Below are 54,540 nucleotides of genomic sequence, written 5' to 3' on the forward strand. Positions count from 1 at the left end.
GAGCAGCTAGACCAGGTCGCCAGAAAGCTCAATACACGTCCCAGAGAGACTTTGGGATTCGAGTCACCAGCCGAAAGGCTGGCAGCCACCGTTGCATTGACCGGTTGAGACCGCCCCCCGCCTGCGCGGGGATGACGGAGGACATCAGCCGACGTGCTTGGCGAAGAACGCCAGCGTGCGCTCGAGCGCCAGCTTCGCGGCTTCGGCGTTGTACGAGCCGCGATGGTCGCAGTTGAAGCCGTGGTTGGCGTGGTAGACGTGGACCTCCACCTCCGGATGCGCCTTCTTGAACGCTTCGACGCTCTCGAGCGAGATCCAGTGGTCCTGGTCGCCGAAGTGCGCCAGCACCGGGCACTTCGGCTTGCGGGCGACTTCGTCCGGCGTGGTGACGCCGCCGCCGTAGTAGGGCACCGCGGCACTCAGGCCGTCGAGGGTGCAGGCCGAGCGCCACGTCAGCAGGCCGCCGTAGCAGTAGCCGACGATGCCCACCTTGCCCGCCTGCGAAGCATGCTGGATGGCGGCCTGGATGTCCTGCATCACGCCGGGCGAGGGCAGGCTCTCGGTGGCGGCCTTCAGGGCCATGCCCTGCTCCATGTCGGCCTGTTCGTAGCCCAGCTCCACGTTCGGCTTGACGCGATGGAAGGTCGCCGGCGCGACCGCGAGATAGCCCTGCTCTGCGTAGCCGTCCGCCACGTTGCGGATGTGCGAGTTGACGCCGAAGATCTCCTGGATGACCACGATGCCGCCCTTGGCCTGGCCCTTGGGCTGCGCCACGTAGGCGGGAATGGACTGGCCGTCGGCGGCCTTGATTTCGGTGAACTGGCCCATGAGTGTCTCCTGTGTGGGGTGTTGGAATTCGGGAAGGCGCGAGCTTCCCTCAGGGGACCGGGCGCGTCAACCGACGGGCTTTTGATGTAATGGCGGCTCGCGCCGCAGCCTGCGCGGCAGTGGAGAAGAAAGAATGGATGAAGTGCTCCTGGTCACCGGCGGCAGCCGCGGCATCGGCGCGGCGACGGCCGTCCTGGCTGCGCGCAAGGGCTACAAGGTGGCCGTGAACTACACCCGCAACGGAGCGGCGGCCGAGGAAGTCGTTCGCACGATCCGTGCGGCCGGCGGCACCGCGCTCGCGCTGCAGGGCGACGTCGCCGAGGAGCAGCAGGTGCTCGCGCTGTTCGCCCAGGTGGACGCGCAACTCGGGCGGCTCACCGCGCTCGTCAACAACGCCGGCGTGGTCGACCGGCCGCAGCGCGTCGACGAGATGGACCTGGCGCGCCTGAAGCGCATGTTCGACATCAACGTGATCGGCAGCTTCCTCTGCGCCCGCGAGGCGATCCGGCGCATGAGCACGCGCCATGGCGGGCGCGGCGGCGCGATCGTCAACGTCTCCAGCGCCGCGGCGCGGCTTGGCGCGCCGGGCCAGTACGTCGACTACGCGGCGGCCAAGGGCGCGATCGACAGCTTCACGATCGGTCTGGCCAAGGAGGTCGCGGCCGAAGGCATCCGCGTCAATGCGGTGCGGCCGGGGCTGATCGAGACCGACATCCACGCTTCGGGCGGCCTGCCGAACCGGGTGCGCGACCTGCAGCACCAGGTGCCCATGCAGCGCGGCGGCAGCGCCGAGGAAGTGGCGCAGGCGATCGTCTGGCTGCTCTCGCCCGAGGCGAGCTACACCACGATGTCGCTGGTCGAAGTCTCGGGAGGCCGCTGATGGCCGTGACGATCTGGTGGGAAGACATGCAGCCCGGCACGGTGCGCGAGCTGGGCACGACGACGGTGACGAAGGAGGAGATCCAGGAGTTCGCGGCGAAGTACGACCCGCAGCCCTTCCACCTCGACGAGGAGGCGGGGCGCCGGTCGATGTTCGGCGCCCTGGCCGCCAGCGGCTGGCAGACCTGCGGGCTGGCGATGCGGCTGACCGTGGACAACCTGCTGCGCCACACCGACAGCAAGGGCTCGCCGGGCCTGGAGAGCCTCAAGTGGCTCAAGCCCGTGTACCCGGGCGACGTGCTCTCGCTGCGCCACACCATCGTGGAGTCGCGGCCGCTGCGCAAGCGCGCGGACACGGGCATGGTCCGCGCGCGCTGGGAGATGTTCAACCAGCATGGCGACAAGGTGATGGAGATGGAGGGCTACGGCTTCTTCGGCCGCCGCGAGCCCGCCACCGCGGAGGAACTGGCGCGCATCGATGCGCAGCGCGCCGGCGCCTGATGGACTTCAAGCCGCTGATCACCCTGCTGGCGATCGTCAATCCGCCGGCGATCATCCCGTTCTTCATCTACTACACGCACGGGATGACGGGCGAGCAGCGGCGCCACACGGTGGTGGTGTCCGCGGTGACGGCCTTCCTGGTGATCGCCGCCTGTGCGCTGTTCGGCATCCGCATCCTGGAGTTCTTCGGCATCTCGCTCGCGAGCTTCCAGGTCGGCGGCGGCATGCTGCTGCTCACCAGTTCGCTGAACATGCTCAATGCCAAGCCGGCGGAGGCCAAGCCTTCGAGCAACGAACTGGAAGCCGGCGCGGAGAAGGCCGCCATGGGCGACAGCGTGGCGGTGGTGCCGCTGACCATCCCCCTGCTCACCGGGCCGGCGACGATGTCGACGGTGGTGATCTACGCCGAGCGCGCGCGGAACGCCTTCGAGCTCTCGATCCTGGTCGGCTACGGTGTCGTGATTGCGCTGGTCACGGCCGTGTGCTTCGCGCTGGCCGAGCCGATCGCGCGCATCCTGGGCAAGACCGGGATCAACGTGCTGACGCGGCTCATGGGCCTGATCCTGGCGGCGCTGGCGGTCGAAGTGATGGCCGAGGGGCTGGGCAAGCTCTTCCCCACCTTGCGCGGCTAGGCGGTTCGCAAGCCTCCGTTGCCGCGCCGCGCCTGGGCCGTCCGCGGCTGGCGCGGCCTGGAAACACTCCACACTTGGCGCCGTAGGTCCCGGATGACGGCCCGCAGGGCTTGAAACCGACAAGACTTCCCTTATCATTAGCACTCGTTGGAGTTGAGTGCTAACAGCCGAGCTGCCAGCACCCTCCACATCAGTTAATGAGCGCTAACTTTTCTGTTGGCGCTTTTTGATGCCCAAACTCTCATTGAAGGAGATGCAATGAAACTTCGTCCTCTGCACGACCGTGTGATCGTCAAGCGCCTCGAACAGGAAACCAAGACGGCGTCCGGCATCGTGATCCCGGACAACGCCGCCGAGAAGCCGGACCAGGGTGAAGTCCTGGCCGTCGGCCCCGGCCGCAAGAACGACAAGGGCGAAACCATCCAGCTGAACGTGCAGGTCGGCGACCGCGTGCTGTTCGGCAAGTACAGCGGCCAGACCGTCAAGGTCGATGGCGAAGAGCTGCTGGTCATGAAGGAAGACGACCTGTTCGCCGTGATCGAAGGCCAGGCCGCCGGTCTCAAGAAGGTCGCCTGAGCGCCTTCCGTTCCATTCATCCCCCCGAATACTCACCGAGGTAAGAACACATGGCAGCTAAAGACGTTGTTTTCGGCGCTGACGCGCGTCACCGCATGGTCGAAGGCGTGAACATCCTGGCCAACGCGGTCAAGGTCACCCTGGGCCCCAAGGGCCGCAACGTGGTGCTCGAGCGCTCCTTCGGCGCCCCCACCGTGACCAAGGACGGCGTGTCCGTGGCCAAGGAAGTCGAGCTGAAGGACAAGCTCCAGAACATGGGCGCCCAGATGGTCAAGGAAGTCGCTTCCAAGACCAGCGACAACGCCGGTGACGGCACCACCACCGCCACCGTGCTGGCCCAGGCCATCGTGCGCGAAGGCATGAAGTACGTGGCCGCCGGCATGAACCCGATGGACCTCAAGCGCGGCATCGACAAGGCCGTCCTGGCCCTGACGGAGCAGCTGAAGAGCGCCTCCAAGCCGACGACCACCTCCAAGGAAATCGCGCAGGTCGGCTCCATCTCCGCCAACAGCGACGAGTCCATCGGCCAGATCATCGCCGACGCGATGGACAAGGTCGGCAAGGAAGGCGTGATCACCGTCGAAGACGGCAAGTCCCTGCAGAACGAGCTGGATGTCGTCGAAGGCATGCAGTTCGACCGCGGCTACCTGTCGCCCTACTTCATCAACAACCCCGAGAAGCAGTCCGCCCTGCTGGACAACCCCTTCGTGCTGCTGTACGACAAGAAGGTTTCCAGCATCCGTGACCTGCTGCCCGTGCTGGAGCAGGTCGCCAAGGCCTCCCGCCCGCTGCTGATCGTGGCCGAGGAAGTCGAAGGCGAAGCGCTGGCGACCCTGGTGGTCAACACCATCCGCGGCATCCTGAAGGTCGTGGCCGTCAAGGCCCCGGGCTTCGGCGACCGCCGCAAGGCCATGCTGGAAGACATCGCCATCCTGACCGGCGGCAAGGTGATTTCGGAAGAAGTCGGCCTGACGCTCGAGAAGGTGACGCTGGCCGACCTGGGCCAGGCCAAGCGCATCGAAGTGGGCAAGGAAAACACCACCATCATCGATGGCGCCGGTGCCGCCGCCGACATCGAAGCGCGCGTCAAGCAGATCCGCGTGCAGATCGAGGAGGCCACGTCCGACTACGACCGCGAGAAGCTGCAGGAGCGCGTGGCCAAGCTGGCCGGCGGTGTGGCCGTGATCAAGGTCGGCGCCGCGACCGAAGTGGAAATGAAGGAAAAGAAGGCCCGCGTGGAAGACGCGCTGCATGCCACCCGCGCTGCCGTGGAAGAAGGCATCGTGGCCGGCGGTGGCGTGGCCCTGCTGCGTGCGCGCCAGCAGATCGGTGAACTCAAGGGCGACAACCCCGACCAGGACGCCGGCATCAAGCTGGTCCTGAAGGCCATCGAGTTCCCGCTGCGCGAGATCGTGGCCAACGCCGGTGGCGAGCCGAGCGTGGTGATCAATGCCGTGCTGAACGGCAGTGGCAACTACGGCTTCAACGCGGCCAACGACACCTATGGCGACATGATCGAGATGGGTATCCTGGACCCGACCAAGGTGACCCGCACCGCGCTGCAGAACGCCGCGTCCGTGGCCTCGCTGATGCTGACCACCGAAGCGATGGTCGCCGAAGCGCCGAAGGACGAAGCGCCCGCCATGCCTGGCGGCATGGGCGGCGGCATGGGTGGCATGGGCGGCATGGACATGTAATGTCCGCCTGAGCTCCCCAGCTCTGATGAGAAGCCGCGGTGCAAGCCGCGGCTTTTTTTTCGTTCCGGAGCGACGCTAAACGGATCCTCCATCCGGCGGATGTACTCTCCAAGGAAGCATCATGGACCATCCCCCCGATCTCGACCGTCTCCTTGCCGAAGGCATGGCCGCCAGCCGCGAGGGCCGCAGCGACGCCGCCTTCGCCTTCTTCCAGCGCGCCAGCGAGGCCGATCCCGCCTCGGCGCTGCCACATTTCCTGCTCGCCTCCGAACAGGCCAGCGCCGGCGACTTCGCCCAGGCGGAGCTGTCCTTCGCCAACGCGCTGCTGCTGGCACCCGACTTCGCCCTGGCGCGCTACCAGCTCGGCCTGCTGCAATTCACCTCTTCGCGGGCGCCGGTGGCGCTGCTGACCTGGCAGCCGCTCCTTTCCCTGCCGGAGTCGGATGCCCTGCTGCACTTCGTGCGCGGGTTCGCCGCCCTCGGGCAGAACGCCTTCAGCGAGTCGCTGGCGCACTTGCGCCGCGGCCTGCAATGCACCCCCGCCAACCCGGCCCTGTGCTCCGATATCGTGCAGGTGGTCGAAGCCGTCGAGCGGCTCGAAAGCCGCGGGTCAGGCAGCGAGGAGGGGACGGGCACCGGGCACGTGCTGCTCTCGGCGTATTCGCGCGGCCTGCACTGAACATGCGCCCGATAGACCCCGGCCATGGGCTCGCCGCGGTCGTCCGCACCCAGCTTGCGGGCGTGCGCGGGCCGGCGAGAAGCAAGGCCGGGGCCGCAAGCCGCGCGCCAGCGGGGCAGCGCAGTCCCGGCACGGTCTCCGCAGCCACGGCCCAGCGCATCGCCGCGATCGCGCCCGACGACCCGGATCGCCCCCGCAAGGCGGTGCGCATCTACCTCGAGTCGGAACTGGCGCGCGAATTCGGCGCCGGGCTGCTGAACGACCCGGAATTCCCCACCCTGCTCGATGCCGTGCAGCAGCGCATGCACGAAGACGCGCAGACGGCCAGCGCCGTCGAGGCGCTCGGCCGCGTCCTGCTGGCCGGCAAGCTCACGCCGGCCTGAAGCCTGCGATCAGCGCGGCAGCGCTTCCACCTCGCGCACCCAGCGCTCCACCAGGCGCCGGCGCTCCGCCGCCTTGCCGAACTTCTCGAAGTCGTACTGGATCAGGCGCACGTTCTCCAGCGTCGGGATGCGCGGATCGGGCTTGAAGGTCTTGTTGGCGGGCACCTGCAGGCTGTTCGCGCGGGCGCCGATCTGCTGGCCGGCCGGGCTCATCAGCCAGTCGTAGTAGCGCTTCGCCTCGGCCGGGTTGCGCGCGCCGTGGATCAGGGCGATGCCGCCGATCTCGTAGGGCGTGCCTTCGCAGGGCGCGGCGGCGAAGACCGGGAACCTGTTCGTCAGCCGCTCGTTGTCGAAGCCGAAAATGAAACTCACGCCGATGGCGACCTCGCCCTTCGCCACGCTGCGCGCCTGCGCCGTGCCGCTGCGGGTGTACTGGCTCACGTTGCGGTGCAGTTTCTTCAGGTAGTCGAAGGCGGCGTCTTCCCCCATCAGCTGCACCAGGCCGGCGAGGATGGTGTAGCCGGTGCCGCTGGAGCCGGGGTGCGAGGTCTCGATCTCGCCCTTGTAGCGGGGATCGAGCAGGTCCTTCCAGCACTTCGGCGGCAGCTTCCGTTTCCGGAGCACCTCCGCGTTCCAGCCGAAGCCGATCGCGCTGGTGTAGAAGCCGCCGACCCGGTTCTGGCTCATGGCGTACTGGCGCACCGCCCAGCCGTGCAGGTCGTCCAGGTAGCCGGGCCGGTAGGGCTCCAGCAGGCCGGCTTCCGCCGCCTGGTAGAAGGGGTCGCCGGTGCCGCCCCACCACAGGTCCGTCTTCGGGTTGGCGGCTTCGGCGCGGATCTGCGCCAGCGCTTCGCCGGTCGGCTTGCGCGTCTGCAGCACGCGGATGCCGGTCGCCTTGCTGAATTCCTGCGCGGCCAGCTCGCACCAGGACTGGTCCGTGCTGCAGATGGCGTTGACGGTGCCCTGCGCGTGCACCGCGCTGCAGGCGAGCGCGAGGGCGGCCAGCCACGGCTTCATCGGGTCTCCTCGTTCAGAACCGCTCGTGCGGCCCGAGATAACGCCACTGCCCCAGCGGCAGCTGCCCGAGCGTGACGCGCCCGATGCGCACGCGCTTGAGGCCCACCACCCGCAGGCCGACCGCCTCGCACATGCGCCGGATCTGGCGCTTCTTGCCTTCGGTGAGCACGAAGCGCAGTTGCTCCGGGTTCTGCCAGTCCACCCGCGCCGGCTTGAGCGGCTGGCCGTCGAGGCTCAGGCCGTGCCGCAGCCGTGCCAGTTGACCGGGGGGGAACGCGGCCTGCACGTTTTCGGCCACGGTGCCGAACCCGACCCGCACGAGATACTCCTTCTCGATGCTGGAGTCTTCCGCGATCAGCTGGCGCGCCACCCGGCCGTCCTGCGTCAGCACCAGCAGCCCGGTGGAATCGATGTCGAGGCGGCCCGCCGGCACGAGGCTCTGGAGCTGCGAGGGCGCGAAGCGCCGCGGCGACAGGTCGCCCTTCCAGCGCGTGCGCGGCTGCACCAGCACCTTGGCCGGTTCGTAGCCGTCCTCGGCCTGGCCGCTCACGTAGCCGACCGGCTTGTGCAGCAGGATGGTGACCTGCTCGCGCTGCTGGCCGCGCGCCTTCGGGTCGACCTCGATGCGCGCCTGCGGCCCGACCTGCAGGCCCATGGGCGCGACCTGGCCGTCCACCTTCACCCAGCCGCGCGCGATCCACTCGTCCGCCTCGCGGCGCGAGCACAGGCCGAGGTCGGCCATGCGCTTGTTCAGGCGGGTCGTGCTGGATTCGGCATTCATGGGACGCACCGATTGTGCACAAGGCCGGCCGGCGGGCGCCCCTGCTCCGGTACGATTCAGCCCATGTCGTGGCTGGTCGCCCTGCTGCTTGTCGTGGTCGTCGCCGGCGGGGCGGCGTGGCTGCGCGGCCTGCACACGCTGGCAGCGGTGCTGGTCGTGCCCCTGTTCTCGCTGGTGTTCCTGGTCGGGCGGCGCATCGAGGCGCACCGCGACGCCGACTGGAGCACGGGCGCGCGCGCGGTGCAAGGCAGCTTCCGCCCCGGCACTCCCGGCGACTGCGACCGCTTCGGCCGGCCCGCGCCGTGGGACACCTGGGCGCAGGACGGCCAGCTGCAGTGTCCCCGCATCATCGAGGGCCGCGCCGCCCACGCGCCCTTCGCCCTGGTGCAGGTGCGCTATTCGGTGCGCGAGGCACGCGGCGAGGAGCACCCCGACACCTGGTACGAAGTCACCGTGGCCGTCGTGCCGCTCGCGCGCGCCGCGCCGCAGGGGAGGCTGGACACCGTCGATGCCGGCGCGGACTACGCCGGCGCGCACAACGGGCAGTCGCTGTTCGTGTGGAAGAAGAGCAGCCGGGGCGCCGGGGCTTCGCTGCCGGCGCGCGACTGGCCCGGGCTGCTGGACGAAGGGCGCCGGCTGGCCCGCGCCGCCGGAAGCTGAAAGCCGGCCGGCCCAGGCCGGCGCGGCTCAAACCGGCGCGGCCGACCCGGTCGTGTTCTGCGGGCTGGCGGTGGTCTTGATGCGCGGCATCGGCACCGTCGTGCGCAGCGCCTGCAGGTCCAGCACGCGCAGCCCGCCGTACTCCACCTGGATGATGCCCTGCTCCTGCAAGGTCGCGAGCGCCTCGTTCACGCGCTGGCGCGACAGCCCGACGAGGTAGGCCAGTTCCTGCTGCGTGATGCGCAGCACCTCGCCCACGCCGGGGAACAGCACCGCGTTGAACAGCGCCGCCAGGCTGCGGGCCACCCGCAGGTCCGGATTGCTCATGCGGTCGATCTCGCGCGCGGCGATGAACTGCCCCAGCCGCTCGTTCAGCTGGTTCATCACGAAGCGGTTGAAGCCGATGGAATGATCGAGCAGCCAGTGGAAGGTGTCGACCGGCAGGCCGGCGACCACGCTCTTGCGCAGGGCCTGCACGTTGTAGCGGTAGCTTTCCCGCTTGAGCACCGTGCCTTCGCCGAACCAGCCGCCCGGAGGCAGCCCGCTGAAGGTGATGCTCTGGCCCTGCTCGTTGTCGTTGCTCATCTTGAGCAGGCCCTCGACGACCCCGAACCAGTAGGTCACCGGGCGCCCCACCCGGCACACGTAGTCGCCGGGCAGTGCATCGCCGACCTTGATCTGCGACACCGTGCGTTCGCGTTCGGCCGGCAGCAGCACGGGCAACCAGGGAATGCTCGCGAGTTCCGCTGGCGTCGGGTCGCGCCTGCGCTGGTGGAGGGTGAGTTCAGCGGGGATCATGCTTTCACTTCCGCAAGCTTTGTCCCATTCTGGTCACCGGCAGCTGGCAAGAACCTGTTTCAGATCAAGATGCCCTTGCATCGTCTTCTCCAGCGCATCTTGTTCGAGCGTTGTCATGCCATCCGCAACAGCCAGCCGCAGGATTTCGTCCGCGGGCGCTCTCTGCTGGATCGCCTTCTTCACCGCCGGCGAGTTCATCAGCATCTCATACACGCCCAGCCGTCCCTTGTAGCCGCTGTGGTCGCATTCGGGACAGCCGCCCGGCGCATACAGCGTGACCTGGCCCTGCGCGTTGCCGTAGCGGGAGCGCCAGCGGGCCGCGATCTCCTCCGGCGCCTGGTGCGTCTCGCGGCAGTATTCGTGCGCCAGCGCATCGATCTCCTCCGCGCTCGCCGGGTGCGGCCGCTTGCACCGGCACAGCTTGCGCACCAGCCGCTGGCCGACCACTCCGAGCAGCGCATCGGAGAAATTGAACGCGTCCACCTCCAGGTCCAGCAGGCGCAGCACGCTTTCCACCGCGCTGTTGGTGTGCATGGTGGAGAACACCACGTGTCCCGTCAGCGAGGCGGTGGTGACGGTGCGTGCGGTCTCGGCGTCGCGCGTCTCGCCCACCATGATCACGTCCGGATCGGCGCGCAGGAAGCTTTTCAGCACCTCGGGGAAGCTCAGGCCCAGCTTCGCGTTGACCTGCACCTGGCACAGGCCGTCCTGCGTGATCTCCACCGGGTCTTCGACCGTCCAGATCTTGCGGTCCGGCGTGTTGATGTGCGCCAGCAGCGAGTGCAGCGTGGTGGTCTTGCCCGAGCCGGTGGGGCCGCACACGAGCAGCAGCCCATAGCTGCGGGCCGCCATCTGCTTGAGGTGGTCCAGGTCGCGCGGCGGAATGGCGAGCTGTTCCAGCGACAGCGCCCGCGGCGCCGCCAAGATGCGCATCACCACGTCTTCGAGTCCGCCCGCGGTGGGGATCGTCACCACCCGCAGCTCGAGGTGGCGCGGCCCCCAGTTCTCGAACAGGATGCGGCCGTCCTGCGGCCGGCGCCGCTCGGAGATGTCCAGTTCGGCCATGATCTTCAGGCGCGAGACGAAGGCGGCGCGGAAGTTCGGCGGCACCTCGATGTAGGGCGTGAGCACGCCGTCGATGCGAAAGCGCACCCGGCTCGGCTTGTCGTCAGCGCGCGATTCGACGTGGACGTCCGAGGCGCCCTGCTCGAAGGCGTCCATGATCATCTTGTTCACCAGCCGCACCAGCGTGTTGTCGGACTCGCTGACCGGGTCCTCCTTCGCCGTCTCGGCCGCCAGCCCGGTCTCTTCGCCCAGGCGCTGCAGCAGCTGGCCGACCTTCTCGCTGCTGCCACGCTCGCCATAGAACTGCTCGATCGCCACCTGCAGTTCCGGCTTCGTCGCCAGGCAGGGGTCGACCTTCAGGCCGGTGAAGAATTCCAGTTCGTGCAGCGCTTCCCAGGACAGCGGGTTCTCCAGCGCCACGGTCATGCGCTTTTCCGAGCGGAACAGCGGCATGGCCAGGTGCTTGCGCGCCAGCTCCGGCGTGATCGCCTTCACCGCGTTCGGATCGAAGGGAAAGCGCGTGAGGTTCACCGCCGGCACGCCGAGCTGGCTGACCATCACCTGCCGGATCACCTCGCGGCTGACGGCGCCCATCTCCACCAGCAGCTCGTGCAGCTGGCGGCCCTCGTCCTTCTTCTGCCGCTCCATCGCCGCGTCGCGCTGCTGCGGCGTGATCACGCCTTCCTGCACCAGCACGTCGCCCAAGTGCTTGCGATCGAGCTTGCGGCGCGCCAGGGCCTCCTCGACGTCGGCGCGCGTCTCGCTGCGGTCGCGGCCGTTGAATTCGCCGACGTTGGCCGCCGGCGCCGGCTGCAGCTGCACCAACTCCTGCGGCAGCGTGCTCACGTGCTCGCCCACGCGATAGTGCGCCACCGCCTGCGCCGGCACGAACCAGCGCAGCACCGCGTCGGCGTAGTTCACCACGTACAGGAACAGGCCGGCCTGGCGCGGCAGCACCGCGGCCACCTCCGCCTGCAGCACGGCCCCGTCCTTGAGCCGCACGGTGCAGGCCCGCTTGACGCGCCTGGGCCGCGTCAGCACCGCGCCGGGGGGTGCGGCCAGCGGCACGGATTCGAGTTCGATCGAGCGTGACAGGAACAGGCTGCGGAACTCCCGGAACGCCAGCGAGCGCCTGCCGCCGCGCTCGGGCTGGAAGTCCAGTGTGCCACCCTCGAAATCGAGCGCCAGCACGATCCCCAGCAGCTTCTCGCCGCCGTGCAGGGTGACGAGCGCGCGCTCGCAATCCGGCGCCGCCTGGTTGTCGATGACGCGCATGTGGTGCGGCGCGGGCCAGGCGAGCGCGACGGGCTCGGAAGCATCGGCCACTGCGGGCACGACATTGGAATGGGTGGACATCGTTTGGAAAACCTTCTCGATCAGCCTGCGGCCCACCGTCTGGCGCGGTGCAAGCGCAGTTCCCGAACAACCAGGGAAGAATCAGGCGGGCAGCACGAACCCCTGTTCGCGCAACAGCCGCAGGCAGGCGTCGACGGCCTGCGCATCGAGCCAGCGGCCGCGCATGCGTTCGATCTCCTGCAGCGCCGCGGCGACACCCAGCGCGGGCCGGTGGGCGCGGTGCGTGCTCAGGCCGTCGACCACGTCGGCCACGGCGAGGATGCGCGCTTCCAGCAGGATCTCCTCGCCCTGCAGCCCGTGCGGATAGCCGCTGCCGTCCATGCGCTCATGGTGCTGCAGCACCATCTGGGCGACGGGCCAGGGGAAGTCGATGTCCTTGACGATCTCGTGGCCCGTCAGCGGGTGCTGCCGGATCCAGGCCAGCTCCAGCGCCATCAGCTTGCCGGGCTTGGTGAGCAGTTCGGCCGGGGTGTGGAGCTTGCCGATGTCGTGGATCGTCGCGCCCAGGCGCAGGCCCTCGATGCGGTGCGGCGCCAATCCCATCTCGCCGGCGATCGCCACCGCGATGGCGGCCACGCGCTGCTGGTGGCCGGAGGTGTACGGGTCGCGCTTTTCCACGGCGCGCGCCAGCGCTGCGACGGTCTGTTCCAGGCTGCGCAAGAGCTTCTGGCCGGCCTCGCGCGCGGCCGCCTCGGCGCGGCGGCGGCGCGTGATGTCCACGGCATACACGTGGACGTAGCCGTCCCCGGGCACGGGTGCCAGCGTCACGTCGTAGCAGCCGCTGCCGACCGCCATCTCCTCGCTGCGCACCATGCCGGACTCGCAGGCTTCGCGGGCCATTTCGGCCCAGGGCGCCGGCACGCGCCGGCCCTCGTCCGCCCCGCAGGCCGCCAGGAAGGCGGCCGCCGCCGGATTGGCATAGAGCACGCTGCCGCACGGATCGAGCCGCAGCACGATGTTGGGGCTTCGTTCCGGCGCGCCGGCGAGCATCCGGATCTCCTGCTGCGGGGCCTCTTGCGGCCGCCCTTGCGGCGCCGGATTCGGCTCGCAGAGGTCGTCCATCGACACCAGCAAGGCCGAACCCGCCGGCCTCGAAGGCTGGCGTTCGGAGGCCGGACCGGGTGCTGCTGCTTGCATCCGTGGATTGCACCAGCGCCCGCGCCAGGGCACTTGACCTGCCTCAAGAGGCTCCAGCTTAGGGGCAGCCCCTACTAGGACATTCCCTAGGAATGTCGGCGCAAAGACAGATAGACGTCAAACCCGTCCCTACATTGCCGCTCTACCTTTCCGGGAAGGACACGGGCATGGAGACAACTTTCCCCCGGCTGCTGCTTGCGCACGCAGCCCAGCGGCCTGCCGCCGCCGCGATGCGGGAGAAGGAATACGGCATCTGGCAGGCCCTGTCGTGGGCCGGGCTGGCCGCCATGGTGGAGCAACTGGCCTGCGGCCTGCGGCAGGCCGGCCTGACGCGCGGCGAGCACATGGTGGTGATCGGCGCCAACCGGCCGCGCCTGTACGCCACCATGCTGGCCGCGCAGTCGCTGGGCGCCATCCCGGTGCCGCTGTACCAGGACGCGGCTGCCGAGGAATGCGTGTTCCCGATCAACAACGCCGAGGTCCGCTTCGCCCTGGCGGAAGACCAGGAGCAGGTCGACAAGCTGCTGGAGATCCGCGATCGCTGCCCGCAACTGGCCGCGATCTATTACGACGACCCGCGCGGCCTGCGCAAGTACAGCGAGCCGGGGCTGCTGGGGCTGGAGGCGCTGCTCGAATCCGGACAACGCGCCGCGCAGGCGAACCCCGGGCTGTTCCGCGCCGAGGTCGAACAGGGGCAGCCGGACGACGTGGCCGCCATGTTCTTCACCTCCGGCACCACCGGCACACCCAAGGGCGTGGTGCACACCCACCGCACCCTGCTCGATCGCGCCCAGGCCGGCCAGGAGTTCGACCGCCTGACCGAGCGCGAGGAAGTGCTGGCCTACATGCCGCCGGCGTGGATCGGCCAGAACATCTTCAGCTATGCGCAGTGGCTGGCCTGCGGCTATGTCGTGAACTGCCCCGAGTCGGGCAGCACGGTCATGATCGACCTGAAGGAGATCGGCCCGACCTACTACTTCGCGCCGCCGCGGATCTTCGAGGCGCTGCTCACCAGCGTGATGATCCGCATGGAGGACGCCGGCATCGTCAAGCGCCGGATGTTCCATGCCTTCATGGACCTCGCGCGGCGCGTCGGGCCGGCGCTGCGCGATGGCCAGCCGGTCGCCGCGCTCGATCGCGTGAAGTACGCCCTGGGCAACCTGCTGGTGTACGGGCCGCTGCGCAACAACCTGGGCATGTCGCGCGTGCGCGTGGCCTACACCGCCGGCGAGGCGATCGGCCCGGACCTGTTCACGTTCTACCGCTCCATCGGCGTCAACCTCAAGCAGCTCTATGGCAGCACCGAGACCGCGGTGTTCGTGTGCATGCAGCCGGACCACCAGGTGCACGCCGACACCGTGGGCGTGCCCTGCCGCGGCGTCGAGATCCGGCTGGCCGACAGCGGCGAGATCCTGGTGCGCTCGCCCGGCCTGCTCAAGGAGTACTACAAGAATCCGCAGGCGACGGCCGAAGTGAAGGATGCCGAGGGCTGGTACCACACCGGCGACGCCGGCTTCCTCGACGGCCAGGGCCACCTGAAGATCATCGACCGCGCCAAGGACGTCGGGCGGCTCGCCGACGGCTCCATGTTCGCGCCCAAGTACATCGAGAACAAGCTGAAGTTCTTCCCCCACATCAAGGAAGCCGTCGCGGTGGGCGACGGCCGCGAGCGTGTCTGCGTGATGATCAACATCGACTTCGACGCGGTGGGCAACTGGGCCGAGCGGCGCAACCTGCCCTACGCGGGCTACACCGACCTGGCGCAGAAGCCCGAGGTGTACGGCCTGATCCAGGACTGCATCGAGAAGGTCAACGCCGACCTCGCCTCCGACGAGCGGCTCGCCGGCAGCCAGGTCCACCGCTTCCTGGTCCTGCACAAGGAACTCGACGCCGACGACGGCGAGCTCACGCGCACCAACAAGGTCCGCCGCGGCTTCATCGCGCAGCGCTACGCGGTGCTCGTGGATGCCCTGTACGGCGGCAAGTCCGAGCAGTACATTGAGACGCAGGTGAAGTTCGAGGACGGGCGCACCGGCAGCGTGAGCGCGACGCTGAAGATCATGGATGCCCGCACCTTCGCGCCGGTGAGGGCGGCGGCGTGAAGATCATGGCAGAACTCGCTCCCTCCCTCGATACCGCCTTCACCTCGCTGCCGGCCGAGGCCGAGGTCGCCACGCCGGGCCGCGCGGCCGCCGCGCCGGCGCCCGAAGATGCGCCCGCCACCGGCCGCCGCATCGGCGAGGTGATCCTCGACGTGCAGAACATCTCGCTGGCCTTCGGCGGCGTGAAGGCGCTCACCGACATATCGTTCAACGTGCGCGAGCACGAGGTGCGCGCCATCATCGGCCCGAACGGCGCCGGCAAGAGCTCCATGCTCAATTGCATCAACGGCGTCTACCAGCCGCAGGAGGGCACGATCACCTTCCGCGGCAAGCGCTTCAACCACATGAAGAGCCGGCAGGTGGCGCAGATGGGCATCGCCCGCACCTTCCAGAACCTGGCGCTGTTCAAGGGCATGAGCGTCCTGGACAACATCATGACCGGCCGCAACCTGCGCATCCGCAGCAACCTGTTCCTGCAGGCGCTGCGCATCGGCCCGGCCGAGCGCGAGGAGATCCGGCACCGCGAGTACGTCGAGCGGATCATCGACTTCCTGGAGATCCAGGCCTACCGCAAGGTCCCCGTGGGCCAGCTCTCCTACGGGCTGCAGAAACGCGTCGACCTCGGTCGCGCGCTGGCGATGGAGCCGCAGGTGCTGCTGCTCGACGAGCCGATGGCCGGCATGAACCTGGAGGAAAAGCAGGACATGTGCCGCTTCATCCTGGACGTGAACGACGAGTTCGGCACCACGGTGGTCCTGATCGAGCACGACATGGGCGTGGTGATGGACATCTCCGACCGCGTCGTCGTGCTCGATTACGGCAAGAAGATCGGCGACGGCACGCCGGACGAGGTGCGTGCCAACCCGGACGTGATCCGCGCGTATCTCGGCACGTCGCACTAGGAATCCAGATGGGCTTTTTCCTCGAAACCCTCCTCGGCGGCCTGATGACGGGCATGCTGTATTCGCTGGTGGCGCTCGGCTTCGTGCTGATCTTCAAGGCCTCCGGCGTGTTCAACTTCGCGCAGGGCGCGATGGTGCTGTTCGCCGCGCTGGCGATGGCGCGCTTCTCGGAATGGCTGCCCAAGTGGTTCGGCTTCGAGAGCCTGGTGCTGGCCAACGTGCTGGCGTTCATCGTGGCCGGCGTGATCATGTTCGCCGTGGCCTGGCTGATCGAATGGCTGGTGCTGCGCCACCTGGTGAACCAGGAAGGCGCGACGCTGCTGATGGCCACGCTGGGCATCACCTACTTCCTCGAAGGCCTGGGGCAGACGCTGTTCGGCAACAGCATCTACAAGATCGACGTCGGCATGCCCAAGGATCCGGTGATCGCGTTCGAGAACGTGTTCCAGGGCGGCATCCTGATCAACCAGGAGGACCTGATCGCCGCCGCGATCTCCGCCGCGCTGGTGACGCTGCTGTCGCTGTTCTTCCAGAAGACGTCCACCGGCCGCGCGCTGCGGGCCGTGGCCGACGACCACCAGGCCGCGCAATCGATCGGCATTCCGCTGGCCCGCATCTGGGTGGTGGTGTGGTGCGTGGCTGGCGTGGTGGCGCTGGTCGCCGGAATGATCTGGGGCAGCAAGCTGGGCGTGCAGTTCTCGCTGGCGACGGTGGCCTTGCGCGCGCTGCCGGTGGTGATCCTGGGCGGCCTCACCTCGGTGCCCGGCGCGATCATCGGCGGCCTGATCATCGGCGTGGGCGAGAAGCTCTCGGAGGTCTACATCGGCCCGCTGGTGGGCGGCGGCATCGAGATCTGGTTCGCCTACGTGCTGGCGCTGGCCTTCCTGCTGGTGCGCCCGCAAGGGCTGTTCGGCGAAAAGATCATCGACCGGGTATGAGGTTGGGCGTTCGGCGTTGAGCGTTCAGCGAGAACAGCCAACCCAAGCCCCGCCCAACGCTCAACGCTCAACGCTCAACGCTCAACGACCACCATGCTTTACCGCGAAAACGGCCAGTTCAAGACCAGCTACCGCAGCGACCAGCAGATCTTCCCGATCCTGCAGGACCGCTGGGCGATCGCGGCGATCGTGCTCGCCGCCTGCGTGCTGGTGCCCATGCTGGCCAGCGACTACATGTTCCGCGCCATCCTGATCCCCTTCCTGATCATGGCGCTGGCGGCGCTGGGCGTGAACATCCTGGTGGGCTACTGCGGCCAGATCTCGCTCGGCTCCGGCGCCTTCATGGCGGTCGGCGCCTACGGGGCCTACAACTTCTTCGTGCGCGTGCCGGACATGCCGGTGATCCCCGCGATCCTGCTCGGGGGCGTCTGCGCCACGCTGTTCGGGATCGTGTTCGGCCTGCCCAGCCTGCGCGTCAAGGGCCTGTACCTGGCGGTGGCCACGCTCGCGGCGCAGTTCTTCTCCGACTGGATGTTCCTGCGCATCAAGTGGCTCACCAACGACTCGTCGTCCGGCTCGGTGTCCGTCAACAACCTGCAGGTGTTCGGCTTCTCGATCGACTCCGGCACCGGCAAGTACCTGTTCTGCCTGGGCTTCCTGGTCGTGATGGCGCTGCTGGCGAAGAACCTGGTGCGCAGCGCGATCGGCCGCGAGTGGATGGCGATCCGCGACATGGACGTCGCCGCCGCGGTGATCGGCATCCGCCCGATGTACGCCAAGCTGAGCGCCTTCGCAGTGAGCTCCTTCATCGTCGGCGTGGCCGGCGCCCTGTGGGCCTTCGTGTACCTGGGGGCTTGGGAGCCCGCGGCCTTCTCGGTGGAGCTCTCGTTCCGCCTGCTGTTCATGGTGATCATCGGCGGGCTCGGCTCCATCATGGGCGCCTTCTTCGGCGCCGCCTTCATCGTGGTGCTGCCGATCTTCCTGAACCAGTTCCTGCCCGCCTTCGCCGGCGCACTGGGCGTGACCATCTCCACCGCCGGCCTGTCGCACGCCGAGACCATGATCTTCGGCGCACTGATCGTCTGGTTCCTGGTGGTCGAGCCGCACGGGCTCGCCCGCCTCTGGTCCACCGGCAAGCAGAAGCTGCGCCTGTGGCCCTTCCCGCATTGAGTTCGCGTTCCGCAACACCCAAGAGGAGACATCCCATGAAGTTTCGTTCCGTCCTTGCCGCCGCCCTGCTCGGCGCGGCCGCTGCGGGCGCCTTCGCCCAGGCCAAGGAGCAGTTCTTCCCGCTGCTGTCCTACCGCACCGGCCCCTACGCGCCCAACGGCACGCCGTGGGCCAACGGCAAGCAGGACTACATCAAGATGATCAACGCCCGCGACGGCGGCATCAACGGCGTGAAGCTCACGTTCGAGGAATGCGAGACCGGCTACGCCACCGACCGCGGCGTCGAGTGCTACGAGCGCCTGAAGGGCCGGGCCGGCGTGACGCTGTTCGACCCGCAGGCCACCGGCATCACCTTCGCGCTGACCGAGAAGGTGGACAAGGACAAGATCCCGCTGATCACCGTGGGCTACGGCCTGTCGGTGGCCCAGGACGGCAGCGCCTTCAAGTGGAACTTCCCGATCCTGGGCAGCTACTGGACCGGCTCCGACATCCTGATCCAGCACATCGCCAAGAAGGAAGGCGGCCTCGACAAGCTCAAGGGCAAGAAGATCGCCCTCGTGTACCACGACTCGCCCTTCGGCAAGGAGCCGATCCCGCTGCTGCAGGAGCGGGCGAAGATGCACGGCTTCACGCTCGACCTGATCCCCGTCACCGCGCCCGGCGTCGAACAGAAGGCGGCCTGGCTGCAGGTGCGCCAGCAGCGGCCCGACTACGTGCTGCTGTGGGGCTGGGGCGTGATGAACTCCACCGCCCTGAAGGAAGCGCAGGCCACGGGCTATCCGCGCGAGAAGATGTACGGCGTGTGGTGGGCCGGCGCCGAGCCGGACGTCAAGGACGTCGCCGATGGTGCCAAGGGCTACAACGCGCTCGCCCTGCAGCACGGCGCCGACCACGACTCCAAGGTGGTGAAGGACATCCTCAAGTACGTGCACGACAAGGGCCAGGGCACGGGCCCGAAGGACGAAGTCGGCTCGGTGCTGTACATGCGCGGCCTGATCATCCAGATGCTGGGCGTGGAGGCGGTGCGGCGCGCGCAGGAGCGCTTCGGCAAGGGCAAGGTCATGACGTCCGAGCAGGTGCGCTGGGGCCTGGAGAACCTGAACCTGGACCAGAAGAAGCTGGACGCGCTGGGCTTCGCCGGCGTGATGCGCCCGGTCAGCACCTCCTGCCAGGACCACATGGGTTCCACCTGGGCCCGCATCCAGACCTGGGACGGCAAGCAGTGGAAGTTCACCAGCGACTGGTACCAGGCCGATGAACAGATCATCAAGCCGATGGTGAAGACCGGCGCCGAGAAGTACCTGGCGGACAAGAAGCTGCAGCGTCGGCCGGCCACCGACTGCGGTTCCTGATCTGACTTGCTCCCTCCCCTTCGGGGGAGGGTTGGGGTGGGGGCATGCCATGCGCTGACTGCCCGCACCGCGTGCCCCCATCCCAGCCTTCCCCCAGAGGGGGAAGGAGCAAAACCGAAGACCATCCCATGGAACAACGGAACATCGTCCTCAACGTCAACGGCATCGAGGTCATCTACAACCACGTGATCCTCGTGCTCAAGGGCGTGTCGCTGCAGGTGCCCGAAGGCGGGATCGCGGCGCTGCTCGGGGGCAACGGGGCCGGCAAGACGACCACGCTGCGCGCCGTCTCCAACCTGCTCCGGGGCGAACGCGGCCACGTGACCAAGGGCTCGATCGAGCTGCGCGGCGAGCGCATCGAGAACCTCACGCCGTCCGAACTGGTGCAGCGCGGCGTGGTGCAGGTGATGGAGGGACGGCACTGCTTCGCCCACCTCACGATCGAGGAGAACCTGCTGACCGGCGCCTACACGCGCTCCAGCCGCGGCGAGGTCGCCGCCAACCTCGAGAAGGTCTACAACTATTTCCCGCGGCTGAAGCAGCGCCGCAGCTCGCAGGCCGCCTACACCTCCGGCGGCGAGCAGCAGATGTGCGCGATCGGCCGCGCGCTCATGGCCAGCCCCAGCCTGGTGCTGCTCGACGAACCCTCCATGGGCCTGGCGCCGCAGATCGTGGAGGAAGTGTTCGAGATCGTGAAGGACCTCAACGCCCGCGAGAAGGTGACCTTCCTGCTGGCGGAGCAGAACACCAACATGGCGCTGAAGTACGCCGACTACGGCTACATCCTGGAAAGCGGCCGCATCGTCATGGATGGCCCGGCGAGCGAACTGGCCAACAACGAGGACGTCAAGGAGTTCTACCTCGGGGTCGGCGGCGGCGAGCGCAAGAGTTTCCGCGCCGTCAAGAGCTACAAGCGGCGCAAGCGCTGGCTGGCCTGAAGCAGCAGAGGAAAGAAACGAGCATGCAGGACTACTACGACAGCCTCGAGACGAGGCCGGCCGCCGAGCGCGAAGCCGAACTCATGGCGGCGCTGCCGGCGCAGGTGGCGCACGCGCAGCGCGCCACCGCCGCCTACCGCGAGATCCTCGAAGGCGTCGATGCCGACAAGATCCGCTCGCGCGCAGCGCTGGCGAAGCTGCCCGTCACGCGCAAGCACGAACTGCTGGAGCGCCAGCAGGCTCAGCGCGCGAGCGACCCCTTCGGCGGCTTCGCCGCGGTGGTGCGCGGGCCGGCCATGCCCCGCATCTTCGCCTCGCCGGGGCCGATCTACGAACCGGACGGCAGCCCGCGCGACTACTGGCGCATGGGGCGCGCCCTGTTCGCCGCCGGCTTCCGCGGCGGCGACCTGGTGCACAACAGCTTCAGCTACCACATGACGCCCGGCGCCTTCCTGATGGAATCCGGCGCGCACGCCGTGGGCTGCACGGTGTTCCCGGCCGGCGTCGGCCAGACCGAGCAGCAGTTGCAGGCCATCGCGGAACTCCGGCCGACCTGCTACACCGGCACCCCGAGCTTCCTGCGCATCCTGGTGGAAAAGGCCCGGGAGTCCGGCAGCGACATCGCCAGCCTGCGCAAGGGCCTGGTGGGCGGTGAAGCCTTCCCCCCCAGCCTGCGCGACTGGTTCCTCGAACACGGCCTGCACGTCTACCAGAGCTATGCCACCGCCGACCTGGGCCTGATCGCCTACGAGACCGCCGCGCGCGAAGGCATGCTGGTCGACGAAAGCGTGATCCTGGAGATCGTGCGCCCTGGCACCCGCGACCCGGTCGCGCCCGGCGAGGTGGGCGAGGTGGTGGTCACGACGCTCAATGCCGCCTATCCGCTGATCCGCTTCGGCACCGGCGACCTGTCGGCGCTGCTGCCCGGCGAGGACCCCACGGGCCGCACCAACATGCGCATCAAGGGCTGGCTGGGCCGGGCCGACCAGACCACCAAGATCCGCGGCATGTTCGTGCACCCCGGCCAGGTGGCCGACATCGCCCGCCGCTTCCCCGAGATCGTCCGGGCCCGTCTCGTCGTCAGCGGCGAGATGGCCAACGACGTGATGACGCTGAAGGTGGAGACCGCCGCCAGCGCCGACGGGCTCGGTGCGCGCATCGGCGACGCCGTGCGCGACGTCACCAAGCTGCGCGCCGACATCCAGCTCGTCGAGCCGGGCACCCTGCCCAACGACGGCAAGGTGATCGAGGACGCGCGCAGCTACAAGTAAGACGGAAGCACCAAGGCGCGCGGCCCTATCGCCCGTGCGGCGCGGGCATACTTTCGGGCGTACGTAGTTCCCGTCGTGTCCGGCGGTCGGCGCGAGCCCAACATGATGCGTTCTTGCATTGTCCGGACAACTTTCCTTCAGGAGACCCAATGAAAAAACTGATCCAGTCGCTCGTGCCGCTGGCCCTCGTCGCCGCCGCCTTCGGCGCTTCGGCCCAGGACTTCCCCGGCAGCAAGCCGATCACCATCATCGTGCCCTTCGCGGCCGGCGGCCCCACCGACAAGGTCGCGCGCGACCTCGCCGAAGCGCTGCGCAAGCCGCTCGGCGGCGCCACGGTGATCGTGGACAACGCCGCCGGCGCGGGCGGCTCGATCGGCGCCAACAAGGTCGCCAAGGCCCCCGCCGACGGCCACACGCTGCTGGTCCACCACATCGGCATGGCGACCATGCCCACGCTGGTGCGCAACATCCCCTTCAACGTCGAGAACGACTTCGAATACGTCGGCCTGATCAACGACGTGCCGATGACGATCATCGCCAAGCCCACGATCCCGGCCAACAACTGGAAGGAACTCGTGGCCTGGATCCAGGCCAACAAGGGCAAGATCAACCTGGGCAACGCCGGCGTCGGCTCCGCTTCGCACCTGTGCGGCATGCTGTTCCAGCACGCGATGGGCGTGGACATGACGGCCGTGCCGTACAAGGGCACCGGCCCCGCCATGACGGACCTGATGGGCGGCCAGATCGACATCATGTGCGACCAGACCACCAACACCACCGGCGTCATCGAAGGCAAGAAGGTGAAGGTGTTCGCCGTCACCACGCCCAAGCGCCTGGGCATCCCCGTCCTGAAGGACGTGCCGACGCTGCAGGAACTCGGCGTGAAGGACTTCAACGTCTCGATCTTCCACGGCCTCTACGCGCCCAAGGGCACGCCCGCCCCGGTGCTCAAGAAGCTCAACGACGCCCTCAAGGCCGCCCTGAAGGACCCGGACTTCGTCAAGCGCGAGGAAGCCCTCGGCGCCGTGGTCGTGAACGACCGCCGCACCGACCCGGCCGAGCACAAGAAGTTCGTCAAGTCCGAGATCAACAAGTGGAGCCCCCTGATCAAGCAGGCCGGCGTGTACGTGGACTGACCCGGTGATGCGCAATACCCCCTCCGCTTCGCGGCGGCGCCTGGTCTCGGGCGCCGGCCTGCTCGCGCTCGGTCTCGTGCCGGGCCTGTCGCTGGCGCAGGGCGCCTGGCCGGCCAAACCGGTGCGCATCGTCGTGCCCTTCAACGCCGGCGGCACCACCGACATCCTGGCCCGCGCCGTCGCGCAGGAACTGACCAAGTCGCTCGGCCAGTCCTTCGTGGTGGAGAACAAGGCCGGCGCCGGCGGCAACATCGGCGCCGACATCGTGGCGCACGCGGCGCCCGACGGCTATACGCTGCTGATGGGAACCGTGGGCACCCACGCCATCAACAAGTCGCTGTACTCGAAGATGCCCTTCGACCACGTGAAGGACTTCCAGCCGATCACGCTGGTGGCGGGCGTCCCGAACGTGATGGTGGTCAACGCCGAGAAGGCGGCCGCGCGCGGCATCCGCAACGTGCAGGACTTCATCAAGTACGCCAAGGCCAATCCCGGCAAGCTGAACATGGCCTCGAGCGGCAACGGCACCTCGATCCACCTCGCCGGCGAGCTGTTCAAGACCATGAGCGGGACGTACATGACGCACTTCCCGTTCACCGGCTCCAACCCGGCCTTGCTGAGCCTGATGTCCGGCGACATGGACGTGATGTTCGACAACCTGCCTTCCTCGATGGCGCACATCAAGGCCGGCAAGCTCAAGGCGCTGGCGGTGACGAGTGCGAGCCGCTCGGCCGCGCTGCCGGACGTGCCGACCGTGGAGGAAGCCGGCGGTGCCACGCTCAAGGGCTACGAGGCGAGCTCCTGGTTCGGCCTGCTGGCACCGGCCGGCACGCCGATGGAAATCGTCAACCGGATCCAGCAGGAGACGGCGAAGGCCCTGGCCACGCCGGCCATGAAGGAACGCCTGCAGGCCCAGGGCGCGATCCCCAGCGGCAACACGCCGGCCCAGTTCGCCCAGATGATCGACCGCGAAACGAAGAAGTGGGCGGCGGTGGTGAAGGCGTCGGGCGCCAAGGTCGACTGAGGAGGTTGGGCGTTAGGCGTCCGGCGTTGAGCGGCACTCCCCACGCTCAACGCCCAACGCTCCACGCTCAACCCCCCCTACACCCCCCAGACGATCTCCTTCTGCTCCTTCTCGCAGCGCCTGAGCATGTCGATGAAGGGCACCGCCCGCTGGCGCAGCGAGATGGCGTCGAACTTCGGGGGCACCTGCCCCTTGGCCTTCGCCTCCTCGATCGTCGCCTGCTGTTCGGCCTCTTCCTGGGCGATCGCCTGTTCCAGCTTCGTCACCGCCGCGGGGATCTCCTCGGGCAGGATGATGCCCTTGGGCCCCGGGTCCTTGCCGATGATCTGCAGCACGCGCCGCCCATTGGGTTCCAGCATGATCAGGTCGCCGGCGGCCTTGGATTTGAACTTGTAGAGCATCAGCGGTAGATGTACTCGCGGTTGAAGGGATAGGCCGACTGCGCACCGCGCAGGGCGCCCGTGTTCATCTTGCCATCCGGCCGCGTCGCCAGGAACTGGTGCAGCGAAATCCAGCCGTGCTCGAAGCAGGTGGCGGAGCCCGCCAGGTACAGCCGGTAGGCCCGCAGCACCCGGCCGCCGTCCTCCGGGCCGTGGGTGCTCTCGAGCACGACGCGGGCTTCCTCCAGCTGCTCCTCCAGGCCGTCGGACCAGGCCCAGAGTGTGCGCGCATAGTGCGGCCGCAGGTTCTCGGCGTCCACCATCTCGAGCCCGCCCATCGCCATCTCGCGCAGCACCAGGCTGGCGTGCAGCAGTTCCCCGCCCGGGAAGATGTACTTGCCGATGAACTCGCCCATGCCGGCCCCGAGCTGGCCCGGCTCCAGCGCACCGGCGGTGATGCCGTGGTTCATCACCAGGCCGCCGGGCGCCAGCAGGCGAAAGATCTTGCTGAAGTAGGCCGTCATGTTGACCTGGCCGACGTGCTCGAACATGCCGACCGAGGCGATCTTGTCGAAGGACTGGCCCTCGTCGAGCTCGCGGTAGTCCAGCAGCAGCAGCTTCACGCGGTCCTGCAGGCCGCGCTCGCGGATCAGCCGGTTCACGTAGGCGTGCTGGTTCTGCGACAGGGTGATGCCGGTCGCCTGCACCCCGTAGTGCTCCGCCGCCCACAGCAGCAGGCCGCCCCAACCGGCGCCGATATCGAGGAAGCGCTCGCCGGGCTGGAGCATCAGCTTGCGGCAGATGTGATCCAGCTTGGCTTCCTGCGCCTGGGCGAGCGAGAAGTCCGGTTCGCGGAAGTACGCGCAGGAGTACACCCGGCGCGGATCGAGCCACACGTCGTAGAAGTCGTCCGAGATGTCGTAGTGGAAGCGGATCTGCTCCGAATCCTTCTGCGGGCTGTGCAGCGCGATCGAGCGCGCGCGCCGCATCAGCTGGGTCCACCAACTGGTGTCGCTCGGAACCGGGCTGCCGGGCAGCAGGCCGACGGCCGCCGCCATCACGTCGCGCATGCGGCCGTGGATGCGCACCCGCTGCTCCACGTAGTCTTCGGCGACATGGCCGATCTGTCCGGCCGCCAGCGTGGCGACGCCGGACCAGTCCTCGAATTCGAGCCGCACCGCCGCATCCACGGGCCCGATCCGTTTGCCGCCGGGAAGGCCGATGGCAAGCGGAACCGGCAAGTCTGCGAGTTGTATTTCGATCTTGCGCAGCAGGGGTTCCATGGGCAAATTCTTGCCACGGCCGGCACGAGGCGTCAACGCCGCGGCTGTAGGACAGCGGCGCTTCCTCGCGCCCGCGGCACTGTTGCTTGCGGACCAATTAGTTCAAGCCTAAACTATTCAGCCGCAACCGAAAGGACGACGATGGACATGGAAGCGCGCGCCCACAGCGAGCACCCGGAGGCGCTGCGCCTCTGGCTGCGCCTGCTGACCTGCACGCAACTGGTCGAAAAGCAGGTGCGCACCCGCCTGCGCGAGCGCTTCGACACCACCTTGCCGCGCTTCGACCTGATGGCGCAGCTCGAACGCACGCCGGCCGGGCTGAAGATGAACGAGCTGTCGCGCCGCATGATGGTCACCGGCGGCAACGTCACCGGCATCACCGACCAGCTCGTGACCGAGGGCCTGGTCGAACGCATCGACGTGGAAGGCGACCGCCGCGCCTGCCGCGTGCGCCTCACGGCCCGCGGCCGCAAGCAGTTCCAGGAGATGGCGCGCCAGCACGAAGGCTGGATCGTCGAAGCCTTCGCCGGCCTGAACGAGAAGGAAATCGCCACCCTGCACAAGCTGCTGGGGAAGGTGAAGGAACACGCCAGCCCGGCACGCCAGGAGGCCGAGGCATGAGCGCCGCACGGCCGCCCGAAGGCGCTCGCCCCCTGCGCTCGCGGAGGGGGGAGGCGAAGGCCGCACATTGGACAAGGCTGGGGGAGGGAGTCGAATGAGCGCGCAGACCGACCGCTTCGTCCACGATCGGCTGCCGCCCGGCCCCCAGTGGCCGAAGCTGCTGTACGACCGTCCCGAGCTCGCGCTGCCGGCGCAATGCAACGTGGTGGAGGCCCTGCTCGATCGCGCGCCGCAGAAGGGCTGGGGCGACCGGCCGCTGCTGCGCTCCTCCCAGGGCGTGCTCACTTACCGCGACGTGCGCGAGCGCGTGGATCGCATCTGCCGCGTGCTGGTGGAAGACCTCGGCCTGGTCCCCGGCCACCGCGTGCTGCTGCGGGGCGGCAACTCGGTGGGCATGGCGCTGGCGTGGCTGGCGGTCGTCAAGGCCGGCGGCGTGGCGGTGGCCACCATGCCGCTGCTGCGCGCGCGCGAGCTGGGCGACATCATCGACAAGGCCCAGCCCACGCTGGCGCTGTGCGACATCCGGCTGCTGGAGGAACTGGAACTGGCGCGCAAGGAGCGCCCGGTGCTCCGGACCGTGGTGCCGTTCAACGCGCCGAACGAGCCCGGCGCGCTGGCGGTGCGGGCCGCGCAGAAGCAGGGCGACTTCCCCGCCTGCCCGACGGCGGCCGACGACATCGCCCTGCTCGCCTTCACCTCGGGCACCACCGGCAAGCCGAAGGCCGCCGTGCACACCCACCGCGACGTGCTGGCGTCCTGCGAGACCTGGCCGCGCCACGTGCTGCGCGCCACGCCCGAGGACATCGTGGTCGGCTCGCCGCCGCTGGCCTTCACCTTCGGCCTCGGCGGCCTGCTCGTGTTCCCGATGTGGGCCGGCGCCTCGGTGTACTTCCCCGATGCACCTTACACGCCGGAGTCCTTCGTGCGCACCATCGGGGAGGTCGGCGCCACCATCTGCTACACGGCGCCGACCTTCTACCGGCACGCGGCGCCCTTCGCGCGCCAGCTCGGGGTCGGCAGGCTGCGCACCAGCGTCAGCGCCGGCGAGGGTCTGCCCGATGCGACACGGCAGTTGTGGAAGCAGGCGACGGGCATCGAGATGCTGGACGGCATCGGCGCCACCGAGATGTTCCACATCTTCATCTCCTCCGCCGGGGAAGAAGTGCGGCGCGGCGCGATCGGCAAGGTCGTGCCCGGCTACCAGGCGCGGGTGGTGGACGACGACGGCAACGAAGTGCCGCGCGGCACCATCGGCAAGCTGGCGGTGATCGGCCCGACCGGCTGCAAGTACCTCGACGACCCGCGCCAGTCGAACTACGTGAAGGACGGCTGGAACTACCCGGGCGACGCCTTCCTGCAGGACGAGGACGGCTACTTCTTCTACCAGGCGCGGGCCGACGACATGATCATCACGGCCGGCTACAACGTCGGGGGGCCGGAAGTGGAAGATGCCCTGCTCAAGCACCCGGCCGTGGCCGAATGCGGCGTGATCGGCAAGCCGGACGAGGAGCGCGGCATGATCGTCAAGGCGTTCTGCGTGCTCAAGCCGGGCCACGCCGCCGACGCCGCCATGGTGAAGGCGCTGCAGGAGCACGTGAAGGCGACCATCGCGCCCTACAAGTACCCGCGCGAGATCGAGTTCCTCGCCAGCCTGCCGCGCACCGAGACGGGCAAGCTGCAGCGCTTCCGGCTGCGGCAGCTGTGATCAGTGCGGCATGTCGCCGGCCGGCTGCGAGGCCTGGCGCCGCGGCGGCCGCATCAGCACCAGCAGCGGGATGGCCAGCACCGTCACGGCCATCATGATCCAGAAGTCGTTGACGTAGGCGATCAGCGCCGCCTGCCGCGTGACTTCCGCGTTCAGCAGGGCGAGCGCGGCGCCGGGGTCGGCGCCCACCGCCTGCGGCAGTTGCGCCAGCGCCGGATTGCCCGGCGCGATGAAGGTGGCGAGGTTGGCGTGCGACTGCGCCATCCCGCGCGTCAGCAACGCCTGCACCACGGAGATGCCGACGCTGCCGCCGATGTTGCGCAGCAGGCTGTAGATCGGCGTGCCCTCGTTGCGCAGCCGCGGGGCCAGCGTCGCGAAGGCGGCGGCCGACAGCGGCACGAAGGTGAAGCCGATGCCCAGGCCCTGGATGAAGCCGGAGGTGACCACCAGGCGGCTGTCCATCTGCAGCGTGATGTGCGTCATCTGCCACAGCGCCAGCGCCGTGAGGCCGAAACCGACGGCCATGATGACGCGCAGGTCCACCTTCTGCACCAGCCGGCCGACGGCGATCATCGCGATCATGGTGCCGATGCCGCGCGGCGCCGTGATCACGCCGGTGTAGACCACCGGGTACTGCATGAGGCCCTGCAGGAACAGCGGCAGCAGCGCCATCGTGCCGTACAGCACGACACCGACGATGAAGCCGAACACGCAGCCGGTGATGAAGTTGCGGTCCTTCAGCAGCTCGCGGTCGACGAAGGAGGCGCCCTGCACCGTCCAGGTGTGCACGGCGAGGAAGGCGAAGGCCACCAGCGCACCGACGGCCTCCAGCCGGATCTCCCAGGAATCGAACCAGTCCAGCAGTTCGCCGCGGTCCAGGAACATCTGCAGCAGGCCGATGGCCAGGCTCAGCGTGACGAAGCCGAACATGTCCAGCGGCAGCGCCCGCGGGCGGTTCTCCGGCAGGTAGCGCCAGATGCCGTAGAGCGCGAAGGCGCCGACCGGCAGGTTGATGAAGAACACCCAGCGCCAGTCGAAGTTCTCGGTCAGCCAGCCGCCCAGCATCGGCCCGAGGATGGGGCCGACCATGATGCCGGCGCCCCAGATCGCCATCGCCTGGCCCACCTTCTGCGGCGGGTTGATGTCCAGCAGCACGGCCTGCGACAGCGGCACCAGCGCGGCGCCGAAGATGCCTTGCAGCAGGCGCGCCGCCACGATGCCGGTGAGCGAAGTGGCCAGGCCGCACAGCGCGGAGGCGACGGTGAAGCCGATCACCGACAGCAGGAACACCTTGCGCCGGCCCCATTGCGAGCACAGCCACCCGGTCAGCGGCAGCGCGATGGCGGAGGCGACGATGTACGAGGTGAGCACCCAGGTGATCTGGTCCTGCGAGGCCTGCAGGCTGCCCTGCATGTGCGGCAGCGCCACGTTGGCGATGGTGGTGTCCAGCGCCTGCATGATCGTGGCCAGCATGATCGACAGGGTGATCATGCCGCGGTGCTGCACCGTCCGTGGATCCGGCGTGGCCTGCGTCACGCTGCCTCCCCGGGTGCAGCGGCGGCAAGCAGCCCTTCGCGGGCGCGGGCCAGCAGGGCCAGCAGCTGCTTGCGTTCGGCGGCGCTCATCGCGCCGAGCGTGGCGGCGGTCAGGTCGTCGGCCAGGTGCATGGCCTGTTCCAGCGCCTTGCGCGCGCTGGGCTTGATGTGCAGGCGGTTCACGCGGCGGTCGCCGGGATGCGCGCGACGTTCGATCCATCCCGCTGCGGCGAGGCGATCGCACATGGTGGCGACGCCCATGGCCGTGAGGCCGGTCTTCTGCGCCAGTTCGACCTGCGACAGCGCCTCCTCGCCCTCGTGCCAGGCAAGCACCGCCAACAGGCGGCACTGCGCCTGCGAAAGGCCGAGCTTCTCGCGCGCGAGCCGGTCGAACTGCTGGGAATAGAGGCGCGAGACTTCGTTGACCAGGAAGCCGAAGCGCCCGGACAGGGCGGGTTTCATCAACGGGTGGATTATAAACGTGCTTATGATTCGCGCGCTGGGACCGTTCACCGGCTGCTCCCGGTGGGCTGGCGGTGGAGCGCCAGCGCAACCCCAGCGATGCGCGCCAGCGCTGGGGTTGCGCGCGCTTCGCGGCTCACCGCCAGCCTACCGGGCGACCCGCGCGGTCCAGCCCCTCAGCGCACGCGCAAGTGCAGTTCGCGCGCCAGCGTCCGGTACGTCTCGACCTGGCTTCGCACATAGGCGTCGAGCTCGCGCCCGGTGAGCGGCAGCGGCTCCAGCCCCTGCGCGCGCAGCCGCGCCGCGAAGCCGGGTGCCGCCAGCACGCGCCGCAACAGCGCCGTCCACTCCTGGAAGTCGCGCTCCGGCACGCCCGGTCCCATGTAGAGGCCCCGCACCGTCGGCCAGACCAGGTCCACGCCCTGCTCGCGGGCGGTCGGGACATCCGCGTAGCGGCCGGGCAGGCGCTGCGGGGCGAGCAGCGCCAGCACCCGGATCTCGCCGGCCGCGAGCGCCTCGCGCGCCTCGGCGCTGTCGCCGCAGAACACGTCCACGTGGCCGCCTTTCAATGCCGCCAGCGCCTGCCCGCCGCCCTCGAAGGACACGAAGCGCATCGCGCGGTGATCGCGGCCGGCGGCGCGCACCAGCAGCGCGGCCTTCATCCAGTCCTGGCTGCCGACGCTGCCGGAAGCGCCGAACACCGCCCCGGCCGGGTCCTGCCGCAGCCGGTCGACCAGGGCTGCCAGCGACCCGAAGGGCGCATCCCTGCGCACCGCGACGATCCCGTAGTCGGTGCCGAGCGTGGCCAGCCAGCGCACCGCCATCGGATCGTGCGGGCCGAAGCGGCCCTGGACGATGTTCACCAGGGAGCCGCTGGAAAACGCGATCACCGTGCCGGGGTCCGCCAGTCGTCCCTGGACGGCGCGGTCGAAGGCGACGGCGCCGATCCCGCCCGGCAGGTACTTCACCTGCACGGCCGCGGCCTGGTCGGCCGCGAGCAGCTCGCGCACCAGCCGGCAGGTCAGGTCGAAGCCGCCGCCCGGCTTGGCCGGCGCGATGCAGTCCACGCGCGGCGGCAGCGCGTGCGCGGGCAGGCCGGCGAGCAGGCTGGCGGACAGCAGCAGCGCCTTCATCCTGCGGGCTCCTCGGGCGCTGCCCGCGGCCACCACAGGGCCGCACGCAAGCCCCGCCCGCCGGCGCCCGGCTCCAGCCGCAACCCGCCGCCATGCCGCGCGGCGACCGAGCGGGCGATCGCCAGGCCGAGGCCGGAGCCGCCGGGGCGGGCTCCGGCCGGCCGCAGGAACCGCGCGCCGGCGCCCTGTTGCAGCTCCGGCGCCAGGCCGGGTCCGCTGTCCTCCACCGCGATGCTGCAGCCGAAGGCGTCCTGCGCGGCCGACAGGGTGACCGGCGCGCCGCCGCCATAGGCGATCGCGTTGGCCACCAGGTTCGCCAGCGCCTCGCGCAGCAGGCCGGCATCGGCGACCGCCTGCTGCGGCGCGCAGTCGACGCCGAGATCGACGCCCGCCTGCCGCGCCGCCGGCAGGAACTGCCGCGCCACGTCCTGCAGCAGGCCCTCGACCTCGAAGGGCGCCGGCTGCAGTTGCGCGCTGTCGCTGCGCGCCAGCGCCAGCAGCTGGTTGGTGCTGCGGGTGGCCCGCTGCAGCTCGGTCTCGAGCGCCGCCAGCGCTTCGCCGACCTGCGCCGGATCGGGTTCGCGGCGGGCGAACTCGACCTGCATGCGCAGCGTGGTGAGGTGCGTGCGCAGCTGGTGCGAGGCGGCATCGATGAAGTCGCGCTGCTGCCGCAGCAGTTCGGCGATGCGCTGCATGTGCCGGTTCATCGCCGCGATGGGCGGCCGCAGGTCCGGCGGCAGCTTGGCCGCGTCGAGCGGCCCGAGCTCGGACGGCGAGCGGCCAGCGATGGCCTCCGAAACGCGCGCCAGCGGCCGCAGCACCAGCATCACGGCGAGGGCGGCCGAAGCCACCGTCAGCAGCAGGAACACCCCGTTGGCGATCGCCGCCCGGCGCACGAACAGGCGCCGGAACTCCGAGCGGGCCTGCATGCTCTCCGCCACCTGGATCACGAGCTGCCGGGCCGGCGACTCGCCGGTGGGCCGGTCGAGCTCGCGCGTGTAGGCGACCAGCCGCACCGGCTCGCCGAAGTAGCGGCCGTCGTAGAACACGGGCACGCCGGGGCGCAGGGGCTGCGGCGCCGCCGGCAGGTCGGCGCTCCCCAATTCGACCAGGCCGTCGGCGGTGGCCACGCGGTAGTGCACCGGGCCGCTGGCGGTGAGCTCGAAGAACTCGAACATGCGGTAGGGCAGCTCCACCGACAGGCCGCCGGACTCGGTGGACACGTTGGCGTCGATCGCCTTCAGCGCGCCGAGCAGCGAACGGTCGTAGGCGGTGTCGGCGGCACGCTGCACGTCCTGCGCCGTCACGCGCAGTTCGGCCAGCGACAGCAGCAGCAGCGTGGGCACCAGCAGCAGGAGCAGCCGCTGCGCCAGCGGCAGGCGGTCAAGCGGCTTCCAGCGCATAGCCCAGTCCGCGGAGGGTGGCGATGCGCACGCCGGCGCCTTCGAGGCGCTTGCGCAGCCGGTGGACGATCACCTCCACCGCCTCGGGCTGGATGTCCTTCTCGTCGGAGACCACGCGCTCCAGCACCTGCTGCTTGGACATCGGCTCCCCGGCGTGCTGCAGCAGCACGCGCAGCACGGCGAACTCGCGCGGCGAGAGGGCCAGCGGCGCGTCGCCGAGGGTGAAGCGCTGCGTCGCCAGATCGTAGGCCAGCGGTCCGCAGGCCAGGCGCGCCGCCGCGCCACCGCGGGCGCGCCGCAGCAGGGCGTGCAGCCGCGCCTCCAGTTCCTCGAGGGCGAAGGGCTTGGCCAGGAAGTCGTCGGCGCCGCCATGGAAGGCTCGTACTTTCTCGTCGACCGTGTCGCGCGCCGTCAGCACCAGGGCCGGGATGCGGCTGTCGCGGCTGCGGATGTCGGCCAGCAGGTCCTGGCCGTCGCGATCGGGCAGGCCGAGGTCGAGGACCACCACGTCATGGCTGCCGCTGCCCAGCGAGGCGAGCGCCAGCGCCGCCGTGTCCACCCAGTCGACCAGGATGCCGGAACGTTCCAGCACCCGGGCCAGCCAGGTGCCCAGCGTGGGTTCGTCTTCGACCAGCAGGATGCGCATGGGTGGGGGGCGGTGCGCGGACCGCCCCGGCGCGCTCACTCGGGCTTGATTTTGGCCCGTTCCACCACCTGCTTCCAGCGCTTCTGTTCCTGCGCGATGAACTGGGCGAACTGCGCCGGCGTACCGCCGATGGCCTGCGCCGCATCCTGGTTCAGGCGCTCCACCGAAGCCTGCGAGCGCACCGCCTTCTGCGTTTCGGCGGCCAGCTTGTCGACGTTGGCCTGCGCCATGGAGGCGGGCGCCAGCATGCCGTACCACTGCGTCATCTCGAAGCCGGGATAGCCCTGCTCGGCGACCGTGGGCACGTCGGGCAGTTGCGGCAGGCGCTGGGTCGAGCCGGTGGCGATGCAGCGCAGCTTGCCGGCCTTGATGTGCTGCAGGATCGCGGACGCGCCCACCGAAGCGGCATCGAGCCGGCCGGCCAGCAGGTCGGTGAGCTGCGGGCCGGTGCCCTTGTACGGGATGTGCAGCAGGAAGGTGTTGGTCACCATCTTCAGGTATTCCATCGCCAGGTGGCCCGCGCTGCCGTTGCCGGCCGATCCGTAGTTCAGCTTGCCCGGCTTGCTCTGGGCCAGCGCCACGAATTCCTTCAGGTTCTTCACCGGCAGGTTGGGGTTGACCACGTAGAGGCTGGGCACCTTGGCCAGCAGGCTGACCGGCTTGAAATCCTTGTTCGGGTCGTAGGGCAGCTTGTCGAACATGTAGGGGTTCACCGCCAGCGTGCCGATGTGGCCCAGGATGACCGTGTGCTGGTCGTCGGCCCGCGCCACTTCCGCCATGGCGATGTTGCCGGAGGCGCCCGGCTTGTTGTCGACGAAGACGCTCTGGCCCAGGGTCTTGCTCAGCTCGCCCGCGGTCGACCGGGCAACGATCTCCGAACTCCCGCCCGGGGCGAAGGGCACCACGAAGCGCACCGGCTTGGCCGGCCAGGCCTGCGCGAAGGCGGCGCCCGGCAGCAGGCTGTAGAGGGCGGCACCGGCGGCGCCGCCGAGGAAGTCTCGTCTGGTGTGGATCATGGAGGTCTCTGGGTGGAGGGGCCGCCGGACCTTAACCGGCCGCGGCTTTCAGCGCGCTTTCATTCGGCGGCCGCTGGGACCGGCCGATCACCCGCCCATAGAGGATCGTGTCGATCAGGTAGCCGTCCTTGCTGGCGGCGCAGCGCAGCACGGCCTCGCGTTCGAAGCCCGCCTTCTCCAGCACGCGCATGGAAGCGGGATTCCATTGGAACACCTGCGCCTCCAGCCGGGCGAACAGGCGCTCCCGCGCGAGCCTGTCGACCAGCGCCCGCGCCGCCGCGCTGGCGATGCCACGGCCCCAGTGGGCTTCGCCCAGCCAGTAGCCGAACTGCGCCGTCTGGGCGAAGATGCCCTCGCCCGCGATCACCCCGATACCGCCGACCGCCCGGCCCTCGAAGTCGATCGCGAGCTGGATGCTGGCGCCCGGATCGGCCGCGATCGCCAGCCACAGGTCGGCGTCGCGCTCGGTGTACGGATGCGGGAAGGTGTGCGTCATGTTGCGCCACACCTTGCGGTTGTTGGCTTCTCGGATCAGGTCGTCCCGGTCGGCGGCCCGCCAGGGGCGCAGCACGCAACCGGCAAGGTCGGTGGTCAGGTGCACGCTCATGGCCGCATGCTATTTCAGCTTCCGGTCCTCCTGCTTGGCCTCCTCCATGGCCTCCGGCTCGAGTTCCTCGGCGGAGCGGTTCATGCGCAGGAACACGCCCCAGGCGGCCAGCAGGAGCGAGATCGCCACCAGCAGCGCCGCGGGATACACCAGCAGCGTCAGGTCGTCGTGCAGCGCCTTGAAGGTGCCGACGAGACCCTCGATCACGAGCGCCACCACCAGGACGACCAGGAAGCGCGAGAGGAAACGGCGCACGCGCGTGGGCGCGCTGACGTGGGCCTCGCGGATCACCTCCTCCTCCGCGATGGTCTGGGCCATCTGCAGGGCGACCACGGCGGCGGCGAGCAGGCCCACGGCCTCGATGATCTCCTGCGCGCCGTCCTTGTCGAGACCGGCCACCACCGCGTCCCAGCCGACGCGCGCGGCGATCAGCGTCAGCACCAGCGAGGCGGCGGCGAACAGCACCGCCATCACGCCCTGCACCAGGCCGAAGCCCGTCAGGACGAATTTCAGCCGCATGCGGTTCAGCCGCCGAGTTCCTTGACGCGGTCGGAATTCGTGCTGGCGCGCGCGCCCTTCAGGTGCATCTCGACGTCGGCGGCCTGGTCGCCCACGGCCTGCACGGCTGCGCGCAGCTGGTCCGGCGTGGCGTCCAGCTTCTTCGCCCAGCGCGCCAGTTCCTGTTCGTCGTTCGGATCGATGCGATCGGGCTGCACGCCCGGCTGGCTGGTCATGGCGGGTCTCTCCTGATCGGGGTCAACCCGTGAAGCTAACGCAGGCCCGCTCGCCGCCATGTAGGCGTGCGCCGCGCCCCTGCCGGACCGTATGATCGGCCCATGCCGGCATATGCATTCGAGGCGCTGGACCCGGAGGGCGCCACCCAGAAGGGCGTGATCGAGGCCGATACCGCCAAGGGCGCGCGCGGCCTGCTGCGGGCCCGCGCGCTGGTGCCGCTGGAGGTGAAGCCGGTGGCCTCGGGCGAGGGCGAAGCCGTGGGCGGCGCGTCCACCCTGCTGCGCCGGCGCGTGTTCACCGCCACCACCCTGGCGATCTGGACGCGCCAGCTCGCCGGCCTGGTCAGCTCGGGCCTGACGCTGGAGCGGGCCCTCACGGCCCTGGCCGACGAGGCCGACACCGAGCAGCAGCACCACCTGGTGGCCGCCCTGCGGGCCGAAGTCAACGCCGGCTCCTCCTTCGCCAAGGCGCTGGCCCGCTTCCCGCGCGAGTTCTCCGAGATCTACATCGCCGTCGTCGGCGCCGGCGAGCAGAGCGGCCACCTCGGCGTGGTGCTGGAGCGCCTGGCCGACGACCTGGAAGAGCGGCAGGCCCTCAACGCCAAGCTGCTGGCCGCGACGCTCTATCCCGCCATCGTCACGGTGGCGGCGATCGCGATCGTGCTGCTGCTCATGACCTACGTGGTGCCGCAGGTGGCCAACGTGTTCGCCGGCACCAAGCGCGCGCTGCCGATGCTCACCGTGATCATGCTGGGGCTGAGCGCCTTCGTGCGCAGCTGGGGCTTGGCGCTGCTCGGTGTGCTGGTGGCCGCCTTCTTCGCCTTGCGCCTGGCGCTGCGCAATCCGGCGCTGCGCGAACGCTTCGACGCGGCCTGGCTGAAGCTGCCCCTGGTCGGGCGGCTCGCGCGCGGCTACAACGCGGCGCGCTTTGCCGGCACGCTGGCGATGCTGGCCGGCGCCGGGGTGCCCATCCTCAAGGCGCTGCAGGCCGCCGCCGAGACCCTGGGCAACCGCGCGATGCGGGTCGACGCCCTCGACGCCCTGGTGCTGGTGCGCGAGGGCGCGCCGCTCGCCTCCGCCATCGGGCAGAAGAAGCGCTTCCCGGGCCTGCTTTCCATGTTCGCCCGCCTGGGCGAGCAGACCGGCCAGCTGCCCCAGATGCTGCAGCGCGCCGCCAACCAGCTCAGTGCCGAAGTGCAGCGCCGCGCGATGCAGCTGGCCACGCTGCTGGAGCCGCTGCTGATCATCGGCATGGGTCTCATCGTGATGCTGATCGTGCTGGCGGTGCTGCTGCCGATCATCCAGCTGAACCAGTGGGTGCGGTAAGCGACAAGCGCATGGCCGCCCCTTCCCTGGACAACAAGCTCGTCGTCGCGATCTCCTCGCGCGCGCTGTTCGACTTCGAGGAGGAGAACCGCGTGTTCGAGGCCGGCGATGCGGCCGGCTACATGCGGCTGCAGTTCGAACGCCTGGAGCACCCGGCCAAGCCCGGCATCGCGTTCTCGCTGGTGCGCAAGCTGCTCGCGTTCAACGACGCGACGGCGCAGCGGGTCGAGGTGGTCGTGCTCTCGCGCAACGATCCGGTGTCGGGCATGCGCGTGTTCCGCTCGGCGCAGGCCGCCGGCATCCACCTGCAGCGCGGCGTGTTCACGCAGGGCCGCTCGCCCTTCGGCTACCTGCGGCCGCTGAAGGCCACGCTGTTCCTCTCGGCCAATGCCGACGACGTGCGCGGCGCGCTGGCCGCCGGCTTCCCGGCGGCCCACGTGCTGACCGAGTCGGTGCTGGCCAGCGCCAACTACCCCAACGAAGTGCGCATCGCCTTCGACGGCGACGCGGTGCTGTTCTCCGACGAGGCCGAGCGGGTGTTCCAGGCGCAGGGCCTGGAGGCGTTCCAGCAGCACGAACTGGCGCATGCCACGCAGCCGCTGCCCGGCGGCCCGTTCAAGCCCCTGCTGGCCGCGCTGCACCGGCTGCAGCAGGCCGGCGACGCCCAGATGCGCATCCGGACCGCGCTGGTCACGGCGCGCAGCGCGCCGGCGCACGAACGCGCGATCCGCACGCTGATGGACTGGAAGATCCAGGTCGACGAGGCGATGTTCCTCGGCGGCCTGGACAAGAGCGAGTTCCTGGCCACCTTCGAGCCCGACTTCTTCTTCGACGACCAGACCGGCCACGTCAAGCGCGCCGCGCTGCACGTGCCGGCGGGCCATGTGGCGGCGGGGATCGCGAACGTCGTGGTTTGATGCGCGGCGGGAAAGCGGACAACCGAACGCAGAAGCCGCAAAAGTACGCAAAAGCCGCAAAAGGGACTTCCAACGAGGATTCCTTTTGCGGCTTTTGCGTACCTTTGCGGCCTTTGCGTTCGCATTCTTGTTTTGCCTTTCTACCGCGGCCCCCGCGCCTCGCGACGCGCGATCCACAGCGTCGAGGCGCTGATCACCAGGCCGCCGATGAGGGTCGAGCGGCTCGGCTGGTCGTCGAACCAGAGCCAGCCGATCAGCGTCGCCCACACCAGTTCCAGGAACTTGACCGACTGCGTGGCGGAGATGTCGGCTGCGGCATAGGAGCGCGTGAGGCAGTAGTGCGCCGAACTTCCGAGCAGGCCGCACAGCAGGAACAGCAGCCATTGCCCCGGTCCGGGCCACTGCCAGTGCCACAGCGCCAATGGCAGGCTCAGCACGGTGACGCTGATGCTTTGCCACGCCACGATGACGCCCGGCCGCTCGTAGCGCGTGAGCGCCTTCGTCATCAGGAAGGAGGCGGCGAACACCGGCGAGGACGCCAGCATCACCAGGTTGTAGACCCCGCCGCCGCCCGTGAGCTTGGGCGCGACCACGATCAGCACGCCCGCCAGGCCGATGCCTGCGGCCAGCCAGCGCTCCCAGCGCATGGACTCCTTGAACACCAGCACGGCGCCCAGCATGATGAAGATCGGGCCCGTGAAGCCGATCGCGGTGACGTCGGCGATCGTGATGTGCGGCAGGGCGATGAACCACAGCACCAGCCCGATCGTATGCACGCCGCCGCGCGTGAACTGCCCGACCACGTTCTTCGGCCAGTACGTGGCGACGCCGGCGCGCAGCATCAGCGGCAGCATCACAGCAAACCCCATGAGGTAGCGCAGGAACTGCGTCTGGAAGGGATCGACCGCCAGCGACAGGCCGCGCATCAGCGAGTTCAGCACCACGAACAGCAGGCCGGCCGTCGTCGACCACAGCAGGGCCCGCACGTTGCCCGGCAGGCGCTCGATGCGGCGCTGCGCAACCAGCGCGTGGCGAGCGAACAGGTGGCGCCGCGCACTGCGGCGGCTGTCGGCGGGCGGGCTGGACTGCATGGAAGCAGCCACTATAGGGCCGAAGCCCCGCCCGACCTGAAGCGCAGGCCCGTTTCCCTGCCGCGCAGCCTCCTACGGGCGCTGGACCTGGCAGGTCGCGCCCGGCGCGTGATCGGCGTGCTGCGATCCCCGCACCAGCGAGCGCGCCATCAGTTGCGCCGTGAACGCCAGCCGCAGCGCGAAGCCGCGCCGCGGTTCACAGTGCACCGCGGCCTGTTCCGGCGGGCTGTTGACCGCCACCCGGCCCGGCTGCTCCAGCGGGCGGGTCGAGCCCCGCTGCGCCCCGGCGATGCCGGACCCGACGACGATGGCCAGCACCATCCAGGGAAGCAGCCAGGCCCGCGCCCGCAGCAGCTCGAGTCCGGTCGGAGGGCCCGCCGGTGCCGTCGCAATTGCCATGGGTGAACAGTAAGCGTGCGCAGCGTCGGGATCTTGACGGGTGTCAACGCTCACTACGGCGGGCAACGGGGCGTCTGCAAGGCGCCACGCGAGCGCACGGGCCTTGCGCTGCGTCAGGTCTTGACGACGATGCGGCCGCGCACCTGCCCCGCCATCAGGCGCTGCGCCGCATCCACGGCCTGCGCGAGCGGGATCTCCGTCGTCATCGCCTCCAGCAGCGCCGGATCGAGGTCGCGCGCCAGCCGCAGCCAGGCCTGCTCGCGCAGGTGCATGGGCGCCATCACGCTGTCCACCCCCAGCAGCGCCACGCCGCGCAGGATGAAGGGCATCACCGTCGCCGGCAGGTCGATGCCCTGGGCCAGGCCGCAGGCCGCCACCGCGCCGCCGTAGCGGACCTGGGCGCAGGCATTGGCCAGGGTGTGGCTGCCCACCGCGTCGATCACGCCGGCCCAGCGCTCCTTCTGCAGCGGCTTGCCGGGAGTGGCGAGTTCGGCCCGGTCGATGATGGACGAGGCGCCCAGCTTGCGCAGGTAGTCGCCTTCGCTGGCCTTGCCGGTGGCGGCCACCACCTTGTGCCCGGTCTGGGACAGCACGGCGACGGCGACCGAGCCGACGCCACCGGTGGCGCCCGTGACCAGCACCTCGCCGTCGCCGGGGCGCAGGCCGTGGCGCTCCAGCGCCATCGCGCACAGCATCGCGGTGTAGCCCGCGGTGCCGATCGCCATCGCCTGCCGCGCGCTGAACGCGGAGGGCCGGCGCACCAGCCACGCGCCCTTCAGGCGCGCCTTGCCGGCCAGGCAGCCCTTGTGCGTCTCGCCGACGCCCCAGCCATCGAGCACGACCGCGTCGCCGGGCTTCCAGCGCGGATCGCTGCTTTCGACGACGCTGCCGGAGCCGTCGATGCCGGCCACCATCGGCCAGTTGCGGACCACGGGCGAGCGGTTGGTGATCGCCAGGCCGTCCTTGTAGTTGAGCGTCGAGTATTCGATGGCGACGGTGACATCGCCCTCGGGCAGGAAGCTGTCGTCGACCTCGCGCACGGCGGCGCTGAATTCGGGGTTCTTCTCGAGGACGAGGGCCTGGAACATGGTTTCTCCTGTTGGGGGCGCAGCGCTGGGGTTCGCGCGCTTCGCGGCTCACCGCCAGCCTACCCGAGGCGCAGCAGTTGAACTCGCCGCCAGCCTACCCGACATGCTGGCGCAGGACCTTGACCAGCTGGCTGCTCGTGTTGCGCAGGCGCTGGGCCAGCAGCTGCGTGAGCTTGACCAGCAGCTTGGCGCCGATGTCGGGCCGGGCGCGGATCAGGCGCTCGACGCCGGCGCGATCGAGCACCGCCGCCTCCACCTCCGACAGCGCCCAGCAACTCGCGTAGCGCGGCTCGCCGTCGAACATCGACATCTCGCCCAGCACCGTGCCGGGCCGCAGCACCGCCAGCCGCGTGTTGTCGCCGCGGATCTCGCGGTCCGCCTCCGGGCCGATGCGCTTGCCGACGTCCACCGTACCGCGCAGCAGCAGCATCATCCAGTCGTTGGCGTCGCCTTCCACGATCAGCATCTGACCGGGCTGCGCGCGCACGTGCACCATCAGCGAGCCCAGCACGTCCACCTCGGCGGGGCTGAAGTCCTGCAGCAGCACGCTGTTCTCCATCAGCTCGGGCCAGCCGGAGAGGCGCTCGCAGGCGCCGCACACTTCCAGCCCGGTGGCGCGCATCTGCTCCTCCAGCGTGGGCGTCGCCATCGCGTTCAGCGCTGCTGCAGCCAGGCGGCGATGTCCTGCGCCGCCGCGTCGGTGGCCGCCGCCAGCGCGCGCACGCCGCCGGGCGCATCGGCACTGGGCGCCGCGCGCTGCACGTTGAAGCTGCGCTGCGCCAGCAGCCGTTCGCCGCCGCCGGTGTTTTCCAGCAGCGTGCAGCGCAGGCGCAGCACGCCCTGGCTGGCCGTCGGCGATTCGAACAACTGGCTGAATTCCTCCAGTTCCACCCGCAGCACCGGTGGCGGCGAGCCACCGCGGCGGACCAGGGCGGCGCCGGCGGCGGAATCGAGCACCGGGCGCTCGCGCCCCAGCACGTCGCGCAGGCGCTGGCGCAGCAACTGGCCCGGCGGCGCGCTCCAGCGCGCATAGGCGTAGGGGCGCAGCTCGTTCGGATCGTCGTAGCCGAGGCGGTACAGCAAGGCCGGCGTCTCCAGGATGCCGCTCACCTCGACGTCCGGCAGCACCAGCGCGGCGCGGGTCGGCGCGGCGCCGGCGGCCTCGCTCGCCTGCGGGCCGAAGTCGTACATGGTCTGCCGCTTGGGCTTGCTGGGAAGCGCACTGCAGCCGGCGAGCGCCAGTGCGCCCAGGGCGAGGACGGAGCGCCGCTTCATCGACTGGCCCCGGGCACCCGGAAGCCCGGCTCGCCGGGCCCCGGCTGCGGCGCGCCTTCTCCGTAGATCAGCATCTGCGGATTCTCGGTCAGCTCGTTGATCGCGCGGCGCAGGGTGCGCACGGTGCTGGTGGTTTCCTCGGTCGCGCGGTTGAGGCGCGGCAGCGTGGTGGCGCTGAAGGTCTCCACCACGTGCGCCAGCGCATCGCTGCCTTCGCCGATGCGTTGCAGCGGTCCGCCCGGCGCGTTGACCTTCTGCGCGACCTGCCCGAACTGCGCCGCGGCGGCACTCACCTGGTCCGCGGTGGTGCGGAAGTGTTCCACCGTGGTCTGCACGCCGCGCAAGGTGACGGTGGCCTGGGCGATCGCCGGGTCGAGCCGCTGCGTCATGGTGTTGTCGATGCGGTGGGCGAGCTGGTTGGTCGCGCCCGCGGCCTGGCTGATGTTCTCCAGCGCGTCGGCAATGCGCTTCTGGTTCGGGTCGCCCAGCAGCGTGTTGACGCGCTCGGTCACCTCCTTGACGCGATCGAGGATCACCTCGCCGTTCTCCTCCAGCCGCGCGAGCAGCCCCGGCTCCAGCGGGATGCGCGGCGGGTTGTCGTCGTCGGGCTGCAGGCGCGGCGCCGGCTTGCCGTGGTCCGACAGCTGGATGAAGGCCAGCCCCGTCACCCCCTGGTAGCTGAGGGTGGCGAAGGTGTCGCGCGTGAGCGGCGTGTCGCGGTCGACCTCGAGGCGCACCAGCACGTTGCCGACGGCCTTCGGGTCGAAGCCGATGCGCCGCACCTTGCCGACGTCGACGCCGCGAAATCGCACCGGCGCCTGCTCCTGCAGGCCGGTGACCGTCTCGCGGGTGGAGATCTCGTAGGTGTCGCGCACGCCGGTCTCGCGCGTCAGCCAGGACGCGAGCCCCAGCACCAGCGCGGTGAGCAGCGCCACGAAGATGCCGGCGGCCATGGCGTGGGCCTTGTTTTCCATGCCTGCTTTTTACCTTGATCAGATCGCGAACGGGTATTCGCGCAACAGTTCCATCGCCCGCTGGCCCCGCTCCCCCAGGAAGAAGTCCTCCACGAAGGGATGGCGGAAGGCGATCACCTCGCGCGGCCGGTCGTTGACGATCACGCGCTGGTCGGCCAGCACCGCGATGCGGGTGGACAGCTCGAACAACGTGTCGAGGTCGTGGGTGACCATGATCACCGTCAGCGCCAGGTCGCGGTGCAGCGAGCGCAGCAGGTTGACGAAGCCGTCCGAGCTCTCCGGGTCCAGGCCCGCCGTGGGCTCGTCCAGCAGCAGCAGCGGCGGATCCATGATGAGGGCCCGCGCCAGCGCGGCGCGCTTGATCATGCCGCCCGACAGTTCGGAAGGCATCTTGTCGGCGTCGACCGGCTTGAGGCCCACCATCTGCAGCTTGACCATCGCCGCCTCGACGATCAGCTTGTGCGGCAGCGTCTTGAGCTCGCGCAGCGGAAAGGCGATGTTCTCCAGCACGGTGAAGGCGGAGAACAGCGCGCCGTGCTGGAACAGCATGCCGATGCGGCTGGAGGCGCCGCGGCCGGAGAACTCGCCCACCGGGTGCCCCATGATGCGCACCTCGCCCTTGTGCGGGCGCTCCAGCCCGAGGATCTGGCGCAGCAGCACCGTCTTGCCGGAGCCGGACCCGCCGACGATCGACAGCACCTCGCCGCGCTGCACGCTGAGGTCGAGATCCTTGTGGATCACCAGGCGCCGGTCCGGCATCTCGAAGACCGACCACAGCTTGCGGATCTCCACCATCGGCTCCGAGGCATGGGGGCGCGGCGGCGCGTCCGGCTCCATCAGATCCCCACGTTGCTGAACAGGATGGCGAACAGCGCGTCCACCAGGATCACCACCGTGATCGCGGTGACCACCGAAGCCGTCGTGCCCTGCCCCAGGCTTTGGGTGTTGGGCTGCACGCGCAGGCCGAAGTGGCAGCCGATGAGCGCGATCAGGATGCCGAACACCACCGACTTCGACATGCCCAGCACCAGGTTGGAGACGCGCACCGCGTCCGGCAGCGCGCGCAGGAAGAACAGCGGGCTGATGCCCAGCGACAGGTCGGCCGCCACCATGCCGCCGATCAGGCCGGCGATCGTGGTCCAGCCGCTGATCAGGGGCATGGCGATCGACAGCGCCATCGCGCGCGGCATCACCAGCCGGTAGGTGTGCGAGATCCCCATCACGCGCATCGCATCGAGTTCGTCGGTCACGCGCATGACGCCGATCTCCGCCGTGATCGCGGAACCGGAACGGCCGGCGATCAGGATCGCGCCCAGCATCGGGCCGAGTTCGCGCACCAGCGCGATGCCCAGGATGTCGACGATGTACGCGTCGGCCCCGAACTGCCGCAGCTGCTGGGCGGTGAGGTAGGCCAGCACCACGCCGATCAGCCCGCCGACCAGCGCCGTGATCGGCAGCGAGGTCGCGCCGATGCGGTACAGGTGGCCGGAAAAATCGCGCCAGGGCGCCCGGTGCGGCGCCCGCACCAGCTCGCGCAGGTCGATCGTCAGCTGGCCGATCAGCTGCAGGAAACCCTTGAGGTGATCGCCGGCGCGCAGCAGCAGCGCGCCGAACCCGAGGTAGTAGTCGCGCAGGCCGGGGCGCTTGCGTTTGGGTCGCGCGCGCGTGAACTGGGCGACCCGCTCCAGGATCGCGCGCTGCGGCGGCAGCACCTCGAGCTGGTCCGGCCAGCGCTGGCCCCAGTGGTCCCACAGCAGCTGGGCGCCCACGTGGTCCAGCAACGCGGCCTGCCGCAGGTCCCAGGCCTGCCGGTCGCGCTTGCGCGGCAGGGCGCGCACCAGGTCGCGAAAGAGCTGCGGCCGCGAGAACTGAGCCGCCGTCCATTCCCCGAGCAGGCGCACGACGTCGCCCTGCGCCGCGGGCGCTTGTTCGACGCGGGGCGTGAGCTCGTTGGTGGCCATGGGAACTGTCCATCGTAACGGCAGAGCCGTCGTCCGTGGGGCGGCGGTATAAGGGCGCCAGTGCGACAGCGGCGACAAGGAGAAGGTCCATGGCCAAGGACGTGGTGCGCATCGGGGGCGCCTCGGGCTTCTGGGGCGACAGCTGCGTCGGGGCGCCGCAGCTGGTGGAACGCGGGGAGGTCGACTTCCTGGTGTTCGACTACCTGGCCGAACTGACCCTGTCCATCCTGGCGGCGGCGCGCGGCAGGAACCCCGAGCTGGGCTACGCCACCGACTTCGTGCAGGTCACCCTGCGCGAGATCCTGCGCGAGGTGGTGGCGGGCGGCATCCGCGTGATCAGCAATGCCGGCGGCGTGAACCCGCAGGCCTGCGCCGACGCGCTGCGGGCGCTCGCGGCCGAACAAGGCGTGCGCCTGCGCATTGCCGTCGTCACCGGCGACGACGTCGTGGCGCTGGCGCCCGCGCCGCCTTCCGGCAAGCTCCTCACCGCCAACGCCTACCTGGGCGCGCTGCCGATCCGCGCCGCACTCGACGCCGGGGCGCAGGTGGTGATCACCGGCCGCTGCGTGGACAGCGCGGTGACGCTGGGAGCGCTGATGCACGCGTTCGGCTGGGCCGCGGACGACTACGCGCGCCTGGCCCAGGGCAGCCTGGCCGGCCATCTGGTCGAATGCGGCTGCCAGGCCACCGGCGGCCTGCACACCGATTGGGAGGCCGTGCCGGACTGGCCGCACATCGGCTACCCGGTGCTGGAATGCCACGCCGACGGCAGCTTTGTGCTGACCAAGCCGCCGGGCACGGGCGGTCTGGTGAATCACGCCGTGGTGGCCGAACAGATGCTGTACGAGATCGGCGATCCGCGGCGTTACCTGCTGCCGGACGTGACCTGCGACTTCACGCAGGTGCGGCTCGAGGCCGTCGGCGACCAGCGGGTGATGGTGAGCGGCGCGCAGGGCCTCGCGCCCGGCCCGCAGTACAAGGTTTCGGCCACCGCGATGGACGGCTTTCGCTGCACCGGCCAGCTCACGATCGTCGGCCTGGCGGCGGCGCGCAAGGCGCAGCGCACCGGGGAAGCGATCCTGGCGCGCACGCGGGCGCTGTTCGCGGCGCGCGGCTGGCCCGACTACACGCGCACGCGCATCGAAGTGCTCGGCTCGGAGCAGGCGAACTTCGGGCCGCACGCGCGTTGCGGCGAGGTCCGCGAGGCGGTGCTGCAGGTGGCCGTGATGCATCCGCGCAAGGAGGCGCTGGAGCTGTTCGCACGCGAGATCGCGCCGGCCGGCACGAGCTGGGCGCCGGGCACCACGGGCGCCGGCGGGCGGCCGAGCCCTTCGCCCTGCATCCGGCAGCTGGCGTTCTTCGTCGACAAGGCGCAGGTGACGCCGCGCGTGGACGTCGATGGGGAGATGCTGGAGGCGGCGATTCCCTGCGGCCAGGCGGCGGTGCCGCCGGCGCAGGAAGTGGATGCCGTGCCGGCGGCCTTTCCGCCGGCGCCGTGCATCGAGGTGCCGCTGGTGCAGCTTGCCTGGGCGCGCAGCGGCGACAAGGGCGATACGTCCAACATCGGCGTGATCGCGCGCCGGCCCGAGTGGCTGCCGTGGCTGCGGGCGCAGGTGACGGAGCAGCGCGTGAAGGAGTGGCTGGCGCACCTGGTGGCCGGCGAAGTCCGGCGCTTCGATGTGCCCGGCATCGGCGCGATGAATTTCGTGTGCAGCGAGGCGCTGGATGGCGGCGGGATGGCTTCCTTGCGCAACGATCCGCTCGGGAAAGGGATGGCGCAGATCCTGCTGGCGATGCCGGTGCAGGTACCGCAAGGGTGGGCTTCGTAGGCTGGCGGTGAGGAGCGAAGCTCCCGAACCCCAGCGTTGCGACAGCGCTGGGGTTCCGGCGCTGGCGCGCGTCACCGCCAGCCTACGCAACCGAAAATCCCGCCTTCATCGCCCCCCGCAGGTGATCCACCAGGCACTGCACCGCCCGCGGCACCTGCGGCGACCACGGCCGGATCGCGTAGATCGCATCGCCGAAGAAGCCGAGCGGCCGCCACTCGGGCAGCAGCGGCACGAGCTGGCGCGGCCCCAGGTGCGCGGCGGCGCTGAAGTCCGGCAGCAGGGCGATGCCCGATCCCGCCAGCACCGCGTCGCGCAGCACCTCGCTGTTGTTGGCGCGGAACGGCCCCTCCACGTTCACCACCACGCGTTCGGCCTTCCGGCCGGCACCCCGCTCGAACGACCAGGCCTGGTGGCCGCCCTGGCGCAGGTAGGCCAGGCAGGCGTGCCCGGACAGCTCCGAGGGATGGCGCGGCGTGCCGTGCCGCCGCAGGTAGTCGGGGCTGGCGACCAGCAGCGAGCGCGAGGGGCAGAGCTGCCAGGCCACATGCGTCTCCGGCGGTGCCTGCGTGTGCCGGATGGCGATGTCGAAACCCTCCTGCGCGAGGTTGACGAAGCGGTCGCTCAGGTCGAGGTCCAGCCGGATCTCGGGATACTGCTGCAGGAATGCAGGCAGCACGGGCGCGACGTGCTGGCGGCCCAGCGCCACCGGCGCGCTCACCCGCAGCAGGCCGCGCGGCGAGCCGGCCAGGTCGCGGATGCCGGCGAAGCTGTGCGCGATGCGCTCGAAGGCGCCGCGCGTCTCGTCCACCAGTTGCTGGCCGGCCTGCGTGAGTCCCACCGAGCGCGTCGTGCGGCGCACCAGCGGCACGCCGGCCACGCGTTCCAGCTCCGCGATCCGCCCGCTGACCGAGGCCTTGGAGATCCCGAGCCGGCGCGCCGCCTGGGTGTAGCTGCGGGTTTCGGCCAGCACGGTGAGCAGGTGCAGGTCGGCGAAGGCGGGGGTGGCGGCGGCAGTCACATTGTTCATTCTGGCAAACAATGTGATCGCCGCCCGCGCCTTTGCAAACCGGCGCCGCGGGCCTAGACTGGCCCGACCTCCCTGCGAGAACCACGACCATGAACGCACCCGACAAGAACCGTCCCGCCGCCACGATGGCGTCCATCGAACACTGGATCGCCGGCAAGCTGGCCCCCGGCCAGAGCGGCCGCCGCGCCGACGTGTTCAACCCCGCCCTCGGCCAGGTCAGCGGCCGGGTGGCGCTGGCCAACGCCGGCGAAGTGGCACAGGCCGTCGCGGCCGCGCAGGCTGCCTTCCCGGCCTGGGCCGACACGCCGCCGCTGCGCCGCGCCCGCGTGATGTTCAGGTTCCTCGAACTCCTGAACCGCTACCGCGACGACCTGGCCCGCATGATCACCGCCGAACACGGCAAGGTGTTCACCGACGCGCAGGGCGAGGTCACGCGCGGCCTCGAGATCGTGGAGTTCGCCTGCGGCATCCCGCAGCTGCTCAAGGGCGACTACACCGACCAGGTTTCCACCGGCATCGACAACTGGACGATGCGCCAGCCGCTGGGCGTGGTGGCCGGCATCACGCCCTTCAACTTCCCGGTGATGGTGCCGATGTGGATGTTCCCGGTGGCGCTCGCCGCCGGCAACTGCTTCATCCTCAAGCCCAGCCCGCTCGATCCGACGCCCTCGATCCGCATGGCCGAACTGCTGAAGGAAGCGGGCCTGCCCGATGGCGTGTTCAGCGTGGTCCAGGGCGACAAGGAAGCCGTCGACGCGCTGATCGAGCACCCGGACGTGAAGGCGATCTCCTTCGTCGGCTCCACCGCCATCGCGCAGAAGATCTACGAGACCGGCGCGAAGCACGGCAAGCGCGTGCAGGCGCTGGGCGGGGCGAAGAACCACATGGTGGTCATGCCCGACGCCGACATGGACCAGGCGATCGATGCGCTGATCGGGTCGGCCTTCGGTTCCGCCGGCGAGCGCTGCATGGCGATCTCGGTCGGCATCCTGGTCGGCGAGGCCGCCGACAAGATCATGGACAAGCTGGCCGAGCGCACGCAGGCGCTGAAGGTGAAGAACGGCACCGAGCTCGATGCGGAGATGGGCCCGATCGTCACGCCGGCGGCGCACCAGCGCATCACCGGCTACATCGCGCAGGGCGAGACCGAAGGCGCGAAGCTGCTCGTGGACGGCCGCAAGTTCCAGGGCGCGGCGGCCGGCGCCGGCTGCGACAGCGGCTTCTGGCTGGGCGGCACGCTGTTCGACAACGTGCGGCCGGACATGAAGATCTACCAGGAGGAGATCTTCGGCCCGGTGCTCGGATGCATGCGCGTGAAGGACCTGAAGGAAGCGGTGGACGTGATCAACGCGCACGAATACGGCAACGGCGTCTCGTGCTTCACCCGCGACGGTAACGTGGCGCGCGAATTCGGCCGCCGCGTGCAGGTGGGCATGGTGGGCATCAACGTGCCGATCCCGGTGCCGATGGCGTGGCACGGCTTCGGCGGCTGGAAGAAGAGCCTGTTCGGCGACATGCACGCCTACGGCGAGGAAGGCGTGCGCTTCTACACCAAGCAGAAGTCGATCATGCAGCGCTGGCCGGAGAGCATCTCGAAAGGCGCGGAGTTCGTGATGCCGACCTCGAAATAGCGGTGGCTGGCGGGAGAGAATGCCCTCAACGCAAAAGCCGCGAAAGTAACGCGAAAGCCGCAAAAGTAAACTCCTGCCAAGGATTCCTTTTGCGGCTTTCGCATTTTCTTGTGCGGCTTTCGCGTTGAGGCTGTTCGAACACCGCTCACGACGAGGACGAGGGGAGACATGAGCTACAACAGCTTCGACTACATCATCATCGGCGCCGGCACGGCGGGGTGCCTGCTGGCGAACCGGCTGAGTGCGGATCCGAAGAGGCGCGTGCTGCTGATCGAGGCGGGGCGGCGCGACGACTACCACTGGATCCACATTCCGGTCGGCTACCTCTATTGCATCGGCAACGAACGCACCGACTGGCTGTACTACACCGAGCCGGACGCGGGCCTCAACGGCCGCAAGCTGCGCTACCCGCGCGGCAAGACGCTCGGCGGCTGCTCCAGCATCAACGGCATGATCTACATGCGCGGCCAGGCCCGCGACTACGACGGCTGGGCGCAGCGCCTGGGCGACGCGAGCTGGCGCTGGGAGCACTGCCTGCCCTACTTCAAGAAGCACGAGGACTACTACAAGGGCGCCGACGCCGTGCATGGCAGCGGCGGGGAATGGCGCGTGGAGAAGCAGCGCCTGCGCTGGGACGTGCTCGATGCCTTCGCGCAGGCCGCCCAGGAAGCGGGCATCCCGCACAGCGAGGACTTCAACCGCGGCAGCAACGAAGGCGTCGGCTACTTCCAGGTCAACCAGAAGGGCGGCTGGCGCTGGAACACCGCCAAGGCCTTCCTGCGCCCGACCTGCTACGGCCGCCCGAACTTCGAGCTGTGGACCAACGCGCAGGTCACGCGCCTGCTGTTCGAGACGCTCCCGGATGGCACGAAACGCTGCCGCGGCGCCGAGGTCTGGACCGGCGAGGGCATGGAAACGGCGCTGGCCGCGCGCGAAGTGCTGCTGTGCGCGGGCAGCATCGGCTCGCCGCAGTTGCTGCAGCTCTCCGGCATCGGGCCGGCCGGGCTGCTGCGCGAGCACGGCATTCCCGTGGTGCAGGACCTGCCCGGCGTCGGCGAGAACCTGCAGGACCACCTGCAGATCCGCGCCGTGTTCAAGGTGGACGGCGTGGCGACCCTGAACACGCTGGCCAACAGCTGGTGGGGCAAGCTGAAGATCGGCATGGAATACGCGCTGAAGCGCAGCGGGCCCATGAGCATGGCGCCCTCGCAGCTCGGCGCCTTCACGCGCAGTTCGCCCGAGCAGCCGTATCCGAACATCGAATACCACGTGCAGCCCCTGAGCCTCGACGCCTTCGGCGAGCCGCTGCATGGCTTCAACGCCTTCACGGCCAGCGTCTGCAACCTCAACCCGACGAGCCGCGGCTGGGTGCGCATCCGCAGCAACCGCTTCGCGGACGCGCCGGCCATCGCACCCAATTACCTGAGCACCGACGCGGACCGCAAGGTCGCGGCCGATTCGCTGCGCGTCACGCGCCGCATCGCGGCGCAGCCGGCGCTGGCGCCCTTCCACCCGCAGGAGTGGCGGCCCGGCGTGCAGTACCAGAGCGACGAGGAACTGGCGCGGCTGGCAGGCGACATCGCCACCACCATCTTCCATCCGGTGGGCACGACGGCGATGGGCGCGGACGACGACCCGCTGGCGGTGCTGGATGCGCGCCTGCGCGTGCGCGGCATCGCCGGCCTGCGCGTGGTGGACGGCGGCGCGATGCCCACCATCACCAGCGGCAACACCAACGCACCGATCCTGATGCTGGCGGAAAAAGCCGCCGAGTGGGTGCAGAAGGAGGTGCCGCGGCACTAGCAAGCGGTGCGGTGCGGTGCGGTGCGGTGCCGCGCTGCGCTCTGTGCCCTCCGGTCCGGCGCAGGACGGCTTTGTCCGCCTCACTCCATGTCCCCCGGCGCGGTTGAGAGCACGGGCCTTGGCCGAAGCCACGCCCGCGCCTCCTCCTTGACTTCCGGAGTCGGACAAAGCCGTCCTGCGCCTGCGGCGTTGCATGGTGGAGCAGCCGCTGCCCCGGGGTCAGCCAGGAGCGCAGCGCTACGATGCTCCCGAGGGGATCGGAGGCAACGCTGCTCCCGCTGGCCTTCCGGGAGCCCGGCCGGGCTGCCCCTGTCATCCGCAGGACTTTGTATTGCGTCAAAACTCCTTCGCCGCGCATGGCCGAGCCGGGAAATCCCGGATGCACTGTGCCTGTGCGTCGCTGTACAGTCCGGGCACTCGCGTTGCGCCCCAGGCGGGTGCAACAGGACGAGGGACCGAGGAGACAAACCCCCAATCAGAAATCGAACATCGCCGGCCCCCGCAAAGATCGGGGACCGACTCGAAGGCGCCGCTGTCCAGCGGCGCCTTTCTTTTTGGGCCCGGCACGCTCCTGGCGCTCCAGCACGGCGCCTCCTTCCTGCGCCGACTCTGCCCATAATGGGCGATGGACGACATCGTGCGCCAGGCCATGGCCAAGTGGCCCAACGTGCCGCATTGCTTCGGCTGGCTGGCACTCGACGACCGCGGCAACTGGTACATGCGGGACGACCGCGTGCAGGCCGCCGGGCCCTTCCCGCAGGCCAAGGGCTCGCTGTTGCGGCACGAGAAGCTGATCGACTTCATCCACCGCAACTACGACCGCGACGCGCAGGGCCAGTGGTTCTTCCAGAACGGGCCGCAGCGCGTCTATGTCGAACTGCAGGCCACGCCCTGGATCTGGCGCGTCGCCGGGGCCGACGCGGTGACCAGCCACACCGGGCTGGCCGCGCAGGTCCAGGGCTGCCTCCTCGACGAGGAGGGGCGGCTCTACCTCGTCACGGACCGCGGCTTCGGCCTGGTGCACACGCAGGACATCGTGCGCGCGTCCGATGTCGTGGAGTCGGGTCGCTGGGTGCCCGAAGAGGTTCGGGGGGCGGACCTGCCCGCCCGCTTCGGCTACGTGACGAGTCCAGCGGGGCAACGGCCCTGAAGCAGCGAAGCCGGCGCAAGGCCGGCTTCGGTGGCGAGAGCGGCGCGCGCCCGCTTACTTCGACGCGTTGACCATGTATTCGACGGCAGCCTTCACATCGGCATCCGGCGCCGTGCTGCCGCCCTTGGGCGGCATCGCGCCCTTGCCGTGCAGCGCGTTGTTCTGCAGCGTGGGCAGGCCCTGCGCGATGCGCGGCGCCCAGGCCGCCTTGTCGCCCAGCTTCGGCGCTCCGGCGACGCCGGCACCGTGGCACATGCCGCAGGTCGCGTCGTAGAGGGCCTTGCCATTGCCGGCGGCGGCAGCGGGAGCCGCAGCGGGCGCGGCGGCGGCGGTCGTCGCCGCGGCGGCCGGCGCGGCGCTGGGGGCCGCAGCGGCAACCGGAGCAGCGGGAGCCGCCGGTGCGGCAACAGCCGGTGCGGCAGCAGCCGGGGCCGCGGCGACCGGAGCGGCCCCGGCAGCCGGAGCGCCCGCCACCGGGGCGGCCGGCGCTGCGGGCTCGGCGAACTTCGCGCCGGCCGCGTTGGCCATGTAGGCCACGCCGCGCGCCACTTCGACCTCGCCGAAATCGCCGCCGGCCTGCGGCGGCATGGCGCCCTTGCCCTTGACGGCGGAGGCGACCAGGGCGTCGAAGCCGGTCTTGATGCGGTTGGCCCAGGCGGCCGCGTCACCGAACTTCGGTGCGCCGGCAGCGCCCGTGGTGTGGCAGGCCGTGCACTGGGCCTTGAACACTTCCTCGCCGCTGCGCAGCGGCCGGTTGGCATCGCGGATTTCCACGGTGCCCACCTTGCGCAGGCGCTCGGCGACGCCGCGCTCGATGTCCTGCGTCGTCACGCCACCGAGGACGTACTTCTCGACATCCCTGCTGCCGGCGGGCTTGTCCTCGGACACCACGTACGACACCAGCGCGATGATGATGAACACCGGGACGACGAAGGCGAACAGCACCGTGATCAGCAGTTGCTTGGGAGTCTTGATCGGGCCAGTGTGGGCGTCGTCCAGCGTGCTGTCGCTCATGGTGTTTCTCGTTGGAGGCGTTCTTTGATGAACCCGCGATTATATCGGGCGGTCCCGATGGGCCCCCGCCCGTCGGGTTTCGGGCGGGCGGGCAGCGGCGCGGGGGCCGCGCTTGACCTGCATCATCCCGCCGCTCGGCGGTCTCGCGGACGCTCGGGGCCGGAGGTCTCCCCAGCAATGTCCGGCGCATCCGCCCTCAGCATCATCCGCGAAGAACACGCGGCCGTGTCGGCCCTGCTGCGCTCGCTGCGCCTGCTCGCGGCCAAGGGGCCGGGCGAGCGCCGCGCGCAGTTTTTCGAGAGCATGCGGGCCATGCTGTTCTACCTGGACGAATTTCCCGAGCGGCGCCACCATCCGAACGAGTCGAACCTGCTGTTCCCGATGCTGCTGCGCGCCACGCCGGAACTGCAACCGGTGATCGAGAAGCTCGAGGCGGACCACGCGTCCGGCGAGCACCGCGTGCGCAAGCTGCAGCACATGCTGGTGGGCTGGGAGTTCCTGGGCGAGGCGCGCCGCGACGGCTTCACCGTCGCCCTGAACGACTACATCCGCCTCTACCTGCAGCACATGCAGGTCGAGGAAACGCACCTGCTGCCGCATGCGGCGCGGGTGCTGAGCCCGGCGCAGCACGCCGAGCTCGATGCCGCCTTTGCCGCGGCGCTGGACCCGCTGGCCTCGGGCCGCCGCGAGCCGGTGTACGAAGAACTGTTCGATCGCATCGTGGGACAGGCGCCCTCGCCCGTCGGCCTCGGCCACGGCTGAGGCCTGCGCGGTCCAGTCGCCCTGCACCACGCGGGCCGTGGGGGCAGGTGCAGCCAGCGCGCCTTCGCGCTATAACGGGTCCACAGGCCACGCGGGCCTGCAGGCGCCCATGCGCGCCATCCGCACTCCCATGGAGGAACGAATGAACAGGCTCATCTTCGTCGTCGCCGCGCTGGCGCTAGCCGGCTGGGCCTTCGTGGGCAGCGGCGTCGCCGCCGAGAAGGCGGTGCAACTGCCGCCGCCGGCGCAGGACGTCAACGGCACCGCCGCCACCGAAACGGCCGTCTTCGCCGGCGGTTGCTTCTGGGGCGTGCAGGCGGTGTTCCAGCATACGAAGGGCGTCCTCAGCGCGGTCTCCGGCTATGCCGGTGGCGAGCAGGGCACGGCCCACTACGAACAGGTCGGCTCCGGGCGCACCGGGCACGCGGAATCGGTGCAGGTCACGTACGACCCACGGCAGGTTTCCTTCGGCACGCTGCTGCAGGTCTACTTCTCCGTCGCGCACGATCCGACCACGCTGAACCGGCAGGGCCCGGACAGCGGCTCGCAGTACCGCTCCGCGGTGTTCTACCGCGACGCGCAGCAGAAGGCGGTGACCGAGCGCTACATCGCGCAGCTCGATGCAGCGAAGGTGTTCCCCTCCAGGATCGTGACCCAGGTCACCCCCCTGAAGGCGTTCTATCCCGCCGAGGCCTACCACCAGGATTACGCGACGCGGCATCCGGAGTCGCCGTACATCGCGACCTTCGACCTACCGAAGATCGCGAACCTCAAGGCCATGCTGCCGCAGCTTTACCGCGACAAGCCGGTGCTGGTGGCGGCGCAGACCAAGGGTTGACGGGGGCCGCCGCCGCCCCGGGGGACGGCGGCGTCCTACTGCAAGGCACTGCACTCGGGAAGGCCGCACGGCCGGCCAGGCTCCTATGCTGCGACGGTTGGTCCATTG

At 69.7% G+C, this 54,540-nt stretch carries 54 protein-coding genes; 27 read left to right on the forward strand and 27 right to left on the reverse strand.

Going from position 1 to position 54,540, the window contains the following annotated elements; genetic code table 11:
* Nucleotides 1–144: 144 nt before the first annotated feature.
* A complete protein-coding gene (locus JI746_RS09440) occupies nucleotides 145–828 on the reverse strand; it encodes a dienelactone hydrolase family protein (protein ID WP_201688863.1) in 684 nt (227 codons plus the stop codon).
* A gap of 133 nt (nucleotides 829–961) precedes the next feature.
* Here JI746_RS09440 and JI746_RS09445 point away from each other — a divergent pair, with 133 nt between their 5' ends.
* From JI746_RS09445 to JI746_RS09475, 7 genes are all read left to right on the forward strand, one after another.
* On the forward strand, nucleotides 962–1,708 hold the full coding sequence (locus tag JI746_RS09445) for an SDR family oxidoreductase (protein WP_201688864.1): 747 nt from the start codon (nucleotides 962–964) through the stop codon (nucleotides 1,706–1,708).
* Nucleotides 1,708–2,208: a MaoC family dehydratase gene (locus JI746_RS09450; RefSeq protein ID WP_201688867.1), complete on the forward strand. Its 501-nt coding sequence runs from the start codon at nucleotides 1,708–1,710 to the stop codon at nucleotides 2,206–2,208. The genes JI746_RS09445 and JI746_RS09450 overlap by 1 nt, the downstream gene beginning before the upstream one ends.
* Entirely contained in the window at nucleotides 2,208–2,840 is a 633-nt protein-coding gene (locus JI746_RS09455; protein ID WP_201688869.1) for a MarC family protein, read from the forward strand. Before JI746_RS09450 ends, JI746_RS09455 begins: the two co-directional genes overlap by 1 nt.
* Before the next feature lie 258 nt (nucleotides 2,841–3,098).
* Nucleotides 3,099–3,416, forward strand: coding sequence for a co-chaperone GroES (groES, locus tag JI746_RS09460; RefSeq protein ID WP_201688871.1), 318 nt, complete (start codon nucleotides 3,099–3,101; stop codon nucleotides 3,414–3,416).
* Nucleotides 3,417–3,466: 50 nt separating this feature from the next.
* The gene (gene groL / locus JI746_RS09465) at nucleotides 3,467–5,113 is read left to right on the forward strand and encodes a chaperonin GroEL (protein WP_201688872.1); all 1,647 of its coding nucleotides are present in this window, start codon (nucleotides 3,467–3,469) and stop codon (nucleotides 5,111–5,113) included.
* A 121-nt stretch (nucleotides 5,114–5,234) separates the two neighbouring features.
* Complete coding sequence (locus tag JI746_RS09470) at nucleotides 5,235–5,792, forward strand: tetratricopeptide repeat protein (protein ID WP_201688873.1); 558 nt, start codon at nucleotides 5,235–5,237, stop codon at nucleotides 5,790–5,792.
* Between the two features lie 2 nt (nucleotides 5,793–5,794).
* A complete protein-coding gene (locus tag JI746_RS09475; RefSeq protein WP_201688874.1) occupies nucleotides 5,795–6,175 on the forward strand; it encodes a hypothetical protein in 381 nt (126 codons plus the stop codon).
* A gap of 9 nt (nucleotides 6,176–6,184) precedes the next feature.
* On the opposite strand, the gene JI746_RS09480 is transcribed toward JI746_RS09475, so the two are convergent.
* Together JI746_RS09480 and JI746_RS09485 are read right to left on the reverse strand one after the other, a co-directional pair.
* On the reverse strand, nucleotides 6,185–7,192 hold the full coding sequence (locus tag JI746_RS09480) for an ABC transporter substrate-binding protein (RefSeq protein ID WP_201688876.1): 1,008 nt from the start codon (nucleotides 7,190–7,192) through the stop codon (nucleotides 6,185–6,187).
* A 13-nt stretch (nucleotides 7,193–7,205) separates the two neighbouring features.
* A complete protein-coding gene (locus JI746_RS09485) occupies nucleotides 7,206–7,973 on the reverse strand; it encodes a pseudouridine synthase (protein ID WP_201688878.1) in 768 nt (255 codons plus the stop codon).
* A gap of 63 nt (nucleotides 7,974–8,036) precedes the next feature.
* Here JI746_RS09485 and JI746_RS09490 point away from each other — a divergent pair, with 63 nt between their 5' ends.
* Complete coding sequence (locus JI746_RS09490; protein ID WP_201688880.1) at nucleotides 8,037–8,633, forward strand: hypothetical protein; 597 nt, start codon at nucleotides 8,037–8,039, stop codon at nucleotides 8,631–8,633.
* 27 nt (nucleotides 8,634–8,660) lie between these two features.
* Here JI746_RS09490 and JI746_RS09495 read toward each other — a convergent pair whose 3' ends face one another.
* From JI746_RS09495 to JI746_RS09505, 3 genes are all read right to left on the reverse strand, one after another.
* Nucleotides 8,661–9,431: a Crp/Fnr family transcriptional regulator gene (locus JI746_RS09495; protein WP_201688882.1), complete on the reverse strand. Its 771-nt coding sequence runs from the start codon at nucleotides 9,429–9,431 to the stop codon at nucleotides 8,661–8,663.
* Nucleotides 9,432–9,464: 33 nt separating this feature from the next.
* Nucleotides 9,465–11,852, reverse strand: a complete 2,388-nt coding sequence (locus JI746_RS09500; protein WP_201688889.1) for a GspE/PulE family protein — start codon at nucleotides 11,850–11,852, stop codon at nucleotides 9,465–9,467.
* An 81-nt stretch (nucleotides 11,853–11,933) separates the two neighbouring features.
* Nucleotides 11,934–12,989 (reverse strand): HD-GYP domain-containing protein, encoded by a 1,056-nt coding sequence (locus JI746_RS09505; protein ID WP_201688890.1) that lies wholly within the window; start codon nucleotides 12,987–12,989, stop codon nucleotides 11,934–11,936.
* Nucleotides 12,990–13,156: 167 nt separating this feature from the next.
* Here JI746_RS09505 and JI746_RS09510 point away from each other — a divergent pair, with 167 nt between their 5' ends.
* From JI746_RS09510 to JI746_RS09550, 9 genes are all read left to right on the forward strand, one after another.
* Nucleotides 13,157–15,091, forward strand: a complete 1,935-nt coding sequence (locus JI746_RS09510) for an AMP-binding protein (protein ID WP_201688891.1) — start codon at nucleotides 13,157–13,159, stop codon at nucleotides 15,089–15,091.
* 5 nt (nucleotides 15,092–15,096) lie between these two features.
* Nucleotides 15,097–15,993 (forward strand): ABC transporter ATP-binding protein, encoded by an 897-nt coding sequence (locus tag JI746_RS09515; protein ID WP_236599729.1) that lies wholly within the window; start codon nucleotides 15,097–15,099, stop codon nucleotides 15,991–15,993.
* Nucleotides 15,994–16,001: 8 nt separating this feature from the next.
* A complete protein-coding gene (locus tag JI746_RS09520) occupies nucleotides 16,002–16,931 on the forward strand; it encodes a branched-chain amino acid ABC transporter permease (RefSeq protein ID WP_201688893.1) in 930 nt (309 codons plus the stop codon).
* Nucleotides 16,932–17,024: 93 nt separating this feature from the next.
* Nucleotides 17,025–18,101 carry a branched-chain amino acid ABC transporter permease gene (locus JI746_RS09525; protein ID WP_201688895.1) on the forward strand — a complete coding sequence of 359 codons (1,077 nt, stop codon included), beginning with the start codon at nucleotides 17,025–17,027 and terminating at the stop codon, nucleotides 18,099–18,101.
* 35 nt (nucleotides 18,102–18,136) lie between these two features.
* A complete protein-coding gene (locus tag JI746_RS09530) occupies nucleotides 18,137–19,453 on the forward strand; it encodes an ABC transporter substrate-binding protein (protein WP_201688897.1) in 1,317 nt (438 codons plus the stop codon).
* Between the two features lie 128 nt (nucleotides 19,454–19,581).
* Nucleotides 19,582–20,391 carry an ABC transporter ATP-binding protein gene (locus JI746_RS09535; RefSeq protein WP_201688899.1) on the forward strand — a complete coding sequence of 270 codons (810 nt, stop codon included), beginning with the start codon at nucleotides 19,582–19,584 and terminating at the stop codon, nucleotides 20,389–20,391.
* 23 nt (nucleotides 20,392–20,414) lie between these two features.
* Nucleotides 20,415–21,662, forward strand: coding sequence for a phenylacetate--CoA ligase family protein (locus JI746_RS09540; RefSeq protein ID WP_201688900.1), 1,248 nt, complete (start codon nucleotides 20,415–20,417; stop codon nucleotides 21,660–21,662).
* Between the two features lie 149 nt (nucleotides 21,663–21,811).
* Nucleotides 21,812–22,798 (forward strand): tripartite tricarboxylate transporter substrate-binding protein, encoded by a 987-nt coding sequence (locus JI746_RS09545; protein ID WP_201688901.1) that lies wholly within the window; start codon nucleotides 21,812–21,814, stop codon nucleotides 22,796–22,798.
* A gap of 7 nt (nucleotides 22,799–22,805) precedes the next feature.
* Nucleotides 22,806–23,822: a Bug family tripartite tricarboxylate transporter substrate binding protein gene (locus JI746_RS09550; RefSeq protein WP_201688902.1), complete on the forward strand. Its 1,017-nt coding sequence runs from the start codon at nucleotides 22,806–22,808 to the stop codon at nucleotides 23,820–23,822.
* Nucleotides 23,823–23,899: 77 nt separating this feature from the next.
* Here the strand turns inward: JI746_RS09550 and JI746_RS09555 are convergent, their stop codons facing one another.
* Both JI746_RS09555 and JI746_RS09560 read right to left on the reverse strand, forming a co-directional pair.
* Complete coding sequence (locus tag JI746_RS09555; RefSeq protein ID WP_201688903.1) at nucleotides 23,900–24,223, reverse strand: DUF1840 domain-containing protein; 324 nt, start codon at nucleotides 24,221–24,223, stop codon at nucleotides 23,900–23,902.
* A complete protein-coding gene (locus JI746_RS09560; protein WP_201688904.1) occupies nucleotides 24,223–25,485 on the reverse strand; it encodes an SAM-dependent methyltransferase in 1,263 nt (420 codons plus the stop codon). Before JI746_RS09560 ends, JI746_RS09555 begins: the two co-directional genes overlap by 1 nt.
* Nucleotides 25,486–25,626: 141 nt before the next feature.
* Between JI746_RS09560 and JI746_RS09565 the strand changes: the two genes are divergently transcribed.
* Nucleotides 25,627–26,106, forward strand: a complete 480-nt coding sequence (locus JI746_RS09565) for a MarR family winged helix-turn-helix transcriptional regulator (protein ID WP_201688906.1) — start codon at nucleotides 25,627–25,629, stop codon at nucleotides 26,104–26,106.
* Nucleotides 26,107–26,200: 94 nt separating this feature from the next.
* Nucleotides 26,201–27,811, forward strand: a complete 1,611-nt coding sequence (locus JI746_RS09570; RefSeq protein WP_201688907.1) for an AMP-binding protein — start codon at nucleotides 26,201–26,203, stop codon at nucleotides 27,809–27,811.
* Here JI746_RS09570 and JI746_RS09575 read toward each other — a convergent pair whose 3' ends face one another.
* The 9 genes from JI746_RS09575 to JI746_RS09615 all read right to left on the reverse strand — a co-directional run bounded on the left by JI746_RS09575 (nucleotide 27,812) and on the right by JI746_RS09615 (nucleotide 35,347).
* Nucleotides 27,812–29,302: a DHA2 family efflux MFS transporter permease subunit gene (locus JI746_RS09575; RefSeq protein WP_201689505.1), complete on the reverse strand. Its 1,491-nt coding sequence runs from the start codon at nucleotides 29,300–29,302 to the stop codon at nucleotides 27,812–27,814.
* 41 nt (nucleotides 29,303–29,343) lie between these two features.
* Complete coding sequence (locus JI746_RS09580) at nucleotides 29,344–29,808, reverse strand: MarR family winged helix-turn-helix transcriptional regulator (RefSeq protein WP_201688912.1); 465 nt, start codon at nucleotides 29,806–29,808, stop codon at nucleotides 29,344–29,346.
* Between the two features lie 176 nt (nucleotides 29,809–29,984).
* The gene (locus JI746_RS09585) at nucleotides 29,985–30,941 is read right to left on the reverse strand and encodes a tripartite tricarboxylate transporter substrate binding protein (RefSeq protein WP_201688913.1); all 957 of its coding nucleotides are present in this window, start codon (nucleotides 30,939–30,941) and stop codon (nucleotides 29,985–29,987) included.
* Complete coding sequence (locus JI746_RS09590) at nucleotides 30,938–32,344, reverse strand: sensor histidine kinase (RefSeq protein ID WP_201688914.1); 1,407 nt, start codon at nucleotides 32,342–32,344, stop codon at nucleotides 30,938–30,940. Before JI746_RS09590 ends, JI746_RS09585 begins: the two co-directional genes overlap by 4 nt.
* Nucleotides 32,325–32,990, reverse strand: coding sequence for a response regulator transcription factor (locus tag JI746_RS09595; RefSeq protein ID WP_201688915.1), 666 nt, complete (start codon nucleotides 32,988–32,990; stop codon nucleotides 32,325–32,327). The genes JI746_RS09590 and JI746_RS09595 overlap by 20 nt, the downstream gene beginning before the upstream one ends.
* Nucleotides 32,991–33,025: 35 nt before the next feature.
* Nucleotides 33,026–34,006 (reverse strand): Bug family tripartite tricarboxylate transporter substrate binding protein, encoded by a 981-nt coding sequence (locus JI746_RS09600; protein WP_201688916.1) that lies wholly within the window; start codon nucleotides 34,004–34,006, stop codon nucleotides 33,026–33,028.
* A 31-nt stretch (nucleotides 34,007–34,037) separates the two neighbouring features.
* Complete coding sequence (locus JI746_RS09605; protein WP_201688917.1) at nucleotides 34,038–34,613, reverse strand: GNAT family N-acetyltransferase; 576 nt, start codon at nucleotides 34,611–34,613, stop codon at nucleotides 34,038–34,040.
* 9 nt (nucleotides 34,614–34,622) lie between these two features.
* Entirely contained in the window at nucleotides 34,623–35,126 is a 504-nt protein-coding gene (locus JI746_RS09610; RefSeq protein ID WP_456239077.1) for a hypothetical protein, read from the reverse strand.
* 11 nt (nucleotides 35,127–35,137) lie between these two features.
* The gene (locus tag JI746_RS09615; RefSeq protein WP_201688921.1) at nucleotides 35,138–35,347 is read right to left on the reverse strand and encodes a DUF3606 domain-containing protein; all 210 of its coding nucleotides are present in this window, start codon (nucleotides 35,345–35,347) and stop codon (nucleotides 35,138–35,140) included.
* 102 nt (nucleotides 35,348–35,449) lie between these two features.
* Between JI746_RS09615 and gspF the strand changes: the two genes are divergently transcribed.
* On the forward strand, nucleotides 35,450–36,673 hold the full coding sequence (gspF, locus tag JI746_RS09620; RefSeq protein ID WP_201688922.1) for a type II secretion system inner membrane protein GspF: 1,224 nt from the start codon (nucleotides 35,450–35,452) through the stop codon (nucleotides 36,671–36,673).
* Between the two features lie 11 nt (nucleotides 36,674–36,684).
* On the forward strand, nucleotides 36,685–37,590 hold the full coding sequence (locus JI746_RS09625) for a 5'-nucleotidase (protein ID WP_201688924.1): 906 nt from the start codon (nucleotides 36,685–36,687) through the stop codon (nucleotides 37,588–37,590).
* A gap of 140 nt (nucleotides 37,591–37,730) precedes the next feature.
* Here the strand turns inward: JI746_RS09625 and JI746_RS09630 are convergent, their stop codons facing one another.
* From JI746_RS09630 to JI746_RS09665, 8 genes are all read right to left on the reverse strand, one after another.
* On the reverse strand, nucleotides 37,731–38,681 hold the full coding sequence (locus JI746_RS09630; protein WP_201688926.1) for a DMT family transporter: 951 nt from the start codon (nucleotides 38,679–38,681) through the stop codon (nucleotides 37,731–37,733).
* A gap of 72 nt (nucleotides 38,682–38,753) precedes the next feature.
* Entirely contained in the window at nucleotides 38,754–39,080 is a 327-nt protein-coding gene (locus tag JI746_RS09635) for a hypothetical protein (RefSeq protein ID WP_201688928.1), read from the reverse strand.
* Between the two features lie 113 nt (nucleotides 39,081–39,193).
* Nucleotides 39,194–40,168: an acrylyl-CoA reductase (NADPH) gene (gene acuI / locus JI746_RS09640; protein WP_201688930.1), complete on the reverse strand. Its 975-nt coding sequence runs from the start codon at nucleotides 40,166–40,168 to the stop codon at nucleotides 39,194–39,196.
* A gap of 94 nt (nucleotides 40,169–40,262) precedes the next feature.
* A complete protein-coding gene (locus JI746_RS09645) occupies nucleotides 40,263–40,817 on the reverse strand; it encodes a cyclic nucleotide-binding domain-containing protein (protein ID WP_201688932.1) in 555 nt (184 codons plus the stop codon).
* 5 nt (nucleotides 40,818–40,822) lie between these two features.
* Nucleotides 40,823–41,443, reverse strand: a complete 621-nt coding sequence (locus tag JI746_RS09650; protein ID WP_201688934.1) for an ABC-type transport auxiliary lipoprotein family protein — start codon at nucleotides 41,441–41,443, stop codon at nucleotides 40,823–40,825.
* Nucleotides 41,440–42,417, reverse strand: a complete 978-nt coding sequence (locus tag JI746_RS09655; protein WP_201688936.1) for an MlaD family protein — start codon at nucleotides 42,415–42,417, stop codon at nucleotides 41,440–41,442. The genes JI746_RS09650 and JI746_RS09655 overlap by 4 nt, the downstream gene beginning before the upstream one ends.
* 18 nt (nucleotides 42,418–42,435) lie before the next feature.
* Nucleotides 42,436–43,254 (reverse strand): ABC transporter ATP-binding protein, encoded by an 819-nt coding sequence (locus JI746_RS09660; RefSeq protein WP_201688943.1) that lies wholly within the window; start codon nucleotides 43,252–43,254, stop codon nucleotides 42,436–42,438.
* The gene (locus tag JI746_RS09665; protein WP_201688945.1) at nucleotides 43,254–44,378 is read right to left on the reverse strand and encodes an MlaE family ABC transporter permease; all 1,125 of its coding nucleotides are present in this window, start codon (nucleotides 44,376–44,378) and stop codon (nucleotides 43,254–43,256) included. The genes JI746_RS09660 and JI746_RS09665 overlap by 1 nt, the downstream gene beginning before the upstream one ends.
* Nucleotides 44,379–44,467: 89 nt before the next feature.
* Here JI746_RS09665 and JI746_RS09670 point away from each other — a divergent pair, with 89 nt between their 5' ends.
* Complete coding sequence (locus JI746_RS09670) at nucleotides 44,468–46,207, forward strand: acyclic terpene utilization AtuA family protein (RefSeq protein ID WP_201688947.1); 1,740 nt, start codon at nucleotides 44,468–44,470, stop codon at nucleotides 46,205–46,207.
* Between the two features lie 82 nt (nucleotides 46,208–46,289).
* Here the strand turns inward: JI746_RS09670 and JI746_RS09675 are convergent, their stop codons facing one another.
* Nucleotides 46,290–47,234, reverse strand: coding sequence for a LysR family transcriptional regulator (locus tag JI746_RS09675; RefSeq protein WP_201688948.1), 945 nt, complete (start codon nucleotides 47,232–47,234; stop codon nucleotides 46,290–46,292).
* A gap of 125 nt (nucleotides 47,235–47,359) precedes the next feature.
* Here JI746_RS09675 and JI746_RS09680 point away from each other — a divergent pair, with 125 nt between their 5' ends.
* From JI746_RS09680 to JI746_RS09690, 3 genes are all read left to right on the forward strand, one after another.
* Entirely contained in the window at nucleotides 47,360–48,865 is a 1,506-nt protein-coding gene (locus tag JI746_RS09680) for a CoA-acylating methylmalonate-semialdehyde dehydrogenase (protein WP_201689507.1), read from the forward strand.
* Nucleotides 48,866–49,033: 168 nt separating this feature from the next.
* Entirely contained in the window at nucleotides 49,034–50,668 is a 1,635-nt protein-coding gene (locus JI746_RS09685) for a GMC family oxidoreductase (protein ID WP_201688950.1), read from the forward strand.
* Between the two features lie 625 nt (nucleotides 50,669–51,293).
* Nucleotides 51,294–51,818 carry a DUF2946 family protein gene (locus JI746_RS09690; RefSeq protein WP_201688952.1) on the forward strand — a complete coding sequence of 175 codons (525 nt, stop codon included), beginning with the start codon at nucleotides 51,294–51,296 and terminating at the stop codon, nucleotides 51,816–51,818.
* 54 nt (nucleotides 51,819–51,872) lie between these two features.
* Here the strand turns inward: JI746_RS09690 and JI746_RS09695 are convergent, their stop codons facing one another.
* Complete coding sequence (locus JI746_RS09695) at nucleotides 51,873–52,832, reverse strand: c-type cytochrome (protein ID WP_201688954.1); 960 nt, start codon at nucleotides 52,830–52,832, stop codon at nucleotides 51,873–51,875.
* A gap of 177 nt (nucleotides 52,833–53,009) precedes the next feature.
* Between JI746_RS09695 and JI746_RS09700 the strand changes: the two genes are divergently transcribed.
* Nucleotides 53,010–53,594, forward strand: a complete 585-nt coding sequence (locus JI746_RS09700) for a hemerythrin domain-containing protein (RefSeq protein WP_201688955.1) — start codon at nucleotides 53,010–53,012, stop codon at nucleotides 53,592–53,594.
* A 142-nt stretch (nucleotides 53,595–53,736) separates the two neighbouring features.
* Nucleotides 53,737–54,432, forward strand: coding sequence for a peptide-methionine (S)-S-oxide reductase MsrA (gene msrA / locus JI746_RS09705; RefSeq protein WP_201688956.1), 696 nt, complete (start codon nucleotides 53,737–53,739; stop codon nucleotides 54,430–54,432).
* Nucleotides 54,433–54,540 lie beyond the last annotated feature (108 nt).

Origin of the sequence: Ramlibacter alkalitolerans, from assembly GCF_016722765.1 — a bacterium.
Lineage (GTDB): Bacteria > Pseudomonadota > Gammaproteobacteria > Burkholderiales > Burkholderiaceae_C > Ramlibacter > Ramlibacter alkalitolerans.

Excerpts from the sequence above, each read along its gene's own strand:
- JI746_RS09440 (WP_201688863.1), bottom strand. The coding sequence starts at position 828 with ATGGGCCAGTTCACCGAAATCAAGGCCGCCGACGGCCAGTCCATTCCC.
- JI746_RS09445 (WP_201688864.1), top strand. The coding sequence starts at position 962 with ATGGATGAAGTGCTCCTGGTCACCGGCGGCAGCCGCGGCATCGGCGCG.
- JI746_RS09450 (WP_201688867.1), top strand. The coding sequence starts at position 1,708 with ATGGCCGTGACGATCTGGTGGGAAGACATGCAGCCCGGCACGGTGCGC.
- JI746_RS09455 (WP_201688869.1), top strand. The coding sequence starts at position 2,208 with ATGGACTTCAAGCCGCTGATCACCCTGCTGGCGATCGTCAATCCGCCG.
- groES (WP_201688871.1), top strand. The coding sequence starts at position 3,099 with ATGAAACTTCGTCCTCTGCACGACCGTGTGATCGTCAAGCGCCTCGAA.
- groL (WP_201688872.1), top strand. The coding sequence starts at position 3,467 with ATGGCAGCTAAAGACGTTGTTTTCGGCGCTGACGCGCGTCACCGCATG.
- JI746_RS09470 (WP_201688873.1), top strand. The coding sequence starts at position 5,235 with ATGGACCATCCCCCCGATCTCGACCGTCTCCTTGCCGAAGGCATGGCC.
- JI746_RS09475 (WP_201688874.1), top strand. The coding sequence starts at position 5,795 with ATGCGCCCGATAGACCCCGGCCATGGGCTCGCCGCGGTCGTCCGCACC.
- JI746_RS09480 (WP_201688876.1), bottom strand. The coding sequence starts at position 7,192 with ATGAAGCCGTGGCTGGCCGCCCTCGCGCTCGCCTGCAGCGCGGTGCAC.
- JI746_RS09485 (WP_201688878.1), bottom strand. The coding sequence starts at position 7,973 with ATGAATGCCGAATCCAGCACGACCCGCCTGAACAAGCGCATGGCCGAC.
- JI746_RS09490 (WP_201688880.1), top strand. The coding sequence starts at position 8,037 with ATGTCGTGGCTGGTCGCCCTGCTGCTTGTCGTGGTCGTCGCCGGCGGG.
- JI746_RS09495 (WP_201688882.1), bottom strand. The coding sequence starts at position 9,431 with ATGATCCCCGCTGAACTCACCCTCCACCAGCGCAGGCGCGACCCGACG.
- JI746_RS09500 (WP_201688889.1), bottom strand. The coding sequence starts at position 11,852 with ATGTCCACCCATTCCAATGTCGTGCCCGCAGTGGCCGATGCTTCCGAG.
- JI746_RS09505 (WP_201688890.1), bottom strand. The coding sequence starts at position 12,989 with ATGCAAGCAGCAGCACCCGGTCCGGCCTCCGAACGCCAGCCTTCGAGG.
- JI746_RS09510 (WP_201688891.1), top strand. The coding sequence starts at position 13,157 with ATGGAGACAACTTTCCCCCGGCTGCTGCTTGCGCACGCAGCCCAGCGG.
- JI746_RS09515 (WP_236599729.1), top strand. The coding sequence starts at position 15,097 with ATGGCAGAACTCGCTCCCTCCCTCGATACCGCCTTCACCTCGCTGCCG.
- JI746_RS09520 (WP_201688893.1), top strand. The coding sequence starts at position 16,002 with ATGGGCTTTTTCCTCGAAACCCTCCTCGGCGGCCTGATGACGGGCATG.
- JI746_RS09525 (WP_201688895.1), top strand. The coding sequence starts at position 17,025 with ATGCTTTACCGCGAAAACGGCCAGTTCAAGACCAGCTACCGCAGCGAC.
- JI746_RS09530 (WP_201688897.1), top strand. The coding sequence starts at position 18,137 with ATGAAGTTTCGTTCCGTCCTTGCCGCCGCCCTGCTCGGCGCGGCCGCT.
- JI746_RS09535 (WP_201688899.1), top strand. The coding sequence starts at position 19,582 with ATGGAACAACGGAACATCGTCCTCAACGTCAACGGCATCGAGGTCATC.
- JI746_RS09540 (WP_201688900.1), top strand. The coding sequence starts at position 20,415 with ATGCAGGACTACTACGACAGCCTCGAGACGAGGCCGGCCGCCGAGCGC.
- JI746_RS09545 (WP_201688901.1), top strand. The coding sequence starts at position 21,812 with ATGAAAAAACTGATCCAGTCGCTCGTGCCGCTGGCCCTCGTCGCCGCC.
- JI746_RS09550 (WP_201688902.1), top strand. The coding sequence starts at position 22,806 with ATGCGCAATACCCCCTCCGCTTCGCGGCGGCGCCTGGTCTCGGGCGCC.
- JI746_RS09555 (WP_201688903.1), bottom strand. The coding sequence starts at position 24,223 with ATGCTCTACAAGTTCAAATCCAAGGCCGCCGGCGACCTGATCATGCTG.
- JI746_RS09560 (WP_201688904.1), bottom strand. The coding sequence starts at position 25,485 with ATGGAACCCCTGCTGCGCAAGATCGAAATACAACTCGCAGACTTGCCG.
- JI746_RS09565 (WP_201688906.1), top strand. The coding sequence starts at position 25,627 with ATGGACATGGAAGCGCGCGCCCACAGCGAGCACCCGGAGGCGCTGCGC.
- JI746_RS09570 (WP_201688907.1), top strand. The coding sequence starts at position 26,201 with ATGAGCGCGCAGACCGACCGCTTCGTCCACGATCGGCTGCCGCCCGGC.
- JI746_RS09575 (WP_201689505.1), bottom strand. The coding sequence starts at position 29,302 with ATGATCACCCTGTCGATCATGCTGGCCACGATCATGCAGGCGCTGGAC.
- JI746_RS09580 (WP_201688912.1), bottom strand. The coding sequence starts at position 29,808 with ATGAAACCCGCCCTGTCCGGGCGCTTCGGCTTCCTGGTCAACGAAGTC.
- JI746_RS09585 (WP_201688913.1), bottom strand. The coding sequence starts at position 30,941 with ATGAAGGCGCTGCTGCTGTCCGCCAGCCTGCTCGCCGGCCTGCCCGCG.
- JI746_RS09590 (WP_201688914.1), bottom strand. The coding sequence starts at position 32,344 with ATGCGCTGGAAGCCGCTTGACCGCCTGCCGCTGGCGCAGCGGCTGCTC.
- JI746_RS09595 (WP_201688915.1), bottom strand. The coding sequence starts at position 32,990 with ATGCGCATCCTGCTGGTCGAAGACGAACCCACGCTGGGCACCTGGCTG.
- JI746_RS09600 (WP_201688916.1), bottom strand. The coding sequence starts at position 34,006 with ATGATCCACACCAGACGAGACTTCCTCGGCGGCGCCGCCGGTGCCGCC.
- JI746_RS09605 (WP_201688917.1), bottom strand. The coding sequence starts at position 34,613 with ATGAGCGTGCACCTGACCACCGACCTTGCCGGTTGCGTGCTGCGCCCC.
- JI746_RS09615 (WP_201688921.1), bottom strand. The coding sequence starts at position 35,347 with ATGACCAGCCAGCCGGGCGTGCAGCCCGATCGCATCGATCCGAACGAC.
- gspF (WP_201688922.1), top strand. The coding sequence starts at position 35,450 with ATGCCGGCATATGCATTCGAGGCGCTGGACCCGGAGGGCGCCACCCAG.
- JI746_RS09625 (WP_201688924.1), top strand. The coding sequence starts at position 36,685 with ATGGCCGCCCCTTCCCTGGACAACAAGCTCGTCGTCGCGATCTCCTCG.
- JI746_RS09630 (WP_201688926.1), bottom strand. The coding sequence starts at position 38,681 with ATGCAGTCCAGCCCGCCCGCCGACAGCCGCCGCAGTGCGCGGCGCCAC.
- JI746_RS09635 (WP_201688928.1), bottom strand. The coding sequence starts at position 39,080 with ATGGCAATTGCGACGGCACCGGCGGGCCCTCCGACCGGACTCGAGCTG.
- acuI (WP_201688930.1), bottom strand. The coding sequence starts at position 40,168 with ATGTTCCAGGCCCTCGTCCTCGAGAAGAACCCCGAATTCAGCGCCGCC.
- JI746_RS09645 (WP_201688932.1), bottom strand. The coding sequence starts at position 40,817 with ATGGCGACGCCCACGCTGGAGGAGCAGATGCGCGCCACCGGGCTGGAA.
- JI746_RS09650 (WP_201688934.1), bottom strand. The coding sequence starts at position 41,443 with ATGAAGCGGCGCTCCGTCCTCGCCCTGGGCGCACTGGCGCTCGCCGGC.
- JI746_RS09655 (WP_201688936.1), bottom strand. The coding sequence starts at position 42,417 with ATGGAAAACAAGGCCCACGCCATGGCCGCCGGCATCTTCGTGGCGCTG.
- JI746_RS09660 (WP_201688943.1), bottom strand. The coding sequence starts at position 43,254 with ATGGAGCCGGACGCGCCGCCGCGCCCCCATGCCTCGGAGCCGATGGTG.
- JI746_RS09665 (WP_201688945.1), bottom strand. The coding sequence starts at position 44,378 with ATGGCCACCAACGAGCTCACGCCCCGCGTCGAACAAGCGCCCGCGGCG.
- JI746_RS09670 (WP_201688947.1), top strand. The coding sequence starts at position 44,468 with ATGGCCAAGGACGTGGTGCGCATCGGGGGCGCCTCGGGCTTCTGGGGC.
- JI746_RS09675 (WP_201688948.1), bottom strand. The coding sequence starts at position 47,234 with ATGAACAATGTGACTGCCGCCGCCACCCCCGCCTTCGCCGACCTGCAC.
- JI746_RS09680 (WP_201689507.1), top strand. The coding sequence starts at position 47,360 with ATGGCGTCCATCGAACACTGGATCGCCGGCAAGCTGGCCCCCGGCCAG.
- JI746_RS09685 (WP_201688950.1), top strand. The coding sequence starts at position 49,034 with ATGAGCTACAACAGCTTCGACTACATCATCATCGGCGCCGGCACGGCG.
- JI746_RS09690 (WP_201688952.1), top strand. The coding sequence starts at position 51,294 with ATGGACGACATCGTGCGCCAGGCCATGGCCAAGTGGCCCAACGTGCCG.
- JI746_RS09695 (WP_201688954.1), bottom strand. The coding sequence starts at position 52,832 with ATGAGCGACAGCACGCTGGACGACGCCCACACTGGCCCGATCAAGACT.
- JI746_RS09700 (WP_201688955.1), top strand. The coding sequence starts at position 53,010 with ATGTCCGGCGCATCCGCCCTCAGCATCATCCGCGAAGAACACGCGGCC.
- msrA (WP_201688956.1), top strand. The coding sequence starts at position 53,737 with ATGAACAGGCTCATCTTCGTCGTCGCCGCGCTGGCGCTAGCCGGCTGG.